The organism is Arcobacter sp. F155 (assembly GCF_004116455.1).
In the GTDB taxonomy this organism is placed as follows: Bacteria; Campylobacterota; Campylobacteria; order Campylobacterales; family Arcobacteraceae; genus Halarcobacter.
Genome location: NZ_PDJU01000002.1, coordinates 57,672 through 115,342, shown reverse-complemented (window position 1 = coordinate 115,342; position 57,671 = coordinate 57,672). Strand labels below are relative to the sequence as shown.

Sequence of the window (57,671 nt, the reverse complement as noted above, 5' to 3'; positions counted from 1 at the left end):
ATGCATACCTCCACCAGTCCACGGCTGATAGTTTGGTTCAAACATATCTATAAAACCAAAAGGCCCATAATCAAGTGTAAATCCACCAGCTGCACAGTTGTCACTATTGAAGTTACCTTGGCAGTATCCTACTCGTATCCAGTTAGCTACTAAAGAAGTAAGTCTATCTTGGAACTGTTTAGCTAGTAGAAGCACCTTTTTTTCTAAATCTAAATTAGCATCTATAGTTTCATTATATTCTCTATCAATTAGATGTAAAACTATCTCTTCTAGCTCTTTTAAAGCATTTTTGTGTTCATGTTTTCTAGCTCTTCTTCCAAAAAGTTCAAGTTGCCCAACTCTTATAAAAGAAGTTGCAACTCTTGTAGTAATAGTAACATCTTCTTCAATCATAACTTCAGGGTCTCTTGAATGAGAATCATCTCTAAACCATGGTCTTTGTACTTGTTCTTCTTTTGATGTAAATAGTGTCAATGACCTTGTTGTTGGAACACCTAAAGAGTGCATATGTTCTTGGGCTAAAAACTCTCGTACACTTGATCTTAAAACTGCTCGCCCATCTGCACCTCTACAGTATGGTGTTCTTCCAGCACCTTTTAGTTGAAACTCCCATTTTTTGTTATTTAAAACTGCTTCAAAAATAGAGATTGCTCTTCCATCACCATACCCATTTCCTGTTTGAAAAGGGCATTGTGCATAATACTCATTTCCATAAATAGATAGTGCATATCCTGTAGCCCAACCTTTAGTTCTCATAGGACTTGGTATATTTGATAAATTTCCTGAAAACATTTTTATAAAGTTCTCTTCTTTTAGAAGATTTTCATCTAAACCTAATTGTTCAAAAAAGTTTTTACTATGTGAAATATATATTGGGTTTTTTATTGCAGTTGGCTCAACGTTTACATAGTGTCCAGAAAATACTTCCCTAGGATTTTTATTTTCCCCGTGAAATTTTTCATCAGGGTCACTAGTAAGGTTTTCTACAAAAGAGTAGTTACTAGTATTTGCTAATTTTTCAAAGTTATTTATATTTTTATTCATTTTTATTAATCCATTAATCTAGTTAATAAGATTTTTAACATAACTATTTGAAATACATAGAAAAATTAGCATTTAAAAATTTTTATTAAGTGAAAAGTAAACCTTATTCACCAAAAAGCACATTCTCCTTTTGATGAATAATCTTTGATGTAAAAAGGCTTACAACCAAAATAGTTAGTATTGGTATTAATAAAAAGTAAAGTAGCAAAATATCTGCTCTAAAATCCCAGTAGGACTCAAAAAGTAAATCACTTATAAAATAAGAACCAACACTTCCTAAAACTATTCCTAAAATGCTAGCCGTAAGTGAAATAAGACCAAACTCCAGTAAAAAAGAGTTTTTAATAGTCTTATTTTTTATACCAATCATTTTTAGTCTAAGGATATTGTTTTTTTGTAAGTTCATTTGATATTGAATAATAATAAAACTCATAAGTAAACCAATAAATACAGAATACAAGCTCATCTTTTCAGTGATTGATGAAACATCTTTTACCACAGTTGCAAAGGATTCAAAAAGGTTTTTAACATCTATAACAGTAAGACTAGGAAACTTATCTGTAAGATTTAAAAGCATTTTTGTTGCATCATACTCTCCTGTAGAGATAGTTGCTAACATAGTTTTTGGAGCATCATTTATAGCTCCTTCTTGAAGTAGTAAAAAGAAGTTTGGAGTAAATTCAGTCCATTTTACTGTTCTTATATTTACAACTTTGGCTTCAAGTTCAAGTCCTAAAACATCAAAAACTACAGTATCTCCTAGGTTGATACCTCTTCTTTTTGCATATCTTTTTTCTACACTTAACTCAATAGGCTTAGAAAAGTCACTTGAATCATATACTCCACTAAACTCTCTTCCTTCTATAATCTGTTCACTTGGCTTTAAATCATTTCTATATGATAGATTTACAGCTGAGTTTCTAGCATTTTCACCTTTTTGTGATTGTTCTTTTCCATTTATTTTAAGAACTCTTGCTCGTATCATAGGAGCTACATTTTCTAGTTTTGCTCCTAGTTTTTCTACTTGCTTATTTATATCTTTTAGTTGTTCTTCTTTTGCATCTACTACAAAAAATCTAGGTCTCTCTTCTACACTTTTTGTTAAAACATTCGATAAAGAACTTCCTACTTGAGGAATAAGACTAAAAAATGCTGTACATAAAAGTATTGCAGTAAATAGTGTAAGTGAAGTTCTTTTTTGTCTTATGATATTTTTTAAAGCTAGTGATAAAGCTAGATTATCAAGGTGTCCAGTAAAATCAAATCTTTTTAATAAAAAAGAACCTATTGTAAAAAGTAGGACGATTATTACAAGTACACTAAGAGCAAAGAAAAAGCCTATATATTTAGAAGGGGTAACAAAGTGTGAAAGCACAAGTAAAAAGCCTACAAAGGGAAGAAAACTTAAGATAACTCTTGAAAGTTTTCTTTTTTGCCTTTGAACTAATGGCAAGATTAGAGGAAGTCCTATAGATAAACTCAATACAAAAAGTACAATAGCAGATTTTACAAAGAACATATAGTCTAAAGAAAAGTCAAAACTAAAGTCAATATATTTTTGAATAAATGGCCCTATAAACTGAGATGATGCAGTTATAAAAGTAAATACTAAAACTGTAGCTATACTTATAAGTACAAAAAGATGAAGTAAATAAGTCATAATAAGATTTCTCTTGCTAACTCCAATATCATTTAATACATAAATATCATCTTGATGTTTTCGCAAAAATCCTGAGTAAAGATATATAAGCCCAACAAGACCTAAGAAAAATGAGATTAAAGATACAAGGGACAAGAAGTTTGTCAAGAAGTTTAATACTGCTATTAGTCTATCTCTTCCATCATTTGGTGATAAAACCCTAAGTGTTCTATCTAGTTGTGCTTCTATTTGTTCTTCTAGGACTTCTAGTTTATCATTACTTAGGTTTTCTTCAAAGAGGTAGTTCAGTTTGTATCTTGCAGTTGAGCCAAATTTTAAAAGTTCACTTCTTTTTAAACCTTCAGAACTTAAATATACTTTTGGCATAAAACCACTAAAGCTAATATTCTTTAAACTATCTTCTTTAATAACTTTTCCTATAGTATAGTCGTTACTTCCTATTTTTAGAGTATCATTTGCTTTTAGTTCAAGTAGGTCTAAAACTTCTTGATATACCCAAACTTCATTCTCTTTTGGTAAGGTTTGTCCTTTTGGATAAGTTGAGTTATCATTAAAAGTTAAACCACCATAATATGGAAAACCTTCGTTTATTTGAACAAGTTCCATTAGTCTTGCTCTTTTAGAGGAAGCTACCATACTTACTGTTGATATACCTTCATCATAAGCTTTTATTTGTGGAAGTAGGGCCTTTACTTTCTCTTTTTGTATGTCTCTGATTGGAAACCTTGAAGATACAACTAAATCAGCTCCAAGTAAACTTTTTGCTTTTTCATCAAGGGATGTATCTATACTTGTTTTAAAAAACTGTAAATAAGACAGCGATGCAATAGCTAAACAAAAGTTTAGTATAAATATAAAACTAAAAGATTTAGACCTTTTTAAAGCCTTTGAAACTAGTTCAACAACTAACATTTCTTTAGATTTCCTGCAATTAGTTCATAAGTTTCTTTACATCTGGCTGCTACATCTTTAGAGTGAGTTACCAAAATCAAAGTAGTGTTGTTTTTTTTGATTAGTTCAAAAAGTTTATCCATAACAGCTATTCCTGTCTCTTCGTCTAAGTTTCCGCTTGGTTCATCTGCAAGTATTACCTTTGGATTATGGATTAAAGCTCTAGCTATAGCAACACGTTGTTTTTCTCCACCACTTAACTGTGATGGTAAGTGGTCAACTCTATGACCTAAGCCTACACTTTCTAATAGTTCAATAGCTTTTTCTTTTGCATTTTTTATACCACAAACCTTTGCTGGAAGCATTACATTTTCTAGGGCATTTAAGTATGAAACTAAATGAAAGTTTTGAAAAACAAAACCTATATTTGTTGCTCTAAAGTCATTTATATTTTCTTCTTTCATATCTTTATACGAAACATTATCAAGTAAAATATCTCCATCATTTGGTTTGATAATACCAGAGATTAGTGAAAGCAAGGTTGATTTACCACTTCCAGATTTTCCCATGATAGCAACTCTTTGTGCCTTTTTTACATGGAAGTTTAAATTATCATATATCTTAACTTCTTGTGCTCCTTGAATATATGATTTTTTTAGTGCTTTAATTTGTAACATTATAGTTCTTCCTTTAGAAACTTGAATACTTCTTTTGCCATGATTTCATGACCCTTTGCATTTGGATGTATCCCATCTGCTTGATTTAGTCCTTGAACTCCTGCCACATCTTTTAATAAAAATGGCATAAATTTAAGCATGTACTTCTCTTTTAGTTTTAAATACATATTTGCAAACTCTTTTGAGTAAGTAGGTCCATAGTTTGGTGGAATAAGCATACCAGCTAATAATACTTTTGCATTAGCTTTTTTTGCATGGGAGATTATCTCTTCTAGGTTTTGTTGACTTTGTGTAAGGTTTAATCCTCTAAGTCCATCATTTGCTCCAAGGGCAATAAAAACAATGTCAGGCTTTCTTTTTAGATACCATTTTAGTCTAGATAGAGCATCACTAGTAGTAGAACCACTTACTCCACCATTTATAGCTTTGATATTTTTATTTAGATTAGTTTTTGCTAATTCTTGTACTAAACTTGGATAGGCTTCACTTTTTGATACTCCTAATCCTTCTGTTAATGAGTCTCCTAAAAACAAAATTGTTTTAGTACTAGTATTTGCAAATAAAACTTGTAGCGTGATTATAAATAGGATAAAAATTGTCTTTTTCATGCTGAATACTAGCAAAAGATAATGGGCAAGTCAATTAAGTTTAAGTAGATATAATTTCTTTTCAATTAACTATAATAAAGGTATCTCTTTGAATATAAAATTAAAAAAATGGATTTTTATAGCACTGTTTCTTGTGATATTGTATTACACTTTTATCGTAAATACATTTTTAACTCTATCAGTTATTTTTGGTTTAATTGTAGCCGTTAAACTTTATAAACTTTATTCAAAAAAGAAATTAAATAAATTAGTAGCTTCCAAAGAGCTTTTTAGAGAAAGCTATTTAGGTCACTTTATTGTTCTAGTTGCAAAGGTAGCAAAAGCAGATGGAAGAGTAGATGAATTAGAAGCTCAACTTATTGGAATGATGTTTGATGATATCTCAAAAGTTTTTGATGAAAAAGACAAAGCTAGAGGTATCATGAAAGAGATTTTCAATAAAGAAAAAGAAACAATAGATGACACACAACAAATAGCAAATTCTTTAAACAAACTTCTTGGAAAAAGCATCTTAAAAAGAAGACAGTTTATTAGCTTTTTAATTCAACTTGCCTTTATAGATAATGGTATTAGTAGTGATGAAGATAAGATCTTAAGAGTTATTGCAAAAGAGTTACAAATCTCAGATGAGGTATATAACTCTATAGTTAGTACTTTAGAGCAAAAAATGCAAAATAATAAAGACTCTATGACTCCAAGTAAAGCCTATGAAGTCTTAGGAGTAAAAGAGAGTGATGATATGAATACTATTAAAAAAGCTTACAGAAAACTTGTAAGAGAGTATCATCCTGATATTATTAGTTCACAAGATAAAGATGAGTCATATATGGAAGAAGCAACAGCTAAAACCCAAGAGATAAATCAGGCTTATCAAGTTATTAAAAATTTACGTTCTTAAGGAGTATTAATGGATTATGAAAAGTTTGCCCAGTTTAGCCCTTGTGATTATGCAGGACCAATAAAAAGAGAGAGTTTTATGGATGCTGGTATGAAACAACTTTGGGTGGATATACCAAGAATTTCAGGACCTGCATTTACTGTAAATATGGTTCCTGGAGATAACTTAGCACTTCATAGAGCTATTTATGAAGCACCAAAGGGTTCAATTATAGTAGCTCAAACTAACTCTATGGATTATGCAGTTTCTGGTGGAAATGTTTGTGCTATTGCTCAAGGGCTTGGGATAAAAGGTTTTGTAATAGATGGTGTAGTTAGAGATATAGGAGAAGTAAAAGAGATTAAGTTTCCTATTTTTGGTAGGGGAGTTCATCCTATGCCTGGAACTAAAAAAGCTGTTTTACCCCTAAATACTCCAATCGTAGCTGGTGGTATTGCTGTAAATCCTGGTGATATTATAGTTGCTGATGAAGAGGGAATTGCTGTTATTGCTAAAGAAAAAGCTGAAGAAGTTTATAATCAAACAAAAACAAACGTAGAAGCTGAAAAAGAGATGGGCTTTGAAAAATGGGCACAAAATCATAGAAAGAAGATAGACTCTTTTTATGAATAAAAGAGCCTATTAAAAAATCATTTAACCAATTTTAATACATCTCATTGTTAGATTTCCAGAAATTATTTCATCATGAAAATGCTCTACTTTATCATCAGAGTTTATACATGCTGCACTATAAAGTAGGGGAATATAATGGTCATCATAAGGATGAGCAATAGTAAACAATGGATGTTCTTTTATATTTATAAGTTTTGAACTCTTTTTAAAATTAAAAGCATCTTTTACATATTCATCAAAAGATAAAGCCCATGTATCTATTTCTTGGGCATTAGGATTTGTTAATCTTAGATTGTGAGTAACACTACCGCTTCCAATAATTAAAACACCATTTTCTCTTAGAATACTAAGTATCTTACCTAATTTAAAGTGTTGCTTATAAGTTAAAGTATTGTTAATAGATATTTGAAAAGTAGGGATATCGGCTTTTGGATACATGTGTCTTAAAATACTCCATGCACCATGGTCTAAACCTCTATCTACAGTTGGAGCTTTTATTTTATTTGATATACTATTTGCTAAAGTAGGGTTTCCTTTAGGCTCATAAACTATATCATATAATATATCAGGGAAGTTATAAAAATCATATATAGTTTCTTGTTCTTCTGCGTTTGATACAAGAGTTTGGTTCTCGTACCAGTGGGCTGAAATCACTATAATTGCTTTTGGTTTTTCAAAAGTTTTAGATATGTTTTTTAGTTTTTTTGTATAACTATTATCTAAAATAATATTCATAGGGCTTCCATGACTTATAAAAAGTGCAGGCATTTTCTTTTTTGTTTTATTACTTGCAAATAGTGGTGAAGATAGTAATAAGGTTGTGAACTTAAGGAACTCTTTTCTAGTCATTTAAACTCTTTCCTACTTGTTTTGATAACTTTTGGGCTAAAGCTAGTAATTCTTCTTTTTCATTTAGTCCATCAATAAATCTTTGTGGAATATTTTTTATTCCAACTTGTGCTCCAACTAAAGCTCCTGTTAAAATTGACCTTGCTTGATTTTGTCCTCCTCCATTCAATGAGTGTAAAATTGCTGATTCAAAGTCATTATTAAATCTTGCTGCAAGATAATAGCAAGCTGGAAGCATATGATAAATAGCACAGGGCATACCATATACTAAAGATACTTTCCATGCTGGTTCAATTTGTATTTGTGGGTCTTTGGCTGCTTTTGCTATAAAGGATGGAGAAAGTAGGGCATCAGGAGATGCAAATAATCCAATATTTGATGGGTCTTTACTTCCAGGTTTTGGTGGTTGAAAATTATCAGATGTAACTGCATGAAAAGGTAGTTGTTTTGTTTTTACAAGTTTCATTAATTTATTTGAAATATCTTCATCTAGCTTTTCACCTTGAATTAGTTGAGCTAAAATAGCTCCATATGCAACTGTCATCGAACCAACAATATCATCAACTTGTGTTAAAAATGTATTATGAGAAATTGATTTTGCTAACTTTTGTGGCTCGTATGCATATCTTACTGCTAATGCTAGAGTTCTTTCAATTGCTTCAGTTGTATCAGCTTGGCTTCCTACTTCACTCCAGTCAAGTTTTTGTTCAACTCTTTGTCTATAGACTTCTCTAATTGATTGTGAAGTATATCCTCCTGGTCCATGAGTTGGAATGCCATCAATTTTTGTAAATAATTCTTCATCAATCTTTTTACAAAAATCTTCTTGATCATAGCCATTATTATCTAAAATAGAATTTATCATTAATTTTAGTATAAAACCTGCTTGAGATGAGTCACCAGCTTTTTGATTTTCGTGGTATCTTCCTTTTTTAGGAGTAGTATAATCTGTTATCCATGTTCCATAATCTTTGTATTGTTCTTCTAAGTCATAATACCAGTGACAACCTAATGCTAGTGCATCTCCAATAAATGCTCCAATAATTGCACCTTGTGCTCTTTCTTTTGTAGTTATTGCCATAATTATCCTTTTAAGAATATTTGTATTTTGAGTATAGTACTAATTAGTAGTAATGTCAATAGTAGTATTGGTTAGAAATTAATATATCTTAAAATTTAAAAGATTAGGGGGGAATATCAAGCTTTAAAAAGCTTGATATTTTGATAAAGTTATTTGTTTAGTTGTTGTGCAACAAGTTGATTTACAACTTTAGGATTTGCTTTTCCACCTGTTGCTTTTAATACTTGTCCTACAAAGAAACCTGAAAGTTTTGTATTTCCATTTTTAAACTTCTCCAGGTTATCTGGATTTTTTGCAATAACTTCATCAATAATAGGTGAAATTACAGCAGGGTCACTGATTTGAATTAAACCTTTGTCTTCAACTATTTGTTTTGGACTTTTTCCTGATTCACTCATTTCTTCAAAAACTTGTTTTGCAATCTTTGTTGAAATAGTTTCATCATCAACCATTTTAATAAGCTCAGCGATATCTGAAGCATTAAACTTAAGTTCAGAAATAGATTTTTCTTTTAATTGTTTAGCTACATCATTTGCAACAATATTAGCTAAAGCTACAGGACTATCTAAATGTTTTAGAGTTTCTTCATAAAAAGAAGAAAGTTTTTCATCTCTACATAAAATATTTGATACTTCTGAGTTTAGTTTTAACTCTTTAGTATACTTTTCAAATAATGCTTCTTGCTCTTTTGTTAGAGGAGCTGCTTCCCCATCTATTTGAACTTTTTTAGGCTCTTGTTTTTGAGTAGGTTTTGGTTTATCATCTTCTTTTTTACTCTTTTTAGCCCAAGAGTCTTTTAATGATACAATCTTATTAAATACAGGAGCTTCATCTGTATAATCAATTGGGTCTTTGTAGAAATAACCTTGTCTCTCAAACTGGAATCTTTCATCTACATCATCTTCAATTACAGCTGGTTCTACAAGTGCATCTTTGATAATAGAAAGAGAATCAGGGTTTAAATCATCTAATCCTTCTGGGGCTTCATTTTTATAAAGTCTATCATAAAGTCTAACTTCTATGTTTTTTGCTTTACTTGCACTTACCCATTGAATAGCACTTTTTACTTTGATATCACTTGTATCACTTCCACTTTTTGAGTCTTTATAGTATTCGGCTTTAATTTCAATGATTTTCCCACTTGCATCTTTGATAACTTCTTTACAAGAGATGATATAACCATGTCTTAATCTTACAGGTTGAGTAGGAGTAAGTCTATAGTATCCTTTTGGAGGATTTTCATTAAAGTCTTCTCTCTCTATAAAAAGCTCTTTTGTAAATGGTATTTTTCTAGAACCTTCTTTTGGAACATCATGGGGATAATATGAGGCTTCAATCTCTTCACCTTCTCCTTCATAGTTTTCTATAGTTACTTTAAGTGGGTCTAACACACACATAACTCTAGGAACTTTTTGATTTAAATCGTTTCTAATACAATATTCTAATTGTGCAACATCAACCATTGAGTTTGCTTTTGCAATACCTATTTGATCACAGAAGTTCAGTATAGATTCCGGAGTATATCCTCTTCTTTTATATCCAGCAATTGTTGGCATTCTTGGATCATCCCAACCACTTACATAATTACCTTCAACTAGTTCAAGAAGCTTTCTTTTACTCATTACAGTATAGTTAATTCCAAGTCTAGCAAATTCATGTTGATATGGTCTTGGTGGAGTAAGTTCTAAAGTATCTAATACCCAATCATAGATATCTCTATTGTTTTCAAACTCTAAAGTACAAATAGAGTGAGTAACACCTTCAATATAATCAGATAAACAATGAGCAAAATCATACATAGGGTAAATACACCATTTATCACCAGCTCTAAAGTGGTGTGCATGTCTAATTCTATATAAAAGAGGGTCTCTCATTTTCATATTAGCTGCGCTCATGTCAATCTTTGCTCTTAATACATGTTCACCATCTTTAAACTCACCATTTTTCATTTTTTCAAATAGTTCAAGGTTTTCTTCTACTGTTCTATTTGCATATTGGCTTCTTTTACCAGCTTGTGTAACAGTACCTCTTAGTTCTCTCATTTCTTCTTCGTTTATACTATCAACATATGCTTTTTCTTTTTTGATAAGTTCTACAGCATAGTCATATAGTTTTTGGAAATAATCAGATGTAAAATATACTTCTTCACCCCAGTCAAAACCAAGCCATTGAACAGCATCTTTTAAGGCTTCTACATATTTTGTATCTTCTTTTGTTGGGTTTGTATCATCCATTCTAAGGTTACAGTGACCATTATAATCACGTGCAATACCAAAGTTTATACAGATAGATTTAGCGTGTCCAATATGAGGAAAACCGTTTGGCTCAGGAGGGAATCTTGTAACCACCTCATTATATTTGTTTGATTTTAGGTCTTCTTCTACTATAACACGTAAAAAATCTTTGCTTTCATTCATTATTATTAAACCTTTGATTTTGTAACTTTTAAGGTAGTTATTTTATCTAATTAGTGCTTATAAATGTTCAATATAGTTTATTTTAGTAAATCACAGTTTTTTTCATCTTTTATTTGTACTTCTACAATACGGTTATGTTTGTTAATTTCTAATTGACAACACTCTAAAAGCATCTCTTTTAATATCTTTCTTCCTCTTTGAACTCTTGACTTTGCACCAGAGAGTGATATTTGCTCATCATTTGCAAGTTCTTGTTGAGATTTATTTTCTATTTCTGTAAGTTGTATGGCATTTTTATATTTTGAAGGAAGCTTTTCGATTAGAAATCCTAGACATAAAGAGAGTTCTTCATTTATTCTCTCATCTGAGTCAATTTCAAAAGGTTTCTCTACCCAATCAGGTATCTCTTTTATATCTTTATTTGTACGATAAAAGTCAATTATGGTATTTCTTGTAATTTGATATATCCAACTTTTTAGTTTTGTAAAATCATTTAAAGTATGCATTTTAGAATGAATTTTTATAAATACTTCATGTAGTATGTCTTTTGCCATTTGTTTATTAGAAACTTTACTACTAATAAAGCCAAGAAGTTGTTTATGATACTCTTTCCATACCTCTTCAGTTGTTTTATCCATAATGACTCCTTAGTTAAATAATTATATCTAAAAGATTTGTACATAAAATAAGTATACGGCTAAGACTATTAACAATGAACCCATTATAAAATTAAGCAGTTTTAAGTGCTTTTCTATTTTAAGTAAATAACTAATTTTTTCTCCTATATATCCCCAGAATATTAAACTTAAGTAGCAAATAAAAAAATAAATAAAAATAAAACTATAAAGATTAAAATCAGAAGAAGAAAAAAGTGATACACCTGACATTGAAGCAATCCAAGCTTTTGGATTAAGCCATTGCATCAAAAAACCTTCATAGAAGTATGGAGTTTTCTTTTCCTTATTATTTATCTCAATATTCCCCGTTGAGTTAATAATTTTATATCCTATGTATATTATAAATAAGGAGCTTAAGAAGGTTAAAGAAGAAAAAAACAGACTCTTTTTTTCTAAAACTGTATTAAAACCCAACCCAATCAATACTAAAAGTAGGGTAAAACCAATAGTTGCTCCTGATATAAAAGCAAATGTTTTTTTAAAACCATTATTTATACCAGAGTTTACGATTACTATATTTACAGGTCCTGGAGTGATTGACATTATAAGAGAGAAGGTGCACATAGCTAAAAATAGACTCATAATTATCCTTTATTGTTCATTTATATAAGTAGACGAAGAAAAATACAAAAAGATGCAAAACTATGATTTTACATACGATTATGATGAGAAGATGAAGACTTTTTCTCTATATATTAAGTACACAAAAAAACTGTATAATCTTTTTAAAATTAATAAGGCAAGTTTTGAAAGAAAAATTAAAAAAATATTTAAAAGAGATTATTGTTTTTGTTGTTGTGTTAACTATTGCTGCAAATGCTTTTAGTTATTATCGTTCACAAGATTTAAATAAAGAAAAATTAGATTTGCAAACTGTTACATTATTAGATGGAAGTTTATATACTCTTCCTAGTGATAAACCTGTACTTCTTCACTTTTGGGCAACTTGGTGTCCAACTTGTAAATTTGAAGCTTCAAATATAGAAAAAATATCAAAAGATTATGAAGTAATCACAGTCGCTGTTCAATCTGGAACAAAAGAGCAAATACAAAATTATTTAGATGAGCATAAACTTAGCTTCAAAGTTATCAATGATGAAGATGGCTTTTATTCAAGAAAATTCAATATTCAAGCTTTTCCTACAACCTTTATATATGATAGTAAAAAGAGTCTAAAGTTTAGTGAAGTAGGTTATACATCAACCTTTGGATTATATGCAAGAATGGCTCTTATTAAATAAGTTATATAATTATCCCTTAATATAATTATTACCTATAATTATAACATGAAAGTAAGATTATAATTACTTATATAATTTAAATCTAAAATAAACATTATTGTCCTATAATACGACTCAAGCAAGGAGAATGATAATGTTTAAAAATATGAGTATACAAAAGAAATTTTCTTTTGTGACTGTTCTTATAATATTTGTTGCATTAGTAATTAGTTTTTTGGTTTTTAATTACTATAAAAATATTACAGAAGAGGAAGTTTATCAAAGTACATTAGATGAGTTAACTACTCATGTCACAGAGAATGTACAAGCAAAAAAAGATGTTGGTATTTCAAATGCTCTATCAATAGCAAATGATGGAAGAATAAAACAAGCACTAAGAGAAAACAATAGAGAGTTAGCAATTCTTAGTTTAAAGTCAATCTCAAAAGAGATGAAAGACCATACACCTTTTAAAAATATCAAAGTTCATGTACATACAAAAGATAATAAATCTTTTTTAAGAGCATGGAAACCAGAAAAATATGGTGATGATTTAAGCTCATTTAGACATAGTGTTGTAAAAGTAAATAGTTCAAATGAACCAGTTAATACAATGGAACTAGGAAAAGCTGGACTTAGTTTAAGAACAGTAGTTCCTATTAAAGATGACAATGGAGAGCATTTAGGTTCTTTAGAGTTTATTCAAGGTTTAAACTCTGTTGCAAAGAAGTTTGATAAAGACAAAGATGCTTTTTTACTTCTTATGGATTTAAATGTAAAAAAAGTTGAACTATTTAATGATACAAATAAGTTAAAAAACTATCTTATTTCTCAAAAGTTCATAAATAAAGATTTCTTAGCAGATGCAAGAACTATTGACTTAGAGTCTTTAAAAGCAAATGGTTCTTATAGAAGCGATAAATACTTTTATACAAGTAGTGAGGTAAAAGACTTTAGAGGTGAAACTTTAGGAATCTATCTTGTAGCAAGACCTTTAGCAATAGTTGAAAGTGCAATTATTAGTGCTGAAAAGTTTATTAATACTGCTATTATGATTTTAGTAATCTTTGGTTTAGTAGTTTTAGTTGCAATCTTATCTAATCTAAAAAATACTGTTATCAAGCCATTAAGTATTTTATCTGATGCAATTGTAGATTTAACAAAAAGTAATGACCCAAGCCAAAAAATCAAGCTAGATAGAAATGATGAATTAGGACTTTTAGCAAATAACTTTAATAAATATCTTTCAAATATAGAAGAGGGTTTAAAACAAGATGCAAAAGTTATTGATGAAGCAATTGATATTGTAGAAAAAGCTAAAGATGGATTCTATACATATAAGATTGATTCAACTGCATCAAATAAACAAGTTGAATTACTAAAAGAGAATATTAACCAAATGTTAGAAGTGACAAGGGATAATATTGTTATGGTAATTAACGCACTAATCGAGTTTGGAAATGCCCACTATGATTATAAAATTTCTAGTGATAAAAGTGGTAATATAGGTTCTTTAGTAAAAGGAGCAAATGCTTTAGGTGATTCTATTTCAGAAGTTTTATCTATGATTGATAAAACAGGAAGAAGCTTATCAATAAATTCAAATGAACTTGCAGCTACATCAGAACAACTTTCTGCTTCTGCAACTGAACAAGCAGCTAGTTTAGAAGAGACAGCAGCAGCAGTTGAAGAGATTACTTCAACTATTGTTTCAACTGGACAAAGAGCAAAAGAGATGTCTACAATTGCAGAAGATTTAAAGGTTACAAGTGCAGAAGATGATAAGTTAGCTCATAGAACTGGAAAGTCGATGGAAGAGATTAATACTGCAACAAATGATATTGTTGAAGCTATTACTGTAATTGACCAAATTGCTTTCCAAACAAATATCCTTTCACTTAATGCAGCGGTTGAAGCAGCAACTGCTGGTGAAGCAGGAAAAGGTTTTGCTGTTGTTGCAGGGGAAGTTAGAAATTTAGCAAATAGATCTGCTGAAGCTGCAAAAGAGATTAAAGATTTAGTAATTTATGCTCAAGAAAAAACAAAAGAGGGTAAAGAAACAGCAGACCAAATGGTTGAAAGTTTTAAATACTTAAATGAAAAAGTTTCTCAAGTTACAACAAATGTAAATGAAGTGAGTTCTGCTACAAATGAGCAAACAAGAGCAATGGAGCAAATCAACTCTGTAATCACTCAGTTAGATAAAGCAACACAAGAGAATGCAAATGCTTCAGAGATAGTTTCTCAAAAAGCAATGACTTTAAGTGAGATAGCTTCAAATTTAATGTCAGTAATTAGTAGAACACAATTTGATACTTCAAAATCAAACCAAGTATGTGATGTTGATTTAGTATTTGATACAACAAAATTAAAACTTGACCATATTTCATTTAAAGAGACAAACTTTAAAGAGCTTGGAAATGGTAAAACAGCAAAAGTTAAAACTCATACAGAGTGTGCTTTAGGTAAGTGGATTGAGCAACACTCAAATGAGTCATATACTAACAACAAAGATTGGGATGAGTTCCTTATAGCTCATGAAAAAGTTCATAGCAATGTTCAAAAGTATATCGATATTGATGCAAAAGATAAAACAGATAAACAATTATTCTCAGTAGCTAGAGATATTGAAGAGAATACAACTAAAGTATTTAATTATATTGATAAAATCAAAGAGCATAGGTGTGAAGATTTAAAAAACTCATAAAAGAGTAAAAGGACTTAGTTCCTTTTACTTCTTCTCATATAAAACAAACTTGTTTCTACCACTCTCTTTTGCTTTGTATAAAGCATCATCTGTATGATTATATATAGCTTCGGCATCTTCTAGTTTATTTCCATTTTCACTGTATAAACCTATTGAAACTGTTATATAATTACTTGCTTTGTTAAACCTATGTTCTATTTGTAAACTCTCAATCTCTTTTTTTATAATTGCTGCAAAATCAGTAGCTGTCTCTTTAAAGTGTGGAGTAAAGATAATTGCAAACTCTTCACCACCAATTCTAAATGCATAATCAGAAGACCTTTTTGTTAAACTATTAATAGTTTTACCAATCTCTTTTAATACAATGTCCCCTTTAGGGTGGCCATAGTTATCATTGTATTGTTTGAAGCAGTCAACATCAAAAATCATTAGTGCTAAGGCATGACCATCTCTTTTTGCTCTATTTATTTCGTCTTCAAAGACTTTGTTAAAATGTCTTCTATTATAAAGACCAGTTAATTCATCAGTAATTGATAACTCTTCAACTCTTTTTTTATCAGTTATATCATGCCTAATTGAGGTATAACCAGTAATTTCCATTTTATTATTAAAAATAGGAGAAATTTTTGCTTCAACCCAATAAAAACTTCCATCTTTTCTTTTGTTTTTTATTTCACCTTTCCATATTTTGCCACTAGAAATTGTTTCCCATAACTCTTTAAATAACTCTTTTGGCATATCTTCATGTCTAATAATATTGTGATTTTTCCCTATTAGTTCATTTTTTTCATAGCCACTTATCTTGCAAAATGCTTTTGAGGCTTGTGTTATAGTTCCTTTTTCACTAGTTGATGAAGTAAGTACATGTTCATCAATAATTCTAATATATTTTTTCATATTGATATTTAATTTATTAATTTGTCTATTTTTATATATAACAATCACAATAACTACTAAAAAGAAAGAGACAATAAAAAGTATCTTTTTCAAATCGATACTCTCTTCATAAGTTACTGAACTATATTTATTAAATAAGGCTTCTTTCTTTTTTTCAGAAATTGAAGTTAGAACTTTTTTCATAATATTAGATAGTAGTTCATTGTCTTTTTTTGTAGCTACAGAAAGGCTCCATTCATCTTGAACTTCTCCTGCTATTTTTAAACTATTAGAAAAGTTTTTTTGTATTTGATAACCAATAGTAGGAAGTAAACCAATATGTGCATAGACTTGATTTCTTTGCACCATATTTAAACCTTCATTTATAGAAGATACTTCAATAAACTCTATTAAAGGATAGCTGTTTTTTAGTACTTCTTTATAGGCATAATCTTTTACGTATGAGACTTTTCTTTTACCTAAGGTTTTTAAGTCTCCAATGAAAGGCTCTTTCATTTTAGTTGCAACAACTAAAGGAAAAGATAAGTATGGTTTAGAGATATTTAATATCTTTTCACGCTCTTTTGTTCTATATATGAAGGGTACAAGCTCACAGTTCTCATTTTTTATACTTTCTAGTGAACTAGACCAACTATCTGTTTTTATTAGATTGAAGTTTACTCCAAGTTTTTCTTCAAATATTTTTATATACTCAGAACTTAAGCCAATATGTTTATTCTCTTCTATTTTATCTAATGGCATCCAGTTTGGGTCAATACAATAGTTTATATTTTTTTTATCTATTAGATATTCGTATTCATCTTTTGTAAAATCTACATGTTCCCCTAGATTTTTGATAAGCCATTCAGATTTTAATTTTGTTATTTCGTTTGGTTTTACAAAGGCATTTGCTTTTTCTAATATTGATTTTAAATGATTATTGCCTTTTTTTACTCCCATATACATAGGAATATTAACTACTAAACCACTATCTTTATTTAGTTTTATTGTTTTTAAGTTACTTAGCCAGTAGTTATTTATATGGTATTCTAGTGTTGATAGGTTTTCTATTGTTGCATCAGCTGTTCCATTTGATACAGCATCAATTGCTTCTTTTATTGTTTTTGTTGTCAAGAGTTTTATTTTTGGATATTTTTCTCTAATAATTTCTTCAAAAAAAGTATTATCTAATATTGATAATGTTTTTCCATTTAAATCTTCTAAAGTACCAATATCAGAACTTTTATTAACTGCTAGTGCAATTGAAAAGTTTATATGTGTAAAATCTGTATAGTCAATATACTTCTTTCTTTCTTCATTTATAGCAATGTGTGGAATAATATCAAGACTTCCTTCTTTTAGCATATCCAAAGATTTAGCCCAAGATTCAACTGTCTTAAACTCCAGTTTTATATTAAGAATATTTGCTAAAAGTTTCATATACTCAATTGAGTATCCTTTTGCTTGATTAGAAATATTAAAGTTATAAGGAGCAAAAGCTTCCATATTTAATACAGATATAGTAGGGTTATCAACTAAATACTGTTTTTCTTCATTTGTTAAATCAATTCCTTTACTATTTACATACTCTTCAAAAATAAAGTCATTTACATCAAGTTTTGAATCCATAAGACCGTATTTAATATATAAATTATTGATATATTGTACTCGACCCTTATCCATAGTTCCTAAAGGAATTAAATCTTTAGAAATTAAACTTTCTATTGCTTTTGCTTCATATCTTAAGTGCTCAATTGATTTTTTACTATTATATTTTTCAAGAATTAGTTGGATTGTTTCTTCTTTATTCTCTAAAGCATACTTCCAACCCTTTAAAGAAGCTTCTCTAAAGTTTTTTACTCTATTAGGATGATTTAGTGCTTCATTTTTATTTGTAAAAAGCATATCACCATAGATATCTAAACCATAATTCATTGGATTTATGATGTCAGTTTCAACTCCTGCTTCCTTGAAAAGAAAAGGTTCATTTGTCAAATATGCAGGCATCAGGTCGGCTTGTTTATTTATAACTTTTTTATAGTCACCTTTTTCTCTTTTTCTTATCAATTCAGCATCTACATTGAATTTTTTTAGTAAAGCAAGAAGAGAAAAACCATCGGCATCATTTGGATAAAATATTATCTTCTTATTATTTAGGTCTTCAATAGTTTGTATTTTTCTATCTTTTCTACTAATTAGTATATTTGCTGAGTGTTGAAAGATTGGAGCAACTGTAATTATTGGTTCATTTCTAGCTTTATAAAGAAAAAGTACTGAATCAGCGATTCCATATTGGGCTTTATTATTGATTACTTCTTTAATATTGTTATATTTTAAATCTCTTTCTTTGATAGTTACATCAAGACCTACATCTTTATAGTAGCCCTTTTCTTTGGCAATATAGTATCCAGCAAATTGAAATTGGTGAAACCATTTTAATTGTAAAGTAACCTTTTGCATTGCAAAAGAGTTTATTGCTGTTAGTAGAATAATTATTGATAAAAAGATTTTATTCATATATTTACCTTGCAGAAATATTTATTAAGTTTATATTATTATATCACACTTATATTACTTTATTGAAAACTAACTTATTTTATAATAAATATTAAAAATTATGATAATATAAAAAGTATAGACTGATAGTAATTTATAATATTATTTTAGGGAAACGATATGTATAAAAAACTTAAGATTTTAGTAATCTTTATATTTCTAGCTACTTATTCACACGCACAAGACAGTAGACTAGATAGAATTTTAGAAACAAAGCAATTAAATGTTTGTATTTGGCCTCAGTATTACAGTATTACTTATATTGACCCAAGAACACAAGAGTTAACAGGTATAGATAGTGATTTATCTAAAGAATTAGCAAAAGATTTAGGTGTTGAGTTAAAACTAGTTAAAAGTTCTTTTCCTACATTAATCAAAGATGTAACATCTAATAAATGCGATATTGCAATGTTTGGAATTGGAAAAACTAAAAAAAGAATGGAAAAACTTAGATTTACAACTCCTCATCTAAACAGTGATATTTATGCTGTAACAACTAAATCAAATAAAAAAATACAAAACTGGGATGATATAGATAAAAAAGGTGTTGTAGTTGCTGTTGCTAAGGGAACTTATCATGAACCTATTATGAAGAAAAAGCTTAAACATGCAAAGCTTGTTGTAATAAAAGGTTTTAAACAAAGAGAAGATGAAGTTCAATCAGGTAGGGCAGATGTTTTTATGACTGATTATCCTTATGGTAAAAAAATGTTAGAAAAAACTCAGTGGGCAAGACTTGTTTCTCCCAAAGAAGAGTATTTCCTCACTTCTTATGCTTGGGTAACTGCTTATGGAGATGATAAATTCTATAATGAAGTTGAAAAGTTTATTGAGAATATTAAAAAAGATGGAAGATTAAAAAAATTAGCAAAGCAAAATGGTTTAGAACCAATTATTAATTTAAAATAATAGAGTTTAAGCATGGCTAATAGTTTAAAATTAGTAGTTGGATTGTTTTTTGCTTTTTTTATTATAATTTTTAGTATTATGACCTCCTTGTCAATACTAAAAGATGAAGCAGTTGATAACTATCTTACTATCTCGAAATTAAATGCAAAATCTTTTTCAAAAGAGTTAAATCAAGATTTATCTAATATGGAGCAAACTATATTAAATCTTGAAAACTTTTTTAAAACAACTAAAGACTATAGTAATATAGAGAATAAACTCTTTGAAATAATTCAAGATTATCCTCAAATTAGATCTATAAATATTTTAGAAAATAATAGAATAATATATAGTTCAAATAACTATAACTCAGATTTATATCTACCTAATCAAAACTTTTATCCAAAACCTATATTTGATGATAATATTTTAAAAATATCAACGCCTTGGATAGGAAGAGATTTTGTTTCAGGAAGTGATGTTTATGAAAATGAAGAGAAAATAAAACCTAATGAACAATCTTTTATTCCAATTTCTAAAAACATAGAAATAGATAATAAAGTATATCAAGTTATCATAAATCTAAATACTGATTATTTTAAAGATAGATTTTTTAGTAATATTACTTCTGGTGAGATTATCTTTGAAATTCTAAGATTAGATGGTGTTTTACTTTTGTCTACAAATGAAAATCATAAAATTGGAAAAAGAATAAAAAAGAGTGATTTACTCAAAGCAGCAATAGAAAAAAATCAATATACAGGTATAGAAGTAATAGATAATAATAAATATATCGTAACTTATATCTTAACAAATAACTATCCTATAAGTCTACTTGTAAAACTTGATTATGAAAAGAGTTTATCAAGTTGGAATAAAAGACAATATAACTTTTTTGTTGTAACTACAATTATTGTTGTACTAAGTATTTTAATTGCACTGTTTTTCTTCTATTTATATACTAGAAAAAAAGAAGAAGAGATAAAGCAAGAAAGAGCACAAGTACAAGAGCAAGAGAAGTTTAAACTACTTTTTCAAGACTCACACTTCTTAGCAACGGTTATTGATAGTAATGGTCGTATTTTAGAGATGAACAATATTGCTTTAGATTTTCTAGGGGAAAATGTAAAGAGCATTCATAAGAAAAAATTCTGGGACTTAAAGTGTTGGATAGGTTCTGATAAAAGTGCAATTAAAAATAAAATAAAAAATTTCACTGAGAGAAAATACCAAGATGAACTTATTGTTTTAAATAAAGATAAAGAAGAGAGAATTGTAGAGTTTACTCTTTCTTCAATAAACAATGCAGAGGAAACACTTTTAGTTGCAATTGGTTTAGATATAACATTAAAGAAAGAAAAAGAAAATAAACTAAAACAAGCATATACAGTATTTAGTAATACAAGAGATGGAATTATGATTACAAATAGTGATACTGTTATTTTAGATGTTAATAGAGCTTTTGAAAAGATTACAGGATATAAGAAAGAAGATATTTTAAATAAAAAAGTAAATGTATTAAAATCAAATACCCACACAAATGAATTTTACTCAAAAATGTGGGAAAGTATTTTAGCTAAAGGCTTCTGGGAAGGTGAAATAACCAATAAAAAAAGTGATGGAACAAACTTCATTGAGTGGCTAACAATAAATGCAATTAGAAATGAAAACAATGAAGTAGTAAACTATATTGGTGTATTTAGTGATATTACAGAACAAAAGCTTAGGGAAAAACTTTTAAAAGAGAAAGACTATGCACTGTTCCAGCAATCTAAAATGGCTGCAATGGGTGAAATGATAGGAAATATCGCCCACCAATGGAGACAACCACTATCTGTAATCTCAACTGCAGCAACTGGAATAATGGTGCAAAAGAACATTGGTGTTAGTGTAGAAGCAGATGAAATCAAGTCTTTAAATGCAATTAATAATTCAGCCCAATTTTTATCTCAAACAATTGAAGATTTTAGAAGTTTTTTAAAGCTTGATAAAGAGGTTCAACTATTTAATATAAATAAAACAATCCATGATGCTTTAGATTTATCAAGTATAAATAGAAAAAATAAAAATATTTCTATTAATTATGAGATAGAAGAAAACTTAGAAGTTTATGGTGTAAAAAATGAGTTTATTCAAGTTATGATGAATATTCTAAAAAATGCAGAAGATGCCTTAGATAAGCAAGAAGCTGAAAAGTTAATCTTGATTAACTCTTATTTAGATGGACAAAATGTGATTATCAAGATTATGGATAATGCAGGTGGAATTGATTCTAAGATTATATCTCGAATATTTGAACCATATTTTACAACTAAACATCAGTCTCAAGGAACAGGAATAGGTCTTTATATGAGTCAAGAGATTATAAGAAACCATATGAATGGTAAATTATATGTTGAAAACTATTCATATACTTATAAAGATAGCAGTTACATAGGAGCTTGTTTTATTATAGAGTTACCTTTTAAGTAACTCTATTTTTTTCTTATTGCAATTGCTTGTTTTCTCATCTTGTATAGTTCAAAACTTTCATTAAAAAACTCATCATATTCTAAAGTCTCTACTTCTTTTTCATCAAAGAAAGATTTTAGTTCCCCTTCTTTTAATAAAAAATCAGGGTTTGAAGGTGGTTTTTCGTTCTCTTGGTGGAACATATAGGTTTCTATAAATAAAACACCTTCTTTTTTTAAAGCTTTAACTAGTTTAGGAATAGCTTTCCTATCTAAGAAATTTGTCATTATGATTAAATCATAGCTATTTTCATCAAATTTATGTGTATCTAAATCTACAAGTTGTGTTTTTATTTTTGGGTTATTCTTTTCATTTAAAGAATCAAGTGCAACTTCTGAAATATCAACTGAAGTTACATTAAAACCACTATTTGCAAGAAAAATTGAATTTCTACCTGAGCCACAAGCTACATCAAGTGCATCTAAACCCTTTGTATAGATTATTATATTTGATAGTTTATAACTTTGGGGTCTACTTGCTAAAAGTTCAGGAGTGTTTTTATACTTTTTATTCCATTTTTCTTTATCTTCTATTGCCATATCAACTCTTTTGTTTTTTCAATTATACAAGCTTTTACTTGAAAGGTAGAATATTAGAAATAAAAGTTAAATTGTTAAAAAAGTGTAATTGAAATAATTTATTTGTTATAATAATTGAAGGTTGCTAATATGTGAGGTTGTATTATGATTGAGTCTGAATTAAAACTAGCTCGTTCAGAAGAAAAGTTCAAAATATTATTTGAGTTTTCTCCTATTGGAATGGCAATGATTGAACAAGAAACAGGAAAGTTTATAGAAGTTAATCAAGCTTTATTAGACTATACAGGTTATTCAAAAAGTGAGTTTCTATCCTTGTCTTTTTGGGATATTACTCCAAAAGGTTATGAAGAACAAGAAGAACAGCAGTTTAAAGACTTGACAAAGTATAAGCGGTTTGGACCAAATGAAAAAGAGTATATCAAAAAAGATGGAACAAGATTTCCCATTAGAATTAGTGGTTTTAGTTTAGAGGAAAATAATGCTAAAAAAGTTGTTTGGGGATTAATTGAAGATATAACCACAACTAAGCATTATGAAGTTATTTATAAAGATAATAAAGAGTTATTAGAGTATGTAGCTATAGAAAGTTCTTTAGATAAGTTACTAGAAAGAATTGTATTACTTGCAGAAAAAAGATGTTTCCCTTCAAAATGTTCAATTCTTTTATTGGATAAGTCAAAGACTAGACTACTTACAGGTGCAGCTCCTTCTTTACCAAAGTTTTATAATGATGCTGTAAATGGAACAAAAATAGGAAAAAAAGTTGGTTCTTGTGGTGCAGCAGCTTTTGCAAAAAAGAGAGTTATTGTTGAAAATATTGATGAACATAAAAACTGGCAAGGTTTTTTAGAGTTCACACAAAAAGCAAATCTTCACTCTTGTTGGTCTGAACCAATTATCTCTTCTAACAATGAAGTTTTAGGTACATTTGCAATATATAATGAAAAGCCATCTTCTCCAAATAGTTATGATTTAAAGTACATAGAGACATATGCAAATATCGCTGCAAAAGCTATCGAAAAACATGAATATACTTCTACATTAAAAAATAGAGAAAAGAATTTAAAACTTCTATTTGATAACTCTCACTCTGGGATTGTTTATGTTTCAAAAGAGGGTGAAATTCTTGATGCAAACCATAGATTTGCAGAGATGATGGGATATGAATCTGCAAAAGAGTTTATTGGGCTTCATACTACAATATTTCATATAAGTGAAAAAAAGAGAAAAGAGTTTTATAAAAAGTCTCATCCTAGTTTAATAGAAGATAGAACCTTCGATATAGAGTATAAATTAAAACGAAAAGATAATGTTCCTGTGTGGTGTAGAATGTCAGGAAAGGCTTTAGATGAAAATAGACCAGCAGATTTGTCTAAGGGTATTTTATGGACAATAAATGATATCTCTTTAAGAAAAAAATATGAAGAACAGTTAAATCAAAAACAGATACTACTTAAAAATATTTTACTTACAATTCCTGATATGGTATGGCTAAAAGACCAAGATGGTGTATATTTAGCTTGTAATCCAGAGTTTGAAAAGTTCTTTGGGGATAAAGAGGGAAATATAGTTGGTAAAACTGATTATGACTATGTAGATAAAGCACTTGCTGATTTTTTTAGAATGAATGATAAAAAAGCAATGAAAGCAAAAGGTGTTAATAAAAATGAAGAGAAAGTGACTTATGCTTCAGATGGAAGAGAGGTTTTATTGCATACTTCAAAAAAAGCCATGAAAGATAAAGATGATAATATCATTGGAGTTTTAGGAATAGGTCATGACATTACAGAGTTAAAAAGAAGGGAAAATGAGTTAAAGGAGTTAAATATACTTGCTAACTCTTTAACTAAATCTCAACAAGTATTATTGTCATTATTTGATAAGGGTGACTCAGTATTACTAAAATGGAAAAATGATGAGATATGGACTATTGAATATGCTTCATTAAGTATTAAAAAACTTTTAGGATACTCAAAAAAAGAGTTTTTAAACAATGAAATTGACTACTTTAATTGTATTCACAAAGATGATTTAATAAGAGTAAAAAGTGAATATAAAAAATCATTAAATAAGAAGAAAGACTATTTTAAACATGAACCTTATCGAATAATCACAAAAAGTGGTCAAGAAAAGTGGGTACTTGATTATACCGCAACTGAAATAGATAATGAAAATTGTGTTGTGAATTTTATTGGATATATCATTGATATAACAGAGCAAATAAAAAATCAAGAGATGATGTATCAGCAATCAAAAATTGCATCTTTAGGGGAAATGTTAGGTAATATCTCACATCAATGGAGACAACCTTTATCTGTAATTGCAAGTGTAGCAACTGGTACAAAACTAAAAAAAGAGATGGGAATACTAGAAGATGAGGAGTTAATGTTAAATCTAGATAATATCAATAAATATGCCCAATATCTTTCATCTACAATTGATGATTTTAGAAACTTCTTTCTTTCTGATTCTCAAATTAAAAAAAGCGTCAATCTAAAAGAGGCTATTTTTAAGGTAATTTCATTAGTAAAGGATTCATTTAAAACAAAAGATATAACTTTAATACTAAATCTTGAAGATGATTTATTTTTTGAATGCAATGAGAATCTATTTATTCAAGCTTTAATCAATCTATTAAATAATGCAAATGATGCTTTGAGTAATCTTGATGATAGTGAATTTAATAGATATGTTTTTATTGATTTATTTAAGAAAAAAGAGAATTTTATTATTACTATAAAAGATAATGCAATGGGAATAAAAAAAGAGTATGTTAATAAGATTTTTGAACCATATTTTACTACAAAACATCAATCACAGGGTACGGGAATAGGTCTTTATATGACAAATCAAATTGTTACTAAACATTTAGGTGGGGAAATAAGTGTCGTAAATCATGAGTACTCATATTTAGATCAAGAATATAAAGGGGCAGAGTTTACCATAAAACTTTTGCCAAAGTAATCTTAATTTAAGTAATTAGTTTTTTTATTACTTTAATTCTTAAGAGTGCTAGTTATAGAATTAATTATATAATAATTAAGGAGTTTATTATGAAACTTCAAGGAATTACAATCGACTTTTACGACAAGCGAACATGTGGTCTTTTACCAGACCTTTGTGCCCAATGGGATATTCGTTATGATGAATTAGAAGATAATGAAGATTTAATCTCTTATTGGGAAGAGAGTCTTAAAAATGTTTTATCTAAAACTGATAAGGTAGTTAGCGGAAATGTAGAAGGTAAATCTATTTTGTATTCTGCTGATGAAGAGGCAATAAAAATAATACAAGATGAGTTTAAAGAGTTAGAATTATCAACTATTAATTATGATGATATTATTCGATGTGAACACTGTATTAAACATGATTATATAGCTGATGAGAATCAACTAGTAGAAGCTAATTAAAATTAATTAGCTTCTATATTAGAACAAGTCAACACTTGAAACTTGTTCTTCTTTAAATCTAACTACTTTATCTCTTCCGCTATTTTTTGCTTCATATAAAGCAATATCAGCATTCTTGATAACAGTTTCAAATGAACTTGAATCTTCTGGATACATAGAAAGACCTAAACTAACAGTTTTCTTTAGTTTGTTTCCTGCATAAACATCAATTTCATTTTCTCTTACTTTATCTCCAATTTTTCTTGCTACGTTTAGGGCATCCTCATCACTGTTTACACCCATAAGTAAAATCATAAACTCTTCACCACCATATCTAATGATGATATCTGATTCTCTTACTGTCTCATTTAAAATTCTAGCAAGCTCTTTAAGTACTTTATCCCCAATATCATGACCATACTCATCATTTACAGCTTTGAAGTGGTCCATATCAAGCATTAAAAGTGCAATATTAGTTCCATCTCTTTTTACTTGAGGAAGCATTTTCTTAGTATACTCTTCAAGGAATTTTCTATTATATAGACCAGTTAATCCATCTGTAAATGCAGATTCTTGTAAAGCATTCATAAGAAGTTTAACTTCAATAGAAGGTACAGACTCTTTTAGATAACTTTTGATAAATACAGTTTTCTCTTTTAGTTCTTCAAGCTCTTCTTGTGTATCACAAACACAGTTAATAATTAAATATAAACTTTGTGTAATATCTACATTGAAGCAATAGTATAGTTTATCACTATCAAAATGTGGACAAGTGTTATGGAACTGAACTGACATTACATCACTTTTGGTTCTTGCTGCCCTACAAGCTTCAGGATTATTTTTTAAAGTTTCATCACAATATAACGACTCTCCACACTCTTTCATTGTAGTCATTTTTTGTTTTTTCATATCGATTTCTACAAATGAGAAGTTCTTTAAATTGAACTTATTTCTTAATACTTCTGCTAATCTATCGTAGATTTCTTCTTTTGTATTATCTAACTCAATTTGTTTTTTAAATTGATATAGATTTGATAGATTATCAATAATCTCTTTTGAGTCTTTAAGTGGATTTCTATTTTTATTTGAAGCTTTAAATCCAACGAAACCTTGAAGTTTCTTATCAATATCAACAGCAGTATCTTTAAATGACTGAATTAAATTATTGTAATCTTCTGTAATATGAATCATCTCTGCTGATAAGCCAGATGGAGGAACAATTCCTTTAAATCTACCATGTGTTGCTTGATTGATATTTATTTTAAACTTGTCAAATAGTCTTAGGTATGGACTTATTAATCTTCTACTAACTAAAATAAATAAAATAATTGTTGTTAAAATTAAAACAGTAATTACATAAATAGATTCAATACCTATTTCTTTGATAGTACTAATATCTAAGACAATAGAAACTGCACCTAATGTTGTACCTTGTTCTACTTGGTGGCATTTTAAACAATCAATTCCCTTTTCGGCAACTGCGTTATATGGAATAGTAACCCTTACTGTTGTGCTTGTAATCTCTTCTTCTATTATATATTGCATTTTTCCTGTTGCAAGTGCTTTTTTATCAAAGTCATCTCTAGGAGGGTTTTTTAAGTGAGAAGATGGAAATTGTTCATTAACATATTTACTTCTTACTAGCCATAGTTGTTCTACATTTTTAATATTAGATGCAGAATTTATAAATGTATCAACGTCTTGCATATTACCATTAATCATATGTGCAGTTAATCCACTTTTAACAACCTCTGAAATAGATTGTGCATTGTGAATTGCAGATTTAATCCCTGTCTTTCTTAGATTATAAAGACTAAATATGGATATAGTAACTGAAAGCATAATAATCATAACTATCGTATAAAGCGTAATATTTTTTCTCATTGCATACCTTTTATTAAGGTAGCTATTCTATAAAAAATAGGCTTAATATATTAAAAAAATATAAGAAAAAATATATAAAAATTTAATTTTATTTTTATTTAATAATTTATAATGATTTTTATTATATTTTGAAAAGATCTTTTGGATTAATGTGCATCTCATTTTTGGTAGCTTGGAAGGTAAGTGTGTTATTAACTCTTCCTACAACATAACCTTTTTTTATCCATCTTCCTACCTTTAAAGAAGGTGAGATTTGGTCTAAGTGAGAATATATTGTGTGTAATCCATTTCTATGTTGTACAATAACAACATTTTCAAGCATACCTGCATCTTTTTTTGCATAAACAATTTTTCCATTAAAAATTGATTTTACTTTTGCTTGGGGTTTTTTTGTTTTTAATACAATTGACTCATTAAATAGTTTGATTTTATAAACTGGGTCATAATATTTTCCAAACTTTTTAACAACTTGAAATGAATCAAGAGGAGCAATAGTTTTTCTTCCTCTATATCTTGAAATCTTAATTCCAGAAGTTGAAGAACCAATCATTCTAACATCTATATCAAGATTTTTTGCATAGCTGTTATTTCTATCTTCATCACTAACTTCATACTTAGTTGATTTTTTCTGTGCTTTTCTTCTTTTCTTTTGTGCTGCAAGTCTTTTGGCTTTTGCAATTGCTGCTCTTCTTTGCTTTTCTATCTCTTCTTTTTTAAGAATATTTAGTTTCCCAAGAAGTTGTTTTAATGAGTCTTGCTTTTGTACAGTTTTCTTTAACTCTACTTGATACTCTTTGTGTTTTCTTTCTAGTGATATTAAAGATTTAGAGTGAGTCTTTTTTAGAATATTTAACTCTTTTTTCTTTTTAATTCTATCTTTAATATAAGTACTAATTTGGTTGATTTTTCTTTTATTCTCTTTTCTATTTTGAGTTAATAGTTCATAGCTATTGTTTATTTTGATAATCTCATCTTTAGAGCTTTGAGAAAGTAGGGTATAAACTTCTGAATCAATAAGTTCTTGAAGACTTCTTTCTCCTGCAAGTTTTAATGCAATAGAAGAAGAAAACTCATTTATAATTGTATCAACAATCTTTTCTTCACTATCTTTTTTTTCTTTTATTAAATCACTTGAATCTTTTTGTAGACTCTTAAGTGCTTTTTTTGCATCAACTAATTGACCTTGATGTTTTTTAATATCAGCATTAATAATAGTAATTGCTTTTTCTAATCTTCTTAGTTCACTATTTTGATTATTGATTTGTTTTGCAAGAATTTTGATTTGTAAATCTTTTTGTTCTTGGGCTTTTTTATTTTTTTGTAGAATTAGTTTATTGTTTTGAATTTTTTTATCAATACTTTTAGTAGAGGCTCCAAATAAAGTGATTGATACTAAAAATAGTAAAGCTAATCTTTTAATCATATTTTATTTTATACTTTAATAATACACCAATAATTGTTAGTATTGAAATACCAAATGATAAAAGAAAAATCTTAGAAAGTGACTCATTTAAAGATAGAGTTACTTGTACAATATTCTCTAAGTCATTAGGCAATAATACACCAATATTATCTACTAAGTAAATAAACATTGCAGATACAATAAAGAATGAAATAAATGAACTTATAATCGCATATTTTAAAATAGTTGAGGAACTATATAAAATAGATGCCCCGTGTAGTTTTAAAATAGTGATTTTTTCATGGTGTTCATAGAACCATATTCTAATTTGTTTAGAAATCATAATTATTGCAAATATTGTAATGATACTAAAAAGTATAAAAGATATTTGACTAAGTAAAAGCATCAATAGATAAACACTATTATGATTTTTAGAAAAAATTTCTACTTTTCTAACATTTTTATTTGCATATAGTTTATCTTTTATAGTTTGTAGTTGGCTAGTTGTAGGAAATGCCTCTAGATTTATTTTATAAAAATGTGGCAATTTCTTTTTTAATAAATTAATAGAAGAGCTTGATAGGTCTGATTTAATATTATCAATAATAGACTTTTTTTCTAAAGTAATTATCTTCTCAACATTGATACCAGCAAGTTCTGTAATCTCTTCTTTTATTAAAGGCGTATTTGTAATAACTACAATAGAGTAATCATTTGCTATTTTTATTTTATAGTTCTCTAAAATATTAGAAGAGAATAGATAGATAATAAAAGATATTAACATTGCTGTTAATGGAATAACAAAAGCAAATGTATTTTTAAGAAACTTCATAAATTATCCCATCTTCAATAGATAACTGCCTAAATCTAATACCAAAGTTCTTTGGAACTCTGTGTGTTACAACAACAACTGTAATACCTAGTTGTTCATTTGCACCTTTTAAAAGGTTCCATACAACTTCAGCTGAGTAATCATCAAGGTTACCTGTTGGCTCATCTGCGATGATTATTTTAGGATTGTGTGCAAGTGCACGTGCCACTGCAACTCTTTGTTGTTCACCACCACTTAGCTCATTTGGATAATACCCAGCTCTATGTGATAGCTTTACATGATTTAAAAGTTTTGTTGCTTGTTCCCTCGAAATATCATTTGAGTAACCATTAATTTTAAGAGGAATCATAATATTCTCTTCAATAGTCCACTCTTCAATTAGTTTATAGTCTTGAAAGATAATTCCAATATCTTTTCTAAGACTTCTTAGGGATTTTCCTTTTATTCCAAAAACATTTTGACCTGCGATTTTTAGTTCTCCATGTTTTAAAGGAATTTCACCATAAAATGATTTTAGTAAAGTAGATTTTCCACTACCACTAGTTCCACCAATAAATATAAACTCTTTCTCTTTTATAGAGAAGTTACCTTTTTTGATAACATATTTGTTTTCATCATAAGAAAGATATATATTTTTGGCTTGTATCATTATTTTAATATCTCTTTTATTTTATTGTGTGCTTTTATATTTGAGCTTGTAGGAAGAGGTAAGTCTTGGAAATATGAAGCTTTACCATCTTTTACAATAATATATTTACTTAATGGTCTATCAAAATTACCAAAGGTAACTTGAAGAAGTCCAGAATTAGTCTCATTTTCTATAACAAAAACATCTTCTACATGTACGAAATAGTCTTTTTCAACTAAAGTTTTAGAAGGGATATTTTTAATTGTTTCTTCAAAGTTAATTTCATCATTGAAGTTGAAATCAAAGTCATGGTTTATCTCTTCATCTTCTTGCTCACATAATAAAACTACATCATAGATATGTTTACCTTGTTTTTTCCATCTATCTTCATATTTACTTGAAACAGGAAGGTCTTTATTTATATCTATTGTAATTTTACCCTTTGGAAGGTTTGTAAGTAACTCTGTACAGTAGTCAAAATATTTTCTACTATCTGTTCTTAACTCTAAAGTACCATTTACTTTTAATACTCTTAATGCTTCATTGATAAAATCAGTTGAATAAACTCTTCTGTGAGGTTTTTTATCCCAAGGAACAGGGAAGTGAACAAAGATTCTTCCAACTTTGTTTGATTTAATAAACTCCATAAAAAGTCTAGCATCGTAGTTTACAACTAAGATATTATCTAACTCTTGGATTTTTACTTGTTTTAAAAGTTGCTCAATAGAAGGAGTATGAATCTCTAAGCCTATAAACTGAACATCTGGGTTCTCTTTTGCTTGGTGTAAAAGATGTCTTCCACTACCAAAACCAATCTCTATTTGAATCTCTTTATCTGTATCAAAATCATTTAAAAAATAGTTAATGTCTTTTAAGTACTCTTGCGTTGGTTCAATTTTTTGATTTACATTTTGTGTATTTGCAAAAAGAATTTCTGACTCAGTAATTTTTGCATAAGAGTTTAAAGAGTCTTTGATTAATTGAACAGGACTTACTCTAGTAACTTTATCTGGCTTTAAAAGTAAGTTGTCATCTTTTTGTCTTAATGTTAATAAAAACTCTTTATTATCTCTTGTTGTAGAGATTTTATACTCTGTTTTTCTAGGTTTGTCTGTAAAATTATATGATTTTGCAATAAAGTTAAAGTTTGTACCATCAATTGTTGATGGTACCTTTAACTCTTTATTTGATTTATTAAATACTATATGAGGCATTTATTTACTTCATCTCCACTAACTTAGGTAAAATAAGCTCTGTTTCTTTTGTAATCTCAGAGTGAATTCCATTTTTATCAACTGCTTGAATAGCATAGCTATACTGTACACCTCTTACGATATCTTTGTCTTCAAATCTAAGTGCTGTAATATCTTGGTATTTGATAGTTTTATCTTTGAAGAAACCTTCTTTAATAGTTTTATAAACAGTATATGAAACTGCTCTATCATCACCTGCTTGCCAGTTTAAAATAGCTTTAGCACCTTGAATTTGAGCAAGAGTCATCACAGGTTTTCTTAGTTTATTTAAAGTAACACCCATTACAGAATTAACATTTAAGTTACTTTCTAAACCATCTTTATCAATAGAACTTACTTTGTAGAAATATACTTTTCCATCTTCATTAACAAAATCTTCATAGTTTAACGTTTTAGCGTTAACTGTTTTTATAACATCAAAACCTCTTTGGTCATCTGTACTTCTGTAAACATTATATTTAACTACATCATTAGATTTTGAAGGCTCCCAAGTTAAAGCAATCTTTCTTGGAAGGTTCGTTGTTGCTTTTAAACTTAAAATCCCTGCTGGTAAAGGTTTTGTCTGAGCTTTTACTAAAGCACTTGGCATAGTCTCTAAACCATCAAATGTTTTACCAATAACTCTATAGTGATAAACAACATTATCTTCTAAATTTAAATCAATGTACTCAGCTTGTAATCTACCATCTAAAGTTTCAATCTCTTCCCACTTGCTAGTTGCAGGAGTTTTTCTTTGAACTTCATAACTTTCAATTCTTTCACTATTGTGAGGTCTCCATACAATTTTAATCTGTCTTGGAAGATTTGAAATAGCTTGGATAAAACTTACTCCTTCCATAAGTGGAAGTGTTGAAACCACATAGTCATTTGTAGTTCTTGATTCAAACTCTGTAGCAGTTGCAGAAGAAATTTTATAAACATATTTTGTACTAGGTTCTACATCTTCATCTACATAGTGAGTTGTATATCTATTTTCAACTGTATCAATTAGTTTTAATTTTGCACCATCTTTTTGAAGGTTCGCTCTATAGAAGTGATACCCAGTAACTCTTGGATCATCAACCTTTCTCCATTCAAAAGCAATAGCATTTATATCAGGAAGAGTTCTAATAGAAGCAGAGTCAACTACTTCAAGAGTCTCATTTATTTTTGGTTTTGTATTATCAAAGTTTTTTAAACTACATCCACTAAGAAGTAAAATTAAAGCACTTAATGATGTTAGCTTCATCAATTTTGTCATTTACAAGCTCCATATTAAAATTGTTTGTTAAAAAGTCATGCATATCGTCTGAAAGTTTTGCAGTAAAACTCATTTTTTCTTTTGTAATTGGATGAATTAAGTAAAGATTGTATGCATGCAAATAAAATCTATTTATTTTATTTAATTCGCCCTTAAATCCATATAAATTATCACCTAAGATATGCCTATTCATAGAGCCCAAGTGTACCCTTATCTGGTGTGTTCTACCTGTGAAAAGTTTACATGCTATTAAATCATATTTGTCATTATTTGAAGTACACAGTTTACTAAAAGCAGATTTTGCATTTTTACCATTTTCTTCAATTGACATTTTAAGTCTATTATTTGGGTTTCTAGCTATTGGTTTTTCTATAATTACATCATCTTTTAGGGGTAAATCAATGATTGCCAAATAGTATCTTCCCATACTTTTATCTTCAAGTTGTTTTGAAAGTCCTGTATGAGCTTCATTAGTTTTTGCAATAACCATTACACCACTGGTACCCTTATCTAATCTATGAACAATACCATGTCTTTCTTCTCCACTTATAGTTGAAAGTGAGAAGTTATTTAGTTTTAACCAATCAACTAGTGTGGCATCTTTTACACTTGGAGCATCATGAACTGTCAAGTTATAGGGTTTATTTACTACTAAAATATATTCATCTTCATAGATTATCTCAATGTTTTTACCCTCTAAAGACTCTTTTACAAAAGTTTTATCTTTTACGGGATTTATTTCAGCCTCAGGGAAGTGAACTTCTACTTCTTGATTTTGCTTTAATTTTAAACCTCTTTTTATACAGGTTTTACCATCTACTTTTACGTATTCTTTGTTTATAAGCTGTTCTATTTGATTTCTTGAAGCATCAATTTTAGAACTTAAAAATTTATCTAATCTATTTGTCTCTTGAACAATAAAAAATTTATCCATATTTGGGTACTCTTTCACTATGCGTTTATTTGATAAAAGAATTATTTCACATTTTGATTATTTAATAGTTATATTTGTATTGCCGTTAATATTGTTATCGTACAATCTTATAAGTGAAACAAACCGTATATTAGCGAATAAACAATTAATTTATTTTACGATTTCATTAATTGTTTTCTTTATAATATTTATCTTGCCAATTAGAAGAAATATTAGACTAATTCCTATTTTGTATTGGCTTGGGATATTTTTGCTTTTAGCGGTTGAATTTTGGGGTGTTACAAAGCTAGGTGCAAAAAGATGGTTAAGCTTACCATTTTTAAATATGACAATTCAGCCAAGTGAGTTGTTTAAACCTGTATTTATACTTATGCTTGGACATTTAATACATAGTAAACCACCAGAAGATAGAGGATATAGTTTTAAAGATTTTATATATTTCTCTTTTTATATTTTACTTCCTTTTGTTTTAATCGCAAAAGAGCCTGATTTAGGGACTGCTTTAGTATTATTATTAGTTGGTTATGGAATTTTATTTATAGTTGGAGTAAACTGGAAAATATGGGCTACTATTTTTGTAACCATTGCTTTAGCTTCACCTTTTATTTATACTAATTTGATTAAAGATTATCAGAAAAAAAGGATTAAAGATTTCCTTTCAGAGAAGCCTAGTTATCAAGTGCAACAATCAATTATTGCAATTGGAAATGGTGGTTTAGTTGGAAAAGAAGCCGAAGAAGCGACACAAACACAATTAAAGTTTTTACCTATTGCAACAAGTGATTTTATTTTTGCATATTTTGTGGAGAGATATGGATTTTTAGGAGCTATTGGACTTATATTTATTTATGGTTTATTGATTTATCATCTACTGTCCTTTAATTACTATTTCCATGATGATTATGTAATTCGTTCCTTCGCCTCCGGACTTGGACTTCTCATATTTTTAAATATGAGTATTAATATTTTAATGGTTATTGGTTATGCACCTGTTGTTGGACTTCCTTTACCTCTATTTTCATATGGTGGGAGTTCCTTTATTAACTTTATTGCACTATTTGCTATATTAGAAAATCTATTAGCATTTAGGTATATGGATATGTATAATTTTGAAAGGCGATTATAAAATGGAAGCACAAAGCTCTACTTTTATAGGATTTGAAGACTCTTTTGAAGAGTCAAAGGCAGTTTTATTTGGAGTTCCCTTTGATGGAACAACATCTTTTAAACCAGGAACAAGATTTGCACCAAGTGCAATGAGAGAAGACTCTTGGGGACTAGAAAGTTATAGTCCATATTTAGACAAAGATTTAGAAGATTTAAAACTTTTTGATTATGGAAATTTAGAAGTTCCTTTTGGAGATAAAAAAACTGCTCTTAGAATGATTCAAGAGAAGACTCAAGAAATCATAGATGCTGACAAGATTCCAGTTATGATTGGTGGAGAACATTTAGTATCTCTTGGACCTGTAAAAGCATTATCTAAAAAGTATGAAGATTTACATATTATTCATTTTGATGCTCACACAGATTTAAGAAATGATTATTTAGGTGAAGCTTTAAGTCATGCAACTGTTCTTAGAAGAATTTATGACCAAGTTGGAGGTGGTAGATTAAATCAGTTCTGTATTAGAAGTGGTTTAAAAGAAGAGTTTGAGTGGGCAAAAGAGCACTCTCACTTAGAAAAGTTTACTTATAATACTTTAGAAGAAAGAGTTGAACTTTTAGTTAATAAACCAGTTTATATAACAATTGATTTAGATGTACTTGATCCTTCAGTATTTCCTGGAACTGGAACACCAGAACCAGGTGGAATTGATTTTCATGATATGATGAAAATTATTTCTATTCTTTCAAGACTTGAAAATGTAGTAGGGCTTGATGTAGTAGAACTTAGTCCTAAGTTTGATGCAAGTGGTGTTTCAACTGCAGTTGCATGTAAGACTTTAAGAGAGTTAGTCCTTGCAACTATAAAATAAGTTTTAAAAGAATCTAAAAAAGAGAAAGTTGACCAAGTTTATCTTGTTCAACTTTTTTTATGCATGAACTTTCATCAAATAAAACTTTGTTTACATTTGAAGAAACTTCATACAGTTCTAGTTTTTCATTAGGGTAGATATTAAATAAAGAGTTTATCTCTTTTAAGTTTTGACTATAAAGCCATCCTTGAAAATCTTTCATCTCTAATACTACTGGCATACGGTGGTGAATTTTTCCTAACTTCTCATTTGCATCACAAGTAATTAATGCAACAGTTACTATTTTCATATTTAACTCAATATCAAAATATTCATCCCAAATACCTGCAAGGGCTAAATAGTCATTTTTTATATCTTTTACAAAGTACGGAGTTTTCTCTTTATCTTCTACTTTCCACTCATAAAAACCATTTATAGGAATAATACATCTTCTAAATCTAAATGAATCCCTAAATGTTTGCTTTTCAAAGATAGATTCACTTCTTGCATTTATATTCATTCCTTTTTTATCTTTTGCCCAAGAAGGCAAATATCCAAAGTGGGTATATAAATAGTTTCCATTGTTTAAAAGTGCAGGGATTGGAAGGGTTGGAGGAAGGTTATATCTTGGATTCAAGGTTTGAATCATATCATTTTTTATAAGAAGCTTTGCATCTTCTTTAAAAGATATATCATCATAAATAGCTAAACGACCAGGCATGAGTTTTCTTAAGAAAGAGGTAGTAAAAAACTACCTTTTACTTTTTATTTATTATCTTTGATTATTTGTCTGATTTCTTCTAATAGTTCAACTGAAGCATCAATTTCAGCTTTTCTAATAGCTACACTTTCAATATTACAACCAACTGGAATACCTCTTTTTTTACCATATTTAAATAGGTCTTCAAAAATATCCCTTGATAGTTTTACTGAATCATGTAAAATATCACCAGACTCTTTTAAATCTTCTTCTAAATAGTTTGGAATATTGATTCCTAACCATTTCATAAAATCAAGTGTTTTAGAACTACCACAAGGAGTTAACGTAAAAATAATTGGTACAGGCTCAATATTATTTTCTTTTGCATATTTTGCATAGTCTGTTAAAAATGTTTTTGCAGCATGTACATCATAAACACACTGAGTAATAAAATACTCACACGAACTATTTTGCTTAGAAAATACTCTTAAGTGTTCATCATGTTTTTTCATATGTCTTTCTGGAATTGCAATTCCACCAAGGCAAAGATTATCATTTACCTCTTTTTTTATACCATATGCTTCTTTTAACGTGATATTTGTTTGTTGCTCATGACTTGCTGCTCCAACAAATACAGAGTGTACTTGAGTTGCCTTTGTACTTTCAAGCCAAGTTGCAAACTGCTTTGCAGTATAATTACCAACTGCTCTATAAACAATTCTTGGAGTTTTTAAATCTTGTAAATAGTTTTTTGAGTACTCACAAGGATTAATTGTTTTAATAAAAGGAAAAGGTCTTTTTTCATCTGTTCTATCTGATTCATCTTGAATATCATAAAGAACTAGACCATCAACATTTAGACTTGAAATTCTTTCAACATGTTTTTTAGCAATCTCTTTTATCTCTTCTTCTGTATGTTTTACTTTTGGCGGTGTAATTCCGTATAATAATATTCCATTCTCTTTATTTCTAATCTTATCTGTAAGCATTTAAAACCTTGATTTTAATTATATAAATTATAAATTTTTCGTATTATACATTAATACAACTTGTAGTAAACGTATATTTTTATTTTTGTAGCTGTTTTGGGTCTTGGATAATCTTTGTATGCATACTCAATTGTTTCCACTGTATTTTCATCTAAACTTGAATACCCAGAAGTATTGCTAATTCTTAAATCTGTAATATCACCATTTGGATGAAGAGTAAATTCAACTATATTCATTCCTTGTTGACCAGTACGAACTGCTATATGTGGATACCTTAAGTAGCTTTGAGTAATTCTTCCTATATCTTTTAAGTTCTTTTGTAAAAATACTTTTTGAACCTTTGTAAAAGAGTTGTACTCTTCCCCATAAAGATTGATGTAGCTTTTAGTTATATCATCAAGCATCTCTTTATCTAAAGGAACTGGTTCTGCAAGTAAAAAATTCTCTAATGACCTTTTTTCAATATCTTTTTCTCTTTGTGTTTTTTTAGGAATATCTTTAGTGAAAGTAGGTTTTGCTTCAACTTTTGGTCTTGGTATTTTTTGAACTTTCTTAGGCTTTTTTATAACCTCTCTTTTAGCAACTTCTTTTTTAGGTAGTTTTACTTCTTTATATTTTTTTGGTCTATCTTGTTTTTTAGGTTCTACTTTCTCTTGTTTTGGTTTTGTTTGCTTTTTAGGTTGTGCTTTTGGTTGTAGTTTTACAAAGTGCACAGAAGATTTATCAATTTTTTTTGAGCTTGCAGGTTTGTCAGACATCTGCTCTTTAGGTGTTTCGATTTTAGTCAAAAATAAAAAGTGAAGAGTTATTGATAAAATAAACGCTAGTATAATAAGTTTCATAACGCAATTATAGTAGAATGTTGCTTTTAATTATAAAAAATAATGATAAATAGGATACATAATGTTTGAAAAATCGATAGAAGCTTATGAAGAAGCTTGCCAAGTAATCCCTGGGGGTGTTGACTCACCAGTTAGAGCTTTTAAAAGCGTAGGGGGAACACCACCATTTATTGAAAAAGGTGAGGGTGCTTATTTAGTAGATGTAGATGGTAACAAATACTTAGACTTTGTTCAAAGTTGGGGACCACTAATATTCGGACATTGTGATGAAGAGATTGAAGAAGCAGTAATTGAAACAGTTAAAAAAGGTCTTTCTTTTGGTGCACCAACAATTTTAGAAACTGAATTAGCAAGTGAAATTGTTGAAATGTATGAGAATATTGACAAAGTAAGATTTGTAAGTTCTGGTACTGAAGCTACTATGTCTGCAATTAGATTAGCAAGAGGTGTAACTGGAAGAAATGATATTGTTAAGTTTGAGGGTTGTTACCATGGACACTCTGATTCTTTATTAGTTCAAGCAGGTTCAGGTATGGCTACATTTGGAAGCCCAAGTTCACCAGGTGTTCCAGCAGATTTAACAAAACATACACTTCTTTGTGAATATAACAACATAGAAAGCTTAAGAAAATGTTTTGAGCAATCAAGTGATATTGCTTGTATTATTATAGAGCCAATTGCAGGAAACATGGGATTAGTTCCAGCAAGTGAAGAGTTCTTAATTGAGTGTAGAGCACTTTGTGATAAACATGGGGCTTTATTAATTTTTGATGAAGTAATGACTGGATTTAGAGCTTCATTAACAGGAGCTAGTGGAATAGTTGAACCAGATGCAGATATCATTACTTTTGGTAAAGTAATTGGTGCTGGTATGCCTGTTGGTGCATTTGCAGCTTCTAAAGAAATCATGGGACATTTAAGTCCAGATGGTGCAGTTTACCAAGCAGGAACTTTAAGTGGAAACCCAGTTGCTATGGCAGCAGGACTTACAAGTTTAAGAAAATTAAAATCAATTCCAAACTTACATACAGAGTTAAATAGAAAAGCTGTTAAGTTAGTTGAAGGTTTAAAAGAAGTAGCAAGTAAAAACAATATCGGTCTTCAAGTTGATACAAGAGGTTCAATGTTTGGATTCTTCTTTGCAGATAAAATGCCAAGAAACTTTAAAGAAGTAAGTGCACTTTGTGATTTTGAAAGATTTGGTAAGTTCCACCATGAGATGATTAAAAAAGGTTTCTATTTTGCTTGTTCTCAATATGAAGCTGGATTTATCTCAACTGTAATGTCTGATTCTATGATTGATGAGTGTATTGCTGCAGCTGATGAAGTAATGCAAAACTTATAAAAAGGAAAATATAAATGTCAACTTTTAAAAATGTTGAATTAACAAAAAAAGCAAATGTATATTTTGATGGAAATGTTACAAGTAGATCATTTGTAGATGAAAATGGTGAAGATAAATCTTTAGGTATTATGATGCCTGGAGAGTATACATTTGGTACAAATCAAGCAGAGCTAATGGAAATTCTTGCTGGAGAAGTAGAAGTTAAATTAAAAGATTCTGATACATGGAATACATATACAGCTGATACTTCTTTTGATGTTCCTGCTAATTCAAGCTTTGATATTAAAGTAAAAACAATAACTGATTATTGTTGTTCATATATTAAATAGGTAAATTAATGGAAAATAATAAAAATGTTGAAGAAACACCAAAGCACCAAAATAAACTTAGAGCTTTAGATAATCTATCTTTAGGTATTTCACTTGTTGCAGCAGTTGCAATTGGTTTTGGTATCGGATATGGTCTTAAAACTTGGACAGGTTATGAATGGACTTTATGGCTAGGTATTTTTTGGGGTATAGCAGCAGCTGGACTTAATATTCAAAAAGCATACAAAAGAGCTAAAAAAGAGTATGAAGGTTTAGAAAATGACCCAAGATATGCTCACAGAGCAAAATATGGCGATAAATCAGAAGTAGATGACAAATAATAAATATATAATCAATTTTGCAAAGGTATTCTTAGTACTTGATGCAATATTAATAATCTACTCTTTAATCTTTCAAAATGCAACTTGGGCTTTAAATACTCAAGTTGCTTTTTTAGGTTCTTTATTTGTAACACTTGCTTCATTTCTAGCTTATAGAAGAAATGTAAATAATAGACTATCAACCCTTGACGAAAAAAGTGAACATCAATCTTTAGAAGATAGAGATAAAGTAGATGAAATAGATGATCCCTTTGATTTATACTCTGAGTATGAAGAAATTCCAGAAGAGGAATTAACAACAGAGAAAATTAAAGAGATAATTAAAGATGAAAAATCAAAGGTAAAAAAACACTCTATTAAAAATGCATTTACTTCAGCAGGTGGTTTTGTATCTATATATAGAATACTTGGTTATGGTTCTTTGATTTTTGGTTTTTTTGCATTAAATAACAATGGTATTTTTCTAGCAGTTCCATTTTTAATTGGACTTGGTGTTGTTCCTTTAGGAACATTACTTTCAAAGCTTGTTTTTAAAAATAAGTTAGAAGAAGAGTAAAAAGTTTCTTGACCTTACTTTATGATTAAAGGAAGGTCAATAGAAACTTTATCTTGTAGTTTTGTAACTATAAATGAGGCTTGTTCGTCTTCATAGTTAAATGAGTCTAAGTCTATATTGTTACTAGAACTTATCTCAACACTTATAATTGAGTATTTCTTTCCATCAATTTTAATATATTCACCAATCTTTAAAATCACAGATGTAGTTACTATTTCACTTTCATCAAATGCATCATATATAAGATTAAGTGTTTTAATAAACTCTTTTGCATTGATTTTAAACTCTGGAATAGAAGGGTCATAGTTTTTGATAAACTTACTAGCAGATTTTATTTTTTTACTTGAAATAGCTAAATCTACAAGTGTAAATATATTTGTGATATTAGTATTTTTTGTACTTAATTGAGAGTCTTTTTTCACCATAGCACTTTTATAAAGTTTCATATGGATTTCATCTTCATTGTCATACTTAACAGTAATAGCATAAAAAGTGTAGTTTTCTATACTTAAATCTATATATGTAGTTTCTACACCAAAAGTCTTAGGTGCATATTTTAAAGTTAAATCAAAAAGCTCTTTTTGTTTAATTCTATTAAACAAAAATTGAGCTTCATGATTAGAAAACAGAAGTTTTCCACTTGAGGAAAAGGAAATAACCGGATTTAAATCTAGTTCAACCCATTCTTCAAAAAAATTCATTTTATTAGCTTTCTACGTAGTTTTTAAGGTTTTTACCTACTTTTGGATGCTTAAGCTTTTTAATAGCACTTGATTCAATTTGTCTAACTCTTTCTCTTGTTACAGAAAGTTCTTTTCCAATCTCTTCTAGTGTTCTATCACTCGCATCTTCCATAAGTCCAAATCTCATTCTAACAACTGCTTGTTCTCTTTCATTCAGTTGTGCTAATATTTGATCAATTTGACCTTGTAAGTCATCTTTCATAATATTATCAATTGGAGTTGGAGCTTTTTCATCAGGTACGAAGTCCCCAAATTTACCATCATCATCAGATCCAATAGGAGCTTCAAGTGATACAGGTTCTTTAGTGATTTTAATTACTTGTTTTACTTTATCAACAGGTAACCCAACTTCTTTTGAGATTTCCTCTACATCTGGCTCTTTACCATTTTCTTGAATACCTTTTCTGATGATTTTATTAATTCTATTAATAGTTTCAATCATGTGAATTGGAATTCTAATAGTTCTAGCTTGGTCAGCAATTGCTCTTGAAATTGCTTGTCTAATCCACCAAGTTGCATAAGTAGAGAATTTATAACCTTTTTTATACTCAAACTTATCAACGGCTTTCATAAGACCAATATTTCCTTCTTGGATTAAGTCTAAGAAAGGTAAACCTCTGTTTGTATATCTTTTTGCAATAGATACAACAAGTCTAAGGTTTGATTTCGCCATTCTAGTTTTAGCTTGGTCAGTAATCTTCTTACCTCTTTTGATTTGCTCTAATACATCCACAAGTTCTTCCGGCTCTAAATCAAATCCACCTTTAGAAGCTTCTGCTGTTTGGAACAGTTTTTTGATTTCCATATAAGTAGAAACCATAGTTGCTTCAGGAACCATAGAAGTAATTTGTGCTTTTGATAAGTTAATAATATTATCTAAAATCTTTTGGTGGTTTTTTAATAAAATATCATTAAATAGAGGCAATTTATACTCTAGTTTTTTTAATTCTGTTTCAAAACCAGTATCTGATTTAAGTGCTGTTTCCATTGCTTTTACAATCTCAGAAATAAGCTTAGAAGTAGGTCCTAAATCAGTAAGAGCATCTTTTACAACTCTCTTTTTAAATGCAGCAGCAAGATTAAATTGCATTTGATCTTGTTCTGTATCTGATTTTGCTTCTTCTTTAGTTTGGAATTTAAGCCAATCTTTTTTTGCTTTTTCTAAAACTTTAAATGCTGCAATAATAGTTTCAGCTCTTTTATCAAGTTTTTTAGTTTTTTTAGAAGATTTTTCATCTTCTGTTTCTTCTTCAGCCTCTTCAACTTCTTCAGTTTCAGAAGAGTCATCAGAGTCTTCATCATCAAAGTTTCTGAATAATTCTTTTACTTTTCTTTCTCTGTTTACTAAAGGTTCTTTATATTCTAAGATGAAATCAATTAAGTAAGGAACATAACAGATTGCATCAAGAATGATATCTTCACCCATTTCAATTTTTTTAGAAATTTCAATTTCTTCTTCTTTTGTAAGAAGTGGAATTTGACCCATTTCTCTTAAATACATTCTAACCGGTGAATCTGATCTTGACCACTCTAAAAGCTCTTTGTTTTTAAGTAGGTCGAAAACATCTTCATCGTTTTCTTTCATTTTGTTTCTTAGGTCTTCTTTCTTTTTTGCCTCTTCAGCATTCATTCTTTTTGCTTGTTCTTGTGAACTAATAAGTGTTACGTTATATAGTTGTGTGAAAGCTAAAAGTTTTTTAACGTTTGCAGCTGAAGGAGCTTTTGGAAAGATTTTAATAAGTTTCTCATACGTTAGAACAGATTCTTTGTATTCTTTTACCGTCTGTTCAATCTCTTTATTTAAATCTTTTGCGCTCATAAATGGAAATTCCTCATTTGTTTTAAAGATAAGGTATATATTATACCGAAACTATTTGAAATTACCTTTAATTTTATTTACTTAATCTATTATTTTTTAATTTTTAGATAAAATAACGGACTTTATAAAAATATCCAAGAAGTTTTGAGATAAAAATTTATGGTAAGTAAGGAAGTTTAAAATGAGTAAAATAACGGGAAAAGTTTGGAATTTTGGGGCAAATATTGATACAGATGTTATCATTGCTGCTAGATATTTAAATAGCTCTGATCCAGAACATTTAGCTAAGTATGTAATGGAAGATGCAGATCCTGATTTTCCAAAGAAATTACAAAAAGGTGATATTATTGTTGCTGGAGAAAACTTTGGTTGTGGTTCTTCAAGAGAGCATGCACCAATCGCTTTAAAAGCTGCTGGAGTTGCAGCAGTTGTTGCTCCATCATTTGCAAGAATCTTTTATAGAAATGCATTTAATATGGGATTACCAATTTTTGAACTACCTGAATCATTAGAGATCAAAGAGGGTGAAGAAATTTCAATTGATTTAGATGCAGGTGAAATTACAAATAATACTACAAATAAAACATATAAATTTATACCAATCCCAGAGTTTATGCAAGAGCTAATCTCTACTGGTGGTTTAATTAATTTTGCAAAAGCTGAAATGGGAGTTGAAAAATAATGAAAAAATATAATATTTCAATTATTAAAGGTGACGGTATTGGTCCAGAGATTGTTGATGAAGCAATTAAAGTTTTAGATGCAGTTTCTTATTCTTGTGGGTTCTCTTTAGAGTACAAAGAATATTTAATGGGTGGTATTGCTATTGATGTTACAGGTGATCCATTACCAGCTGAGACTGTTACTGGAGTATTAAACTCAGATGCTTGTTTATTTGGAGCGATTGGTGGAGAGAAATGGGATACTTTACCAAGGGATAAAAGACCAGAAACTGGACTTTTAAAATTCAGAGAAGCAATGGAAGTTTATGCAAACTTAAGACCAGCTATTATTTATGATGAGTTAGTAAATGCTTCAACACTTAAGCCTGAGGTTATTGAAGGTGTTGACATTATGATTGTAAGAGAGCTTATTGGTGGAATCTATTTTGGTCAACCAAGAGAAAATGATGGTTTCAAAGCATTTAATACTATGGTTTATACTAAACCAGAAATTGAAAGAATTGGTAAACAAGCATTTGAATTAGCAATGAAAAGAGATAAAAGAGTTTGTTCTGTTGATAAAGCTAATGTTCTTGAAGTTTCTCAATTATGGAGAGACACTATGGAAGAGATTGCAAAAGATTATCCAGAAGTTGAATTATCTCATATGTATGTTGACAATGCTGCAATGCAACTTGTAAGAAATCCAAGACAATTTGATGTTATCGTAACTGGAAATATCTTTGGTGATATCTTATCTGATACTGCTTCTATGGTTGTTGGTTCTATTGGATTATTACCATCAGCTTCAACTGGAGACAAAACAGCAATCTATGAACCAATTCATGGTTCAGCTCCTGATATTGCAGGACAAGGAATTGCAAACCCAATTGCAACAATTGAGAGTGCTGGAATGATGTTAAGATACTCTTTAGGAGAAATTGAAGCAGCAGACAAAATTGATGCAGCAATTAAAAAAGCATTAAAAGATGGTTATAGAACTGGTGATTTAGCTGCTTATGATGCTAAAGAAGTTGTTTCTACTGCAGAAATGGGTGATGTTATTGCAAATAATATAAAATAAATTTAGGAGTTTATGGTTATGTCTAAAAAGTATAGATTAGTTACAAGAAGTGATATGGATGGTTTAGTGTGTGGAACACTAATGAAATACCTAGGTATTATTGATGAAATAACTTTTGTTCACCCAAAAGATATGCAAGATGGAAAAATTGAAATAACGCAAAACGATATTACAACTAACTTGCCATATGTAGATGGTGTATATCTAGCTTTTGATCATCACTTTTCAGAAACACTAAGAAATGAAAAAAGAGATAACCATATAATTGAAGCAGATGCACCAAGTGCTGCTGAAGTTGTATACCAATACTATGGAGGAGATGAAAAGTTTCCTTCAAGTTTTAGACCTATGATGGATGCAGCAAACAAAGCAGACAGTGCAGCTTTCACAAAAGAAGACATACTAAATCCTCAAGGATGGGAGTTATTAAGTTTCTTAATGGACTCAAGAACTGGACTTGGAAGATTTAGAGAGTTTACTGTTTCAAATTATCAATTAATGATGGATTTAATTGACTATTGTAAAGATCATACAATTGAAGATATTTTAAAACTATCAGACGTAAAAGAGAGAGTTGATTTATACTTCAAATATGAAAAAGAGTTTGAAGAACAACTAAAAAGATGTACGACTATAAAAGGTAATCTTGCAATTATTGATTATAGAGATGAAGAGACTATTTTCCCTGGAAATAGATTTTTAGTATATGCTTTACATCCAGAAATTAATATCTCTACACATGTTGTATGGGGAAGAGAAAAACAAAATGTTGTATTCTCTCCTGGTAAATCAATTATTAATAAAACTTCAAAAACAAATGTTGGTGAACTAATGCTTAAATATGGTGGCGGTGGCCACAAAGCTGCTGGTGGTTGTCAAATTGACCATGATAAAGCAGAGCAAGTATTAGAAGAGTTAATTACTCAAATCAACGCTGACGGTTAATCTTTAACCGTTTATAAATAAATAGGATAAAATCCTATTTATTTGTTTCACTTTCATTATCTAATAAATCATCATGTTCATCCATATCCCAAGGAAGTGTCGCTGGTGTAGTATGAATAAATCTTAAATATCTTTCAAACTGAGTAATAATATCATTGATAATTGTATGTTCTTCATAGCCATATAAATCATAATGTAATGCTCCTCTTTTTAAGAAGGCTTCTGCATTATAATAGTACTTTTGTTTTTTATTTGCATCTTCTAGGTGTGCAAAATCAGGCATCTCATACTCTCTTAGCCTTACTTCATATGTAAACTTAATATTTTCATCTTTATAGATAGAAATAATAGCTCTAACATACTCTTCGTCATACTCAATATCACAATCCCATTCAGATTCATTAAGTTCTTTTTTTATTTTGTTCATACTATTTAGAACATCTTTTTTTATAAAGTTCTCAACAACATTTTTCTTAGGAAAGTTAATTAGCTCTTGTAATCTTCCTTTCCAGAAATCTTCATTATCAATACTTGGGTGTTGAAAATTCATATTTACATTGTGTTGTAAACTATCTTCTCTATGGTTTTCAATTATAAGTGCTCTCCACATTCCAATAGCTGCTATTATCATAATAATAGCAAAGGGTAGGGCACTAACAATAGATGCTGTTTGTAAAGCTCCTAATCCACCTGCAACTAAAAGTACAGATGCCACAAGACCTTCTAAGATTACCCAAAATGATCTTTGCCAAACAGGAGTATGAATAACACCACCTGAAGCTAAAGAGTCAATTACAAGTGAACCTGAGTCAGAAGAGGTTACAAAGAAAGTGATAATTAAAAATACAGCTATAAATGATAAAACATCAGTCAAAGGTAATCTTTCAAAAAGTTTGAAAAGTGCAATTGCTTTGTCATTTTGAACTTCTGTAATAAGTGAATCATAACCTTGAATCATAACCATATGTAAAGCTGTATCACCAAACACAGAGAACCAAAGGAAAGTAAAGACTGTTGGTACAAGCATAACACCTACTACAAACTGTCTTATTGTTCTACCTTTACTAATCTTTGCAATAAATAGACCTACAAAAGGTGCCCAAGCAATTGTCCAACCAAAAATAAATAGTGTCCAGTTTCCAATCCAATCATTTGAAACATAAGCTTGCAGACTAAAAGTTCTTTCAACAATATTACTTAAATAGCTTCCCGTATTTTCTAAGAAAGTATTTAATATAAATATCGTAGGACCTACAACAAATACAAAAGTCATTAATGCAATAGCTAAGTAGATATTTAACAATGACAATCTTTTTACACCCTTATCCATACCTGCTAAAACAGAAAAAAGTGCTAGTCCTGTAATTACAACAATAGTAATAATTTGAGTAGTAATACTCACTTCTATACTTGGCCACAAGTAGTTTAATCCTGCATTTATTTGTGATACAGATAAACCTAAAGTTGTAGCAATACCAAATAGTGTTCCTAAGATTGCAAAAGTATCAACAGTATGACCTGCTGGACCATGAATTTTTTCACCTATTAGTGGATATAAAGTCGACCTCATTGATAGTGGTAAACCATGTCTAAATGCAAAGTAAGCAAGTGATAAACCAACTAAACCATAAATAGCCCAAATATGAAATCCCCAGTGAAAATATGCAATTTGCATAGCTTGTTTTGCTGCTTCAACTGTTTGAGCTTCTCCAGTAGGAGGTTCAGCATAGTGCAAAATAGGTTCTGCCACACCAAAGAAAAGCAAGGCTATACCGTAACCTGCTGAAAACAACATAGCAAACCATGAGGAAAAACTATATTCTGGTTCTGAATGATTAGGACCAAGTTTTATATCTCCCCAGCCCGATAAGGCAATAGATACAATAAAAATTAGAAATAATGCAACGGCTAACATATAAAACCAACCAAAGTCATTTGTTATATATGTTAATGTAGCAGAGAATACTTCTCCCATAAGTTTAGGGTCACTTATAGTTCCAACAACTAATAGAAATATAACTATTACAGCTGGAATAAAAACAGGAAGAAGAATAGTAGAATTTGATTTTTTAAATTTCTCTAACATAGATTATCCTTTCAATAGATAATCTATATTAACAAAATATAATTAAGAAGCTAATTTCGTCAAAAGAGATGATATAAATTTATCAAAAGATGGTAAGTTTAAATCTGCTTCTCTTTGCTTTTTACCCCACATAGGCTCAGGGAAAAATGAGTCCTCTTTAAATCTAGACATAACATGAAAATGTACATGTGGAACATAATTTCCAAATGAAGCAATATTTATCTTTTCTGGTTTATAGTATTCAAGCATATGTTTTTCAATAATATCAAGGCATCTAAGTATTTCCATTTTTGTTTCATTATTACAATAAGAAAACTCTTTTATATTTTCATTTGTGAAAATAATTAGCCATGGAATTTCACTTGTTTCTACTTTTATATTTATTAAGTCATTTTTATATATCATTACATCTCTTATTATTAAATTTAGATTTGTATCTTACCACAGCACTAATTAAACTACATTTAAGCAAGAATTAATTATAATCCGAATCCATTTTTCCAACCATAGAGGAATTTTTTATAAAATTTTTGTGTTTTATAAAGGGTTGGGCAGAACCAGAAAAAAGCAAATAACCCTTGTCTCAAATGAGATACAATGGTTGTTTTGTCTTGGCTAGGCCGATTTTTATTGCGATGCAATATTAAAAAATCGGGGCGAACTACGAAAAAGCAAAGCAGTTTGCTTTTTTCAATAGTAGTTCTTCCCTGTTGGAATGTGGTAATAAACACAAAAGAGGAATGACTGATGAAAGTTAGAGCTTCAGTAAAAAAAATGTGTGATAAATGTAAAGTTATCAAAAGAAAAGGTATCGTTAGAGTAATCTGCGAAAACAAAAAACATAAACAGAGACAAGGATAATCGATGGCAAGAATTGCAGGTGTTGATTTACCAAATAAAAAAAGAATGGAATATGCATTAACGTATATTTACGGAATTGGTTTACATAACTCTAGATTAATCTTAGACGCTACTGGTATCTCTTATGATAAAAGAGCACACGAACTAACAGAAGACGAAGCAGCGGCAATTAGACAAGAAATCCAAAAGAACTATATGGTTGAGGGTGATCTTAGAAAGAAAGTTGCAATGGATATTAAATCTTTAATGGACTTAGGTTCTTACAGAGGTTTAAGACATAGAAAAGGTTTACCTTGTAGAGGGCAAAAGACTAAGACTAATGCCAGAACAAGAAAAGGTAAAAAGAAAACTGTTGGTGCAGCATAAGAAGGATAACGAATGGCAAAAAGAAAAGTAACTAGAAAAAAAGTTGTAAAAAAGAATATTGCTGACGGTATCGTTCACATTGCAGCAACGTTCAATAACACTATGGTAACAGTAACTGACTCTGCTGGTAATGCAATCGCATGGTCAAGTGCAGGAAACTTAGGATTCAAAGGTTCTAAAAAATCTACTCCATTTGCAGCTCAACAAGCTGTTGAAGATGCAATGACTAAAGCTATGGAACATGGTATCAAAAATGTAGGTATTAAAATCCAAGGACCAGGTTCAGGTAGAGACACAGCAGTTAAATCTGTTGGAGCTATAGAAGGTATTTCTGTTAAGTGGTTTAAAGATGTAACACCTTTACCACACAATGGTTGTAGACCTCCTAAAAGAAGAAGAGTGTAAGGAGTATAGGTATGGCAAGATATAGAGGACCAAGAGAAAAAATTGAGAGAAGATTAGATGCAGACCTTGGATTAAAAGGTGAGAGAAGACTTAACGGTAAATCTGCATTAGAGAAAAGACCATATGCTCCAGGACAACATGGACAAAGAAGAACTAAGATTTCTGAGTATGGTTTACAATTAAGAGAAAAGCAAAAAGCTAAATACCTTTACGGTGTATCTGAAAAACAATTCAGAAAATACTTTAAAGACGCTGCAAGAAGAGATGGAAACACAGGTGCAAACCTTATTTCGTTAATCGAGCAAAGATTAGATAACGTTGTATTTAGAATGGGATTCGCTACTACTAGAGCGAGTGCAAGACAATTTACAACTCACGGACATATCCTTGTTGACGGTAAGAAAGTTGATATTCCTTCTTACGTTGTTAAACCAGGACAAAAAATTGAGATTAAAGAAAAATCTAAATCTAACCCACAAATCGTTAGAGCATTAGAATTAACTAACCAAACTGGTATGGTTGAATGGGTTGATGTAGATAAAGATAAAGTATTCGGAATTTTTACAAGAATCCCAACAAGAGAAGAAGTTGTTATTCCTGTTGAAGAAAGATTAATCGTAGAGTTATATTCTAAATAATAAATAAGGTTAGCTATGAAAAAATTTGCAGACACACCGTTTTTACCAACAGAAGTTGAGATAGAAGCTATCAGTGATAATGAGGCTAAAATATCAGCATATCCATTTGAAAGTGGTTTTGCAATTACTTTAGCACACCCTTTAAGAAGACTTCTTCTTTCTAGCTCGGTTGGATACGCTCCAATCGCAGTTAAAATCGAAGGAGCTTCGCATGAGTTTGACTCATTAAGAGGAATGCTTGAAGATATAGCTATTTTTATAATTAATCTAAAAAATATTAAGTTTAAAATCAATGGTGATGAAGATCAAGTTGTAGTTGAATACTCTTTTGATGGACCAAAAGAAATCAAAGGTGAAGACTTAGTAAACTCTGATGTAGAAGTTGTTTCTCCAGATGTTCACTTAGCAACTATCAACTCTGATTGTAACTTAACTTTCTCTGTAATTATCCAAAGAGGTATTGGTTATATGCCTTCTGAAGATATCAGAGAGATCGTAGGATCAGATTATATTCCAATTGACGCTTTCTTTACACCAGTAAAAAAAGTTGTTTACGATATTGAAAAAATGTTAGTTGAAGATAATCCTAACTTTGAAAAAGCTGTATTTAATGTACAAACAAATGGACAAATTACTCCAATTGCTGCGTTCAAAGAAGCAGTATCTGTTATGTACTCTCAAATGTCAGTATTTAACAAAGTATTTGATTTATCAGAAGTAACTGTTAGCGATGCTGGTGAAGAGCCAGTTGAGTTAAAAGATTTAATTGTAAAAATTGATGATTTAAATCTAAGTGCTAGATCATTCAACTCTTTAGATAGAGCTGGATTAAAATTCTTAGGTGAACTAGTACTTATGAGTGAAGTAGAAGTAAAAAATATTAAGAATCTTGGAAAAAAATCTTTTGATGAAATCTCAGAGAAATTAGAGTCTTTAGGTTTCCCAATTGAAAATACACTTCCAGAAAATGTTGCATCGGCTTTAAGAAGAAAGCTTGAGCAACTTAAAGCATAATTTAAGGGTTTGATATGAGACATAAGCACGGATATAGAAGATTAAACAGAACATCTTCTCATAGAAAAGCATTACTAAAAAACTTAGCAATCGCTATCATTGAGAGAGAGAAGATTGAAACAACTGTACCAAAAGCAAAAGAGTTAAGAAGATATATTGAGAGATTAGTAACTACTGCTAGAAATGCTGATTTTAACACTCACAGAGCTGTTTTCAAAGCATTACAAGATAAAGAAGCTACTAAAAAATTAATTAATGAAATTGCACCAAAATACGAAGGTAGAAATGGTGGATATACTTCAATAATTAAAACTAGAATTAGAAGAGGTGATGCTACTCAAATGGCATTCATTTCTTTTGTATAATCTACAATAGTTTTTATACACTCTTCAAAAGGCAGAAGTCATTGACTTTTGCCTTTTTTTATTTCTAAAAAATTACACTTTTTAAATATCAAAATTTCATTTACCAGATTTTAATCATTTTTTTTGTATAATGGCGCGTTATACTATATATTTGTAAAACTCTAGGAGAAACATTTGATAACTCTAAAAGAAGCACTAAAATTAAATAGTGATGAATTAAAGAAGCTTAAAGAAGATTTAGCTTCTAAAGCAAAAGAGAGTAATATTGGTGCTTACGTGGAACAGCTAACAAATACTGATATAACAGATTCAAGCAATGGTGTTCCAATTGCTATAAAAGATAATATAAACGTTAAAAATTGGGAGATTACTTGCTCAAGTAATATTCTAAAGGGATATAAATCACCATACAATGCTACTGTAATCAATAAGCTTGAAGAGGCTGGGTTATGTGCATTTGGTAGAACAAACATGGATGAGTTTGCTATGGGAAGTTCTACAGAGTCATCTTGTTATGGTAAGACTTTAAATCCTGTTGATAATACAAAAGTTCCAGGAGGAAGTTCGGGTGGTTCTGCAGCAGCTGTTGCTGGTGGAATTGCTATTGCAGCTTTAGGAACAGATACTGGTGGAAGTATTAGACAACCTGCAGCTTATTGTGGTGTTGTTGGTATGAAACCAACTTATGGAAGAGTTTCAAGATATGGTATTACTGCATACTCTTCATCTCTAGATCAATGTGGTCCAATCACTCAAAACGTAGAAGATGCTGCTATTTTATATGATATTATTTCAGGAAATGATCCAATGGATTCAACTTCTGCAAATGTAGAGTATGAACCAGTTGCTCCAAAACTAGATGGAGATAGAAAATTAACAATTGCAGTTATCGACAGTTTTGTAGAGCAAGCAAGTCCAGCTATCCAAGAAGGATATAAAAAGGCTATTAAAGCTTTTGAAGATGCAGGACATAGAATTGTTCACAAAAATATGTTAGATACAAGTAAAATCCTTTCATCTTATTATATCGTTGCTACAGCTGAAGCAAGTGCAAACCTTTCTAGATTTGATGGTGTTAGATATGGAAATAGAAAAGGTGATGGTGGATTAAAAGATATGTACACTCAAACAAAATCACAAGGTTTTGGTGAAGAAGTACAAAAAAGAATCATGCTTGGTTCTTTCGTTTTAAGTTCTGGTTATTATGATGCATATTATATTAAAGCTCAAAAAGTTAGACATCTAATTAAAGATGAATATGAAGCAATTTTCAACGATGCTGACTTAATCCTTTCTCCAGTAGCTCCAACTACTGCTCCTGAGTTTGGAAGCTTTAAAACATCACTTGAAATGTATTTAAGTGATATATATACTATTTCTGTAAACCTTGCTGGCTTACCTGCAATTTCATTACCTGTTTCAAAAGATGAAGATGGTATGCCAGTTGGATTACAGTTAATTGGAAAAGCTTATGATGAGCAAACTGTGTTTGATGGTGCTTTAGCGTTAGAAAAAGCTGTAAATTATACAAAATAGATATTCAATAGGGGTTATATTATGAGAATTAAAAAAAGAGCGTTAACATTTGAGGATGTGTTATTAGTACCAGCAAAATCTGAAGTACTACCAAAAGAAGTTTGTATCAAAACAAAATTAACAAAAAAAATTGAATTGAATATTCCTTTTGTATCTGCTGCAATGGATACAGTAACTGAATACCAAGCTGCAATTGCTATGGCTAGACTTGGTGGTATTGGAATTATTCATAAAAATATGGATATTGAGTCTCAAGTATTACAATGTAAAAAAGTTAAAAAGTCTGAGTCTGGAATGATTATTGACCCTGTAACAATTACTCCAAATCAAACTTTACAAGATGCAGAAGATATCATGGCATCTTATAAAATCTCTGGTGTTCCAGTTGTTGATGAAAATAACAAGTTATTAGGCATTTTAACAAACAGAGATATGAGATTTACAAAAGATTTTAGTGAATTAGTAATTGATAAAATGACTAATATGCCTTTAATCACTGGAAAAGAAGGTACTACATTAGAAGAAGCTGCTGATGTAATGCACCAAAATAAGATTGAAAAATTACCAATTATTGATGAAAATGGTTTCTTAAAAGGTCTTATTACAATTAAAGATATCAACAAAAAAAGAGAATATCCAAATGCAAATAAAGATGAGTTTGGAAGATTAAGAGTTGGTGCTGCAATTGGTGTAGGTCAAATGGATAGAGCAACTGCATTAGTTGAAGCTGGTGTTGATGTTTTAGTTCTTGATTCAGCTCATGGACACTCAAAAGGTATTCTAGATAGCGTTAAAGCTATTAAAGAAGCTTTAGATGTAGAAGTTATTGCTGGAAATGTTGCAACAGCTGAAGCAACTGCTGATTTAATCGCAGTTGGTGCTGACGCAGTTAAAGTAGGTATTGGACCTGGTTCTATTTGTACTACTAGAATTGTTGCTGGTGTTGGTGTTCCTCAAATTTCTGCAATTGATGAGTGTGCTGCTGAAGGTGCTAAACATGGTGTTCCTGTTATCGCTGATGGTGGTATCAAATACTCTGGTGATGTTGCAAAAGCACTTGCTGTTGGTGCATCTGCTTGTATGATGGGTTCTGCATTAGCAGGTACTGATGAATCTCCAGGTGAAGTTGTATTATTCCAAGGAAGAAAATTCAAAACTTATAGAGGAATGGGTTCTATTGGAGCTATGACTAAAGGAAGTAATGATAGATATTTCCAAGAAGGAACTGCGGCTGATAAACTTGTACCAGAAGGAATTGAAGGTAGAGTTGCTTACAGAGGAAGTGTTCAAGATATCATTCATCAAATGGTTGGTGGATTAAGAGCTTCTATGGGTTACTTAGGGTCTAAAGATATTCCTACATTCCAAGAGAAAGCTGAATTTGTAGAAATTACATCTGCTGGGCTTAAAGAGTCTCATGTTCATGATGTAACAATTACTAACGAAGCTCCTAACTATCACGTATAATATAAAAGTTTTGTAACTTTAAATATTCTACGTTCAACTGCATTTTTAGAGACAGTCACTTACTACATGTAAGCTCCTGCCTCTAAAACTTATCTGCCTTGACTCTTTAAATTCTAAAACTTTTTGAAAAAAAATTAAAAAACTAATATTGTGACATCAATTGTGACAAGTTTTTATTATAATAATGAAAAGGATTAAAATGAAAAAAAATTTGTTAATCAGTATTTTTATTATAGTGTTTTTTAGTGCTTGTTCTATTAAGCCACAAGCTTATGATTTGTCAACTAAGGCAATTTCTCCAGTACTGAATATTGATAAAAATATCCCAAGTTTTAAAATAACAAACTTCAAATATAAACCAAATATTAAGATTAGTCAGCATACTACATCGATGCTTGGATGCTTTCCTTGTAAAGCAGATGGAAGTTCTCCAGGAACTTTATATGCCGAGCCAATTAGTGAAATTATTAAGGCAGAAGTTAAAAATGCATTTAATGAAATAATGATAGGAAAAATAAATAAAACTTGTCAATTAACTGCAACAATTCATTTGGTTGGGTTTGATATCATGGATGGTGATTCTAGTGTTGATTTAACTTATTATTTATTAAAGAATAAGAACACTATTTTCAAAAGAAGAGTAAAAGGGCATTATAACGCCGAGCTATTTGATCCTTTAGCTAGAGACAGACTTTATTCAAAAGCATCAAGAAACTCAGTTGAAAAACTTGTTAATCAAAGTGATTTTTTAGAAATTATTAATACCAAATGTATGAATTAACAATCAAATAAAAAAGGTATAATCACTTTCTAAAAATCTAATTAGGAAAAATAATTTATGAATGAAACATTAATCTATTCAATTCTTGTAATAATAGCTTTCATACTTTATAAAAAATATACTCAATACAAGGTTCTAAAACTTGTACCATCTCTTTTAGAAGAGGGTGGGCAGATTATTGATGTGCGAACAAAAGGTGAGTTTACACAAGGCAATAAAGAAGGAAGTATCAATATTCCATTAGACTCTTTAAAACAAAGAATAGATGAGTTAGACAATAGTAAACCTATAATTGTTTGTTGTGCAAGTGGTAGTAGAAGTGCTTTAGCAAGACGACTTTTGATTACAAAGGGCTTTGAAAATGTACACAATGCTGGTATTTGGAAGTCTCTTTTAAAGTTTTAATAGCGAGGAAATGATGAAACTAATATATGTAATGGACCCAATGTGTGCTTGGTGTTATGCTTTTACTAAAGAGTTAGAAGAGTTTTTGCAAAAGCATCCATCTTTTGAATTAGAGTACATCATGGGAGGATTAGCTCCTGACAATGATACACCTATGGATGAAAATATGAAAAAAACTATCTCTTCATATTGGGTAGATATAGAAAAGAAAACAAAAGTAACTTTTAACCATGATTATTGGAAAGAAAATACACCTTATCGTTCTACTTATCCAGCTTGTCGAGCTGTAATTACAGCTGAAACTTTACAAGCTAAAAGCTCTGCCAAGATGGTAAAATCTATTCAATCAGCTTATTACAAAGAAGCAAAGAATCCTTCTTTAAAAGAGACTTTAGTTAAGTGTGCAAATTCAATTGGGCTAGATGAAACAAAGTTTATACAAACTTTTGACTCAAAGAAGATAGAAGAGACTTTCCAAGAGCATTTACGTACTTCATATAAGTTACAAGTAAGAGGTTTTCCTGCACTTTTTTATATAAATGAAAAAAATGAAGCGTATCCTTTAACATTTGGTTTTACTACAGCTTCAAATTTAGAAAGTCAATTTAAAAGATACTAAAAGGGAAAATTCTTTCCCTTCTTTTTATTTTGTTACTGAGGATTTTGTGAGAAGTCGTGAGTAACTGCAAAGTTATTTAAATGTTCTTCTAGGGCTAACTTATACTCATTTACAAAGTACTCCATTATCTTCTCTTTTTCAGCTAGCATATCTTCAGCACTATCAAATGATGTACATGTCATATAAGTAGTAAATCTAGCTGAACCATACATAAGAGAAGCACTTACTTCGCCTAATGTTAATCCTCTTTCTAACTGTTGATTTGCAACTGCTATATGTTCATCTGCTCTTTGTAAAAATTCGTTTGTTTTTTCGCTCATAAATTTTCCTATTTTTATTTGAATTATAGTGAAAGAATATTTATAAAAAAGAATTTAGGTAAAATATTTTTTACCAATGATTATTGAAGTAACTTTTATTAACTTTTCACTACAATACCGAACTTTAAATTTAAGGCTAATAAATGGCTAAAAGTCAAAACAATAACAGTGTAAAAAGTTCAAAAGTAGATTTAATCAAACTAGGAAGTAACTCTACTCCAAAAGCATTTTCAAAAGATACAA

The 57,671-nt window shown here is 29.6% G+C and carries 55 protein-coding genes (2 of these 55 cut by a window edge); 29 read left to right on the top strand and 26 right to left on the bottom strand.

Annotation, left to right across the window (positions count from 1 at the left end; genetic code table 11):
* The 4 genes from CRV03_RS03050 to CRV03_RS03035 form a co-directional block, all read right to left on the bottom strand.
* On the bottom strand, window positions 1–1,044 hold the 5' portion of the coding sequence (locus tag CRV03_RS03050) for a protein adenylyltransferase SelO family protein (protein ID WP_129083681.1). It extends 645 nt beyond the left edge of the window; the window shows 1,044 of its 1,689 coding nt (coding positions 1–1,044); its start codon is at window positions 1,042–1,044; the stop codon falls past the left edge of the window.
* 103 nt (window positions 1,045–1,147) lie between these two features.
* Window positions 1,148–3,616 carry an ABC transporter permease gene (locus CRV03_RS03045; protein WP_129083680.1) on the bottom strand — a complete coding sequence of 823 codons (2,469 nt, stop codon included), beginning with the start codon at window positions 3,614–3,616 and terminating at the stop codon, window positions 1,148–1,150.
* Complete coding sequence (locus CRV03_RS03040; RefSeq protein ID WP_129083679.1) at window positions 3,610–4,272, bottom strand: ABC transporter ATP-binding protein; 663 nt, start codon at window positions 4,270–4,272, stop codon at window positions 3,610–3,612. Before CRV03_RS03040 ends, CRV03_RS03045 begins: the two co-directional genes overlap by 7 nt.
* Window positions 4,272–4,880 (bottom strand): arylesterase, encoded by a 609-nt coding sequence (locus CRV03_RS03035; protein ID WP_129083678.1) that lies wholly within the window; start codon window positions 4,878–4,880, stop codon window positions 4,272–4,274. The genes CRV03_RS03040 and CRV03_RS03035 overlap by 1 nt, the downstream gene beginning before the upstream one ends.
* A gap of 88 nt (window positions 4,881–4,968) precedes the next feature.
* On the opposite strand from CRV03_RS03035, the gene CRV03_RS03030 reads away from it, so the two are divergent.
* Both CRV03_RS03030 and CRV03_RS03025 read left to right on the top strand, forming a co-directional pair.
* Entirely contained in the window at window positions 4,969–5,778 is an 810-nt protein-coding gene (locus CRV03_RS03030) for a DnaJ domain-containing protein (protein WP_129083677.1), read from the top strand.
* A 9-nt stretch (window positions 5,779–5,787) separates the two neighbouring features.
* Window positions 5,788–6,390, top strand: a complete 603-nt coding sequence (locus CRV03_RS03025) for an RraA family protein (protein WP_129083676.1) — start codon at window positions 5,788–5,790, stop codon at window positions 6,388–6,390.
* Window positions 6,391–6,411: 21 nt separating this feature from the next.
* Here CRV03_RS03025 and ygiD read toward each other — a convergent pair whose 3' ends face one another.
* The 5 genes from ygiD to CRV03_RS03000 all read right to left on the bottom strand — a co-directional run bounded on the left by ygiD (window position 6,412) and on the right by CRV03_RS03000 (window position 11,996).
* A complete protein-coding gene (gene ygiD / locus CRV03_RS03020; RefSeq protein ID WP_129083675.1) occupies window positions 6,412–7,239 on the bottom strand; it encodes a 4,5-DOPA dioxygenase extradiol in 828 nt (275 codons plus the stop codon).
* Window positions 7,232–8,320, bottom strand: a complete 1,089-nt coding sequence (locus CRV03_RS03015; protein ID WP_129083674.1) for an ADP-ribosylglycohydrolase family protein — start codon at window positions 8,318–8,320, stop codon at window positions 7,232–7,234. The genes ygiD and CRV03_RS03015 overlap by 8 nt, the downstream gene beginning before the upstream one ends.
* A gap of 149 nt (window positions 8,321–8,469) precedes the next feature.
* Window positions 8,470–10,737, bottom strand: coding sequence for a glutamine--tRNA ligase/YqeY domain fusion protein (locus tag CRV03_RS03010; RefSeq protein WP_129083673.1), 2,268 nt, complete (start codon window positions 10,735–10,737; stop codon window positions 8,470–8,472).
* A gap of 77 nt (window positions 10,738–10,814) precedes the next feature.
* Window positions 10,815–11,375 carry an RNA polymerase sigma factor SigZ gene (sigZ, locus tag CRV03_RS03005; protein WP_129083672.1) on the bottom strand — a complete coding sequence of 187 codons (561 nt, stop codon included), beginning with the start codon at window positions 11,373–11,375 and terminating at the stop codon, window positions 10,815–10,817.
* Between the two features lie 27 nt (window positions 11,376–11,402).
* Window positions 11,403–11,996, bottom strand: a complete 594-nt coding sequence (locus tag CRV03_RS03000; protein WP_129083671.1) for a LysE family translocator — start codon at window positions 11,994–11,996, stop codon at window positions 11,403–11,405.
* Between the two features lie 164 nt (window positions 11,997–12,160).
* Here CRV03_RS03000 and CRV03_RS02995 point away from each other — a divergent pair, with 164 nt between their 5' ends.
* Both CRV03_RS02995 and CRV03_RS02990 read left to right on the top strand, forming a co-directional pair.
* On the top strand, window positions 12,161–12,655 hold the full coding sequence (locus CRV03_RS02995) for a protein disulfide oxidoreductase (RefSeq protein WP_129083670.1): 495 nt from the start codon (window positions 12,161–12,163) through the stop codon (window positions 12,653–12,655).
* A 133-nt stretch (window positions 12,656–12,788) separates the two neighbouring features.
* On the top strand, window positions 12,789–15,341 hold the full coding sequence (locus CRV03_RS02990) for a methyl-accepting chemotaxis protein (protein ID WP_164968606.1): 2,553 nt from the start codon (window positions 12,789–12,791) through the stop codon (window positions 15,339–15,341).
* 24 nt (window positions 15,342–15,365) lie between these two features.
* Here CRV03_RS02990 and CRV03_RS02985 read toward each other — a convergent pair whose 3' ends face one another.
* Window positions 15,366–18,734: an ABC transporter substrate-binding protein gene (locus CRV03_RS02985; RefSeq protein WP_129083668.1), complete on the bottom strand. Its 3,369-nt coding sequence runs from the start codon at window positions 18,732–18,734 to the stop codon at window positions 15,366–15,368.
* 159 nt (window positions 18,735–18,893) lie between these two features.
* Between CRV03_RS02985 and CRV03_RS02980 the strand changes: the two genes are divergently transcribed.
* Together CRV03_RS02980 and CRV03_RS02975 are read left to right on the top strand one after the other, a co-directional pair.
* Window positions 18,894–19,682 carry an ABC transporter substrate-binding protein gene (locus CRV03_RS02980; protein WP_129083667.1) on the top strand — a complete coding sequence of 263 codons (789 nt, stop codon included), beginning with the start codon at window positions 18,894–18,896 and terminating at the stop codon, window positions 19,680–19,682.
* Between the two features lie 87 nt (window positions 19,683–19,769).
* On the top strand, window positions 19,770–22,133 hold the full coding sequence (locus CRV03_RS02975) for a PAS domain S-box protein (RefSeq protein ID WP_164968605.1): 2,364 nt from the start codon (window positions 19,770–19,772) through the stop codon (window positions 22,131–22,133).
* Window positions 22,134–22,135: 2 nt separating this feature from the next.
* On the opposite strand, the gene CRV03_RS02970 is transcribed toward CRV03_RS02975, so the two are convergent.
* Window positions 22,136–22,711: a methyltransferase domain-containing protein gene (locus CRV03_RS02970; protein ID WP_129083665.1), complete on the bottom strand. Its 576-nt coding sequence runs from the start codon at window positions 22,709–22,711 to the stop codon at window positions 22,136–22,138.
* Window positions 22,712–22,855: 144 nt separating this feature from the next.
* Between CRV03_RS02970 and CRV03_RS02965 the strand changes: the two genes are divergently transcribed.
* Window positions 22,856–25,675 (top strand): PAS domain S-box protein, encoded by a 2,820-nt coding sequence (locus CRV03_RS02965; protein WP_129083664.1) that lies wholly within the window; start codon window positions 22,856–22,858, stop codon window positions 25,673–25,675.
* Window positions 25,676–25,764: 89 nt separating this feature from the next.
* A complete protein-coding gene (locus CRV03_RS02960; protein WP_129083663.1) occupies window positions 25,765–26,121 on the top strand; it encodes a hypothetical protein in 357 nt (118 codons plus the stop codon).
* An 18-nt stretch (window positions 26,122–26,139) separates the two neighbouring features.
* On the opposite strand, the gene CRV03_RS02955 is transcribed toward CRV03_RS02960, so the two are convergent.
* The 7 genes from CRV03_RS02955 to CRV03_RS02925 all read right to left on the bottom strand — a co-directional run bounded on the left by CRV03_RS02955 (window position 26,140) and on the right by CRV03_RS02925 (window position 34,273).
* Complete coding sequence (locus CRV03_RS02955) at window positions 26,140–27,984, bottom strand: GGDEF domain-containing protein (RefSeq protein WP_129083662.1); 1,845 nt, start codon at window positions 27,982–27,984, stop codon at window positions 26,140–26,142.
* Window positions 27,985–28,105: 121 nt separating this feature from the next.
* The gene (locus CRV03_RS02950; protein ID WP_129083661.1) at window positions 28,106–29,407 is read right to left on the bottom strand and encodes a murein hydrolase activator EnvC; all 1,302 of its coding nucleotides are present in this window, start codon (window positions 29,405–29,407) and stop codon (window positions 28,106–28,108) included.
* Window positions 29,400–30,218, bottom strand: a complete 819-nt coding sequence (locus CRV03_RS02945) for a cell division protein FtsX (protein WP_129083660.1) — start codon at window positions 30,216–30,218, stop codon at window positions 29,400–29,402. Before CRV03_RS02945 ends, CRV03_RS02950 begins: the two co-directional genes overlap by 8 nt.
* Window positions 30,205–30,867, bottom strand: a complete 663-nt coding sequence (locus CRV03_RS02940; RefSeq protein WP_129083659.1) for a cell division ATP-binding protein FtsE — start codon at window positions 30,865–30,867, stop codon at window positions 30,205–30,207. Before CRV03_RS02940 ends, CRV03_RS02945 begins: the two co-directional genes overlap by 14 nt.
* Window positions 30,867–32,060, bottom strand: a complete 1,194-nt coding sequence (trmB, locus tag CRV03_RS02935) for a tRNA (guanosine(46)-N7)-methyltransferase TrmB (protein ID WP_129083658.1) — start codon at window positions 32,058–32,060, stop codon at window positions 30,867–30,869. The genes CRV03_RS02940 and trmB overlap by 1 nt, the downstream gene beginning before the upstream one ends.
* 4 nt (window positions 32,061–32,064) lie before the next feature.
* On the bottom strand, window positions 32,065–33,339 hold the full coding sequence (locus CRV03_RS02930; RefSeq protein ID WP_129083657.1) for a fibronectin type III domain-containing protein: 1,275 nt from the start codon (window positions 33,337–33,339) through the stop codon (window positions 32,065–32,067).
* Entirely contained in the window at window positions 33,287–34,273 is a 987-nt protein-coding gene (locus CRV03_RS02925) for an RluA family pseudouridine synthase (RefSeq protein ID WP_129083656.1), read from the bottom strand. The genes CRV03_RS02930 and CRV03_RS02925 overlap by 53 nt, the downstream gene beginning before the upstream one ends.
* Before the next feature lie 19 nt (window positions 34,274–34,292).
* Between CRV03_RS02925 and CRV03_RS02920 the strand changes: the two genes are divergently transcribed.
* A complete protein-coding gene (locus CRV03_RS02920) occupies window positions 34,293–35,399 on the top strand; it encodes an FtsW/RodA/SpoVE family cell cycle protein (RefSeq protein ID WP_129083655.1) in 1,107 nt (368 codons plus the stop codon).
* Window position 35,400: 1 nt separating this feature from the next.
* A complete protein-coding gene (gene speB, locus CRV03_RS02915; protein WP_129083654.1) occupies window positions 35,401–36,252 on the top strand; it encodes an agmatinase in 852 nt (283 codons plus the stop codon).
* Window positions 36,253–36,265: 13 nt separating this feature from the next.
* Here the strand turns inward: speB and CRV03_RS02910 are convergent, their stop codons facing one another.
* The 3 genes from CRV03_RS02910 to CRV03_RS02900 are packed head-to-tail and all read right to left on the bottom strand — an operon-like array spanning window position 36,266 to window position 38,762.
* A complete protein-coding gene (locus CRV03_RS02910; RefSeq protein WP_129083653.1) occupies window positions 36,266–36,952 on the bottom strand; it encodes an SOS response-associated peptidase in 687 nt (228 codons plus the stop codon).
* A 44-nt stretch (window positions 36,953–36,996) separates the two neighbouring features.
* On the bottom strand, window positions 36,997–37,920 hold the full coding sequence (locus CRV03_RS02905) for a methylenetetrahydrofolate reductase (RefSeq protein ID WP_129083652.1): 924 nt from the start codon (window positions 37,918–37,920) through the stop codon (window positions 36,997–36,999).
* A 50-nt stretch (window positions 37,921–37,970) separates the two neighbouring features.
* Window positions 37,971–38,762: an energy transducer TonB gene (locus CRV03_RS02900; RefSeq protein ID WP_129083651.1), complete on the bottom strand. Its 792-nt coding sequence runs from the start codon at window positions 38,760–38,762 to the stop codon at window positions 37,971–37,973.
* A gap of 61 nt (window positions 38,763–38,823) precedes the next feature.
* On the opposite strand from CRV03_RS02900, the gene hemL reads away from it, so the two are divergent.
* Genes hemL through CRV03_RS02880 form a run of 4 tightly spaced genes read left to right on the top strand, consistent with a single transcriptional unit; the run spans window position 38,824 to window position 41,312 of the window.
* On the top strand, window positions 38,824–40,107 hold the full coding sequence (gene hemL, locus CRV03_RS02895) for a glutamate-1-semialdehyde 2,1-aminomutase (RefSeq protein WP_129083650.1): 1,284 nt from the start codon (window positions 38,824–38,826) through the stop codon (window positions 40,105–40,107).
* 14 nt (window positions 40,108–40,121) lie between these two features.
* Entirely contained in the window at window positions 40,122–40,436 is a 315-nt protein-coding gene (locus CRV03_RS02890) for a pyrimidine/purine nucleoside phosphorylase (protein ID WP_129083649.1), read from the top strand.
* A gap of 8 nt (window positions 40,437–40,444) precedes the next feature.
* Window positions 40,445–40,756 (top strand): AtpZ/AtpI family protein, encoded by a 312-nt coding sequence (locus CRV03_RS02885; RefSeq protein ID WP_129083648.1) that lies wholly within the window; start codon window positions 40,445–40,447, stop codon window positions 40,754–40,756.
* Entirely contained in the window at window positions 40,746–41,312 is a 567-nt protein-coding gene (locus tag CRV03_RS02880; RefSeq protein WP_129083647.1) for a hypothetical protein, read from the top strand. Before CRV03_RS02885 ends, CRV03_RS02880 begins: the two co-directional genes overlap by 11 nt.
* 14 nt (window positions 41,313–41,326) lie before the next feature.
* On the opposite strand, the gene CRV03_RS02875 is transcribed toward CRV03_RS02880, so the two are convergent.
* Window positions 41,327–42,013 (bottom strand): hypothetical protein, encoded by a 687-nt coding sequence (locus CRV03_RS02875; protein WP_129083646.1) that lies wholly within the window; start codon window positions 42,011–42,013, stop codon window positions 41,327–41,329.
* A gap of 4 nt (window positions 42,014–42,017) precedes the next feature.
* On the bottom strand, window positions 42,018–43,874 hold the full coding sequence (gene rpoD, locus CRV03_RS02870) for an RNA polymerase sigma factor RpoD (RefSeq protein ID WP_129083645.1): 1,857 nt from the start codon (window positions 43,872–43,874) through the stop codon (window positions 42,018–42,020).
* Window positions 43,875–44,055: 181 nt separating this feature from the next.
* Between rpoD and CRV03_RS02865 the strand changes: the two genes are divergently transcribed.
* The 3 genes from CRV03_RS02865 to CRV03_RS02855 are packed head-to-tail and all read left to right on the top strand — an operon-like array spanning window position 44,056 to window position 46,565.
* Window positions 44,056–44,556, top strand: coding sequence for a 3-isopropylmalate dehydratase small subunit (locus CRV03_RS02865; RefSeq protein WP_129083644.1), 501 nt, complete (start codon window positions 44,056–44,058; stop codon window positions 44,554–44,556).
* Window positions 44,556–45,620, top strand: a complete 1,065-nt coding sequence (leuB, locus tag CRV03_RS02860) for a 3-isopropylmalate dehydrogenase (protein WP_129083643.1) — start codon at window positions 44,556–44,558, stop codon at window positions 45,618–45,620. Before CRV03_RS02865 ends, leuB begins: the two co-directional genes overlap by 1 nt.
* An 18-nt stretch (window positions 45,621–45,638) precedes the next feature.
* Entirely contained in the window at window positions 45,639–46,565 is a 927-nt protein-coding gene (locus CRV03_RS02855) for a DHHA1 domain-containing protein (RefSeq protein WP_258238990.1), read from the top strand.
* A gap of 34 nt (window positions 46,566–46,599) precedes the next feature.
* Here the strand turns inward: CRV03_RS02855 and CRV03_RS02850 are convergent, their stop codons facing one another.
* Both CRV03_RS02850 and CRV03_RS02845 read right to left on the bottom strand, forming a co-directional pair.
* On the bottom strand, window positions 46,600–48,651 hold the full coding sequence (locus CRV03_RS02850) for a BCCT family transporter (protein ID WP_129083641.1): 2,052 nt from the start codon (window positions 48,649–48,651) through the stop codon (window positions 46,600–46,602).
* Between the two features lie 42 nt (window positions 48,652–48,693).
* Window positions 48,694–49,056 (bottom strand): HIT family protein, encoded by a 363-nt coding sequence (locus tag CRV03_RS02845; RefSeq protein ID WP_129083640.1) that lies wholly within the window; start codon window positions 49,054–49,056, stop codon window positions 48,694–48,696.
* 342 nt (window positions 49,057–49,398) lie between these two features.
* Here CRV03_RS02845 and rpmJ point away from each other — a divergent pair, with 342 nt between their 5' ends.
* The 11 genes from rpmJ to CRV03_RS02790 all read left to right on the top strand — a co-directional run bounded on the left by rpmJ (window position 49,399) and on the right by CRV03_RS02790 (window position 57,108).
* A complete protein-coding gene (gene rpmJ, locus CRV03_RS02840) occupies window positions 49,399–49,512 on the top strand; it encodes a 50S ribosomal protein L36 (RefSeq protein ID WP_114838802.1) in 114 nt (37 codons plus the stop codon).
* 3 nt (window positions 49,513–49,515) lie between these two features.
* Window positions 49,516–49,878, top strand: a complete 363-nt coding sequence (gene rpsM, locus CRV03_RS02835) for a 30S ribosomal protein S13 (RefSeq protein WP_129007294.1) — start codon at window positions 49,516–49,518, stop codon at window positions 49,876–49,878.
* 12 nt (window positions 49,879–49,890) lie between these two features.
* Window positions 49,891–50,283, top strand: coding sequence for a 30S ribosomal protein S11 (gene rpsK, locus CRV03_RS02830; protein WP_129007295.1), 393 nt, complete (start codon window positions 49,891–49,893; stop codon window positions 50,281–50,283).
* An 11-nt stretch (window positions 50,284–50,294) separates the two neighbouring features.
* Window positions 50,295–50,921 (top strand): 30S ribosomal protein S4, encoded by a 627-nt coding sequence (rpsD, locus tag CRV03_RS02825; RefSeq protein ID WP_129083639.1) that lies wholly within the window; start codon window positions 50,295–50,297, stop codon window positions 50,919–50,921.
* 15 nt (window positions 50,922–50,936) lie between these two features.
* Window positions 50,937–51,935 carry a DNA-directed RNA polymerase subunit alpha gene (locus tag CRV03_RS02820; RefSeq protein ID WP_129007297.1) on the top strand — a complete coding sequence of 333 codons (999 nt, stop codon included), beginning with the start codon at window positions 50,937–50,939 and terminating at the stop codon, window positions 51,933–51,935.
* A 14-nt stretch (window positions 51,936–51,949) separates the two neighbouring features.
* Window positions 51,950–52,300, top strand: a complete 351-nt coding sequence (gene rplQ, locus CRV03_RS02815; RefSeq protein ID WP_129083638.1) for a 50S ribosomal protein L17 — start codon at window positions 51,950–51,952, stop codon at window positions 52,298–52,300.
* 174 nt (window positions 52,301–52,474) lie between these two features.
* A complete protein-coding gene (gene gatA, locus CRV03_RS02810) occupies window positions 52,475–53,836 on the top strand; it encodes an Asp-tRNA(Asn)/Glu-tRNA(Gln) amidotransferase subunit GatA (protein WP_164968604.1) in 1,362 nt (453 codons plus the stop codon).
* Between the two features lie 21 nt (window positions 53,837–53,857).
* Window positions 53,858–55,303, top strand: coding sequence for an IMP dehydrogenase (guaB, locus tag CRV03_RS02805; RefSeq protein ID WP_129083637.1), 1,446 nt, complete (start codon window positions 53,858–53,860; stop codon window positions 55,301–55,303).
* A 199-nt stretch (window positions 55,304–55,502) separates the two neighbouring features.
* Window positions 55,503–56,084, top strand: a complete 582-nt coding sequence (locus tag CRV03_RS02800) for a hypothetical protein (RefSeq protein ID WP_129083636.1) — start codon at window positions 55,503–55,505, stop codon at window positions 56,082–56,084.
* A gap of 57 nt (window positions 56,085–56,141) precedes the next feature.
* A complete protein-coding gene (locus tag CRV03_RS02795) occupies window positions 56,142–56,489 on the top strand; it encodes a rhodanese-like domain-containing protein (RefSeq protein WP_129083635.1) in 348 nt (115 codons plus the stop codon).
* A gap of 10 nt (window positions 56,490–56,499) precedes the next feature.
* Window positions 56,500–57,108 carry a DsbA family protein gene (locus CRV03_RS02790; protein WP_258238989.1) on the top strand — a complete coding sequence of 203 codons (609 nt, stop codon included), beginning with the start codon at window positions 56,500–56,502 and terminating at the stop codon, window positions 57,106–57,108.
* A gap of 32 nt (window positions 57,109–57,140) precedes the next feature.
* Here CRV03_RS02790 and CRV03_RS02785 read toward each other — a convergent pair whose 3' ends face one another.
* Window positions 57,141–57,428 carry a DUF3144 domain-containing protein gene (locus CRV03_RS02785; protein WP_129083634.1) on the bottom strand — a complete coding sequence of 96 codons (288 nt, stop codon included), beginning with the start codon at window positions 57,426–57,428 and terminating at the stop codon, window positions 57,141–57,143.
* 143 nt (window positions 57,429–57,571) lie between these two features.
* On the opposite strand from CRV03_RS02785, the gene CRV03_RS02780 reads away from it, so the two are divergent.
* Window positions 57,572–57,671, top strand: partial view of a hypothetical protein gene (locus tag CRV03_RS02780; protein WP_129083633.1) — the 5' portion only. Its footprint extends 107 nt past the window's final position; 100 of the gene's 207 nt are visible here — the first part of the coding sequence; it begins with the start codon at window positions 57,572–57,574; its stop codon lies beyond the right edge, outside the window.

Coding starts and splice junctions, on each gene's coding strand:
- CRV03_RS03045 (WP_129083680.1), bottom strand. CDS start 3,616: ATGTTAGTTGTTGAACTAGTTTCAAAGGCTTTAAAAAGGTCTAAATCT.
- CRV03_RS03040 (WP_129083679.1), bottom strand. CDS start 4,272: ATGTTACAAATTAAAGCACTAAAAAAATCATATATTCAAGGAGCACAA.
- CRV03_RS03035 (WP_129083678.1), bottom strand. CDS start 4,880: ATGAAAAAGACAATTTTTATCCTATTTATAATCACGCTACAAGTTTTA.
- CRV03_RS03025 (WP_129083676.1), top strand. CDS start 5,788: ATGGATTATGAAAAGTTTGCCCAGTTTAGCCCTTGTGATTATGCAGGA.
- ygiD (WP_129083675.1), bottom strand. CDS start 7,239: ATGACTAGAAAAGAGTTCCTTAAGTTCACAACCTTATTACTATCTTCA.
- CRV03_RS03015 (WP_129083674.1), bottom strand. CDS start 8,320: ATGGCAATAACTACAAAAGAAAGAGCACAAGGTGCAATTATTGGAGCA.
- CRV03_RS03010 (WP_129083673.1), bottom strand. CDS start 10,737: ATGAATGAAAGCAAAGATTTTTTACGTGTTATAGTAGAAGAAGACCTA.
- sigZ (WP_129083672.1), bottom strand. CDS start 11,375: ATGGATAAAACAACTGAAGAGGTATGGAAAGAGTATCATAAACAACTT.
- CRV03_RS03000 (WP_129083671.1), bottom strand. CDS start 11,996: ATGAGTCTATTTTTAGCTATGTGCACCTTCTCTCTTATAATGTCAATC.
- CRV03_RS02990 (WP_164968606.1), top strand. CDS start 12,789: ATGTTTAAAAATATGAGTATACAAAAGAAATTTTCTTTTGTGACTGTT.
- CRV03_RS02985 (WP_129083668.1), bottom strand. CDS start 18,734: ATGAATAAAATCTTTTTATCAATAATTATTCTACTAACAGCAATAAAC.
- CRV03_RS02980 (WP_129083667.1), top strand. CDS start 18,894: ATGTATAAAAAACTTAAGATTTTAGTAATCTTTATATTTCTAGCTACT.
- CRV03_RS02970 (WP_129083665.1), bottom strand. CDS start 22,711: ATGGCAATAGAAGATAAAGAAAAATGGAATAAAAAGTATAAAAACACT.
- CRV03_RS02965 (WP_129083664.1), top strand. CDS start 22,856: ATGATTGAGTCTGAATTAAAACTAGCTCGTTCAGAAGAAAAGTTCAAA.
- CRV03_RS02960 (WP_129083663.1), top strand. CDS start 25,765: ATGAAACTTCAAGGAATTACAATCGACTTTTACGACAAGCGAACATGT.
- CRV03_RS02955 (WP_129083662.1), bottom strand. CDS start 27,984: ATGAGAAAAAATATTACGCTTTATACGATAGTTATGATTATTATGCTT.
- CRV03_RS02950 (WP_129083661.1), bottom strand. CDS start 29,407: ATGATTAAAAGATTAGCTTTACTATTTTTAGTATCAATCACTTTATTT.
- CRV03_RS02945 (WP_129083660.1), bottom strand. CDS start 30,218: ATGAAGTTTCTTAAAAATACATTTGCTTTTGTTATTCCATTAACAGCA.
- CRV03_RS02940 (WP_129083659.1), bottom strand. CDS start 30,867: ATGATACAAGCCAAAAATATATATCTTTCTTATGATGAAAACAAATAT.
- trmB (WP_129083658.1), bottom strand. CDS start 32,060: ATGCCTCATATAGTATTTAATAAATCAAATAAAGAGTTAAAGGTACCA.
- CRV03_RS02930 (WP_129083657.1), bottom strand. CDS start 33,339: ATGACAAAATTGATGAAGCTAACATCATTAAGTGCTTTAATTTTACTT.
- CRV03_RS02925 (WP_129083656.1), bottom strand. CDS start 34,273: ATGGATAAATTTTTTATTGTTCAAGAGACAAATAGATTAGATAAATTT.
- CRV03_RS02920 (WP_129083655.1), top strand. CDS start 34,293: ATGCGTTTATTTGATAAAAGAATTATTTCACATTTTGATTATTTAATA.
- speB (WP_129083654.1), top strand. CDS start 35,401: ATGGAAGCACAAAGCTCTACTTTTATAGGATTTGAAGACTCTTTTGAA.
- CRV03_RS02910 (WP_129083653.1), bottom strand. CDS start 36,952: ATGCCTGGTCGTTTAGCTATTTATGATGATATATCTTTTAAAGAAGAT.
- CRV03_RS02905 (WP_129083652.1), bottom strand. CDS start 37,920: ATGCTTACAGATAAGATTAGAAATAAAGAGAATGGAATATTATTATAC.
- CRV03_RS02900 (WP_129083651.1), bottom strand. CDS start 38,762: ATGAAACTTATTATACTAGCGTTTATTTTATCAATAACTCTTCACTTT.
- hemL (WP_129083650.1), top strand. CDS start 38,824: ATGTTTGAAAAATCGATAGAAGCTTATGAAGAAGCTTGCCAAGTAATC.
- CRV03_RS02890 (WP_129083649.1), top strand. CDS start 40,122: ATGTCAACTTTTAAAAATGTTGAATTAACAAAAAAAGCAAATGTATAT.
- CRV03_RS02885 (WP_129083648.1), top strand. CDS start 40,445: ATGGAAAATAATAAAAATGTTGAAGAAACACCAAAGCACCAAAATAAA.
- CRV03_RS02880 (WP_129083647.1), top strand. CDS start 40,746: ATGACAAATAATAAATATATAATCAATTTTGCAAAGGTATTCTTAGTA.
- CRV03_RS02875 (WP_129083646.1), bottom strand. CDS start 42,013: ATGAATTTTTTTGAAGAATGGGTTGAACTAGATTTAAATCCGGTTATT.
- rpoD (WP_129083645.1), bottom strand. CDS start 43,874: ATGAGCGCAAAAGATTTAAATAAAGAGATTGAACAGACGGTAAAAGAA.
- CRV03_RS02865 (WP_129083644.1), top strand. CDS start 44,056: ATGAGTAAAATAACGGGAAAAGTTTGGAATTTTGGGGCAAATATTGAT.
- leuB (WP_129083643.1), top strand. CDS start 44,556: ATGAAAAAATATAATATTTCAATTATTAAAGGTGACGGTATTGGTCCA.
- CRV03_RS02855 (WP_258238990.1), top strand. CDS start 45,639: ATGTCTAAAAAGTATAGATTAGTTACAAGAAGTGATATGGATGGTTTA.
- CRV03_RS02850 (WP_129083641.1), bottom strand. CDS start 48,651: ATGTTAGAGAAATTTAAAAAATCAAATTCTACTATTCTTCTTCCTGTT.
- CRV03_RS02845 (WP_129083640.1), bottom strand. CDS start 49,056: ATGATATATAAAAATGACTTAATAAATATAAAAGTAGAAACAAGTGAA.
- rpmJ (WP_114838802.1), top strand. CDS start 49,399: ATGAAAGTTAGAGCTTCAGTAAAAAAAATGTGTGATAAATGTAAAGTT.
- rpsM (WP_129007294.1), top strand. CDS start 49,516: ATGGCAAGAATTGCAGGTGTTGATTTACCAAATAAAAAAAGAATGGAA.
- rpsK (WP_129007295.1), top strand. CDS start 49,891: ATGGCAAAAAGAAAAGTAACTAGAAAAAAAGTTGTAAAAAAGAATATT.
- rpsD (WP_129083639.1), top strand. CDS start 50,295: ATGGCAAGATATAGAGGACCAAGAGAAAAAATTGAGAGAAGATTAGAT.
- CRV03_RS02820 (WP_129007297.1), top strand. CDS start 50,937: ATGAAAAAATTTGCAGACACACCGTTTTTACCAACAGAAGTTGAGATA.
- rplQ (WP_129083638.1), top strand. CDS start 51,950: ATGAGACATAAGCACGGATATAGAAGATTAAACAGAACATCTTCTCAT.
- guaB (WP_129083637.1), top strand. CDS start 53,858: ATGAGAATTAAAAAAAGAGCGTTAACATTTGAGGATGTGTTATTAGTA.
- CRV03_RS02800 (WP_129083636.1), top strand. CDS start 55,503: ATGAAAAAAAATTTGTTAATCAGTATTTTTATTATAGTGTTTTTTAGT.
- CRV03_RS02795 (WP_129083635.1), top strand. CDS start 56,142: ATGAATGAAACATTAATCTATTCAATTCTTGTAATAATAGCTTTCATA.
- CRV03_RS02790 (WP_258238989.1), top strand. CDS start 56,500: ATGATGAAACTAATATATGTAATGGACCCAATGTGTGCTTGGTGTTAT.
- CRV03_RS02785 (WP_129083634.1), bottom strand. CDS start 57,428: ATGAGCGAAAAAACAAACGAATTTTTACAAAGAGCAGATGAACATATA.